At 76.6% G+C, this 55607-nt stretch carries 57 protein-coding genes and 1 tRNA gene (1 of these 58 running past the window's edge); 36 read left to right on the forward strand and 22 right to left on the reverse strand.

All coding sequences use genetic code 11. The annotated features are described in order from the left end of the window. Positions 1-163 precede the first annotated feature (163 nt). Positions 164-931, forward strand: coding sequence for a rhomboid family intramembrane serine protease (locus ACI78R_RS19570; protein WP_457041975.1), 768 nt, complete (start codon positions 164-166; stop codon positions 929-931). A gap of 11 nt (positions 932-942) precedes the next feature. Here ACI78R_RS19570 and ACI78R_RS19575 read toward each other — a convergent pair whose 3' ends face one another. After that, positions 943-1350 carry a PH domain-containing protein gene (locus tag ACI78R_RS19575; protein ID WP_073422087.1) on the reverse strand — a complete coding sequence of 136 codons (408 nt, stop codon included), beginning with the start codon at positions 1348-1350 and terminating at the stop codon, positions 943-945. A gap of 548 nt (positions 1351-1898) precedes the next feature. Continuing rightward, positions 1899-2168, reverse strand: coding sequence for a cell division protein CrgA (crgA, locus tag ACI78R_RS19580; RefSeq protein WP_073422088.1), 270 nt, complete (start codon positions 2166-2168; stop codon positions 1899-1901). Between the two features lie 138 nt (positions 2169-2306). Between crgA and ACI78R_RS19585 the strand changes: the two genes are divergently transcribed. Together ACI78R_RS19585 and ACI78R_RS19590 are read left to right on the forward strand one after the other, a co-directional pair. Then, positions 2307-3083: a DUF881 domain-containing protein gene (locus tag ACI78R_RS19585; protein WP_073422089.1), complete on the forward strand. Its 777-nt coding sequence runs from the start codon at positions 2307-2309 to the stop codon at positions 3081-3083. A 42-nt stretch (positions 3084-3125) separates the two neighbouring features. Continuing rightward, positions 3126-3776, forward strand: coding sequence for an aminodeoxychorismate/anthranilate synthase component II (locus ACI78R_RS19590; protein WP_073422090.1), 651 nt, complete (start codon positions 3126-3128; stop codon positions 3774-3776). Positions 3777-3845: 69 nt separating this feature from the next. Here the strand turns inward: ACI78R_RS19590 and pknB are convergent, their stop codons facing one another. The 7 genes from pknB to ACI78R_RS19625 form a co-directional block, all read right to left on the reverse strand. Then, complete coding sequence (gene pknB, locus ACI78R_RS19595; protein WP_457041976.1) at positions 3846-5813, reverse strand: Stk1 family PASTA domain-containing Ser/Thr kinase; 1968 nt, start codon at positions 5811-5813, stop codon at positions 3846-3848. A 136-nt stretch (positions 5814-5949) separates the two neighbouring features. Further along, positions 5950-7863, reverse strand: a complete 1914-nt coding sequence (locus tag ACI78R_RS19600) for a protein kinase domain-containing protein (RefSeq protein ID WP_457041977.1) — start codon at positions 7861-7863, stop codon at positions 5950-5952. Then, the gene (locus ACI78R_RS19605; protein WP_454555475.1) at positions 7863-9311 is read right to left on the reverse strand and encodes a peptidoglycan D,D-transpeptidase FtsI family protein; all 1449 of its coding nucleotides are present in this window, start codon (positions 9309-9311) and stop codon (positions 7863-7865) included. The genes ACI78R_RS19600 and ACI78R_RS19605 overlap by 1 nt, the downstream gene beginning before the upstream one ends. Further along, complete coding sequence (locus tag ACI78R_RS19610; RefSeq protein WP_073422238.1) at positions 9308-10720, reverse strand: FtsW/RodA/SpoVE family cell cycle protein; 1413 nt, start codon at positions 10718-10720, stop codon at positions 9308-9310. The genes ACI78R_RS19605 and ACI78R_RS19610 overlap by 4 nt, the downstream gene beginning before the upstream one ends. Beyond that, the gene (locus ACI78R_RS19615) at positions 10720-12159 is read right to left on the reverse strand and encodes a PP2C family protein-serine/threonine phosphatase (protein ID WP_457041978.1); all 1440 of its coding nucleotides are present in this window, start codon (positions 12157-12159) and stop codon (positions 10720-10722) included. The genes ACI78R_RS19610 and ACI78R_RS19615 overlap by 1 nt, the downstream gene beginning before the upstream one ends. Positions 12160-12232: 73 nt before the next feature. Further along, positions 12233-12691 (reverse strand): FHA domain-containing protein FhaB/FipA, encoded by a 459-nt coding sequence (locus ACI78R_RS19620; protein ID WP_073422095.1) that lies wholly within the window; start codon positions 12689-12691, stop codon positions 12233-12235. 43 nt (positions 12692-12734) lie between these two features. Beyond that, positions 12735-13547 carry an FhaA domain-containing protein gene (locus ACI78R_RS19625; RefSeq protein ID WP_073422096.1) on the reverse strand — a complete coding sequence of 271 codons (813 nt, stop codon included), beginning with the start codon at positions 13545-13547 and terminating at the stop codon, positions 12735-12737. A gap of 210 nt (positions 13548-13757) precedes the next feature. On the opposite strand from ACI78R_RS19625, the gene ACI78R_RS19630 reads away from it, so the two are divergent. From ACI78R_RS19630 to ACI78R_RS19640, 3 genes are all read left to right on the forward strand, one after another. Beyond that, a tRNA-Leu gene (locus ACI78R_RS19630) sits at positions 13758-13840 on the forward strand. A 189-nt stretch (positions 13841-14029) separates the two neighbouring features. Further along, positions 14030-14560 carry a SigE family RNA polymerase sigma factor gene (locus ACI78R_RS19635; protein WP_073422097.1) on the forward strand — a complete coding sequence of 177 codons (531 nt, stop codon included), beginning with the start codon at positions 14030-14032 and terminating at the stop codon, positions 14558-14560. Further along, on the forward strand, positions 14557-15609 hold the full coding sequence (locus tag ACI78R_RS19640; protein ID WP_457041979.1) for a hypothetical protein: 1053 nt from the start codon (positions 14557-14559) through the stop codon (positions 15607-15609). The genes ACI78R_RS19635 and ACI78R_RS19640 overlap by 4 nt, the downstream gene beginning before the upstream one ends. Before the next feature lie 7 nt (positions 15610-15616). Here ACI78R_RS19640 and ACI78R_RS19645 read toward each other — a convergent pair whose 3' ends face one another. Both ACI78R_RS19645 and ACI78R_RS19650 read right to left on the reverse strand, forming a co-directional pair. Continuing rightward, entirely contained in the window at positions 15617-16012 is a 396-nt protein-coding gene (locus ACI78R_RS19645; RefSeq protein WP_457041980.1) for a nuclear transport factor 2 family protein, read from the reverse strand. A gap of 73 nt (positions 16013-16085) precedes the next feature. Beyond that, the gene (locus ACI78R_RS19650) at positions 16086-16547 is read right to left on the reverse strand and encodes a DUF1707 SHOCT-like domain-containing protein (RefSeq protein ID WP_073422101.1); all 462 of its coding nucleotides are present in this window, start codon (positions 16545-16547) and stop codon (positions 16086-16088) included. Between the two features lie 129 nt (positions 16548-16676). Between ACI78R_RS19650 and ACI78R_RS19655 the strand changes: the two genes are divergently transcribed. Continuing rightward, the gene (locus ACI78R_RS19655; protein WP_457041981.1) at positions 16677-17162 is read left to right on the forward strand and encodes a GNAT family N-acetyltransferase; all 486 of its coding nucleotides are present in this window, start codon (positions 16677-16679) and stop codon (positions 17160-17162) included. A 13-nt stretch (positions 17163-17175) separates the two neighbouring features. Here ACI78R_RS19655 and ACI78R_RS19660 read toward each other — a convergent pair whose 3' ends face one another. Together ACI78R_RS19660 and ACI78R_RS19665 are read right to left on the reverse strand one after the other, a co-directional pair. Continuing rightward, complete coding sequence (locus ACI78R_RS19660) at positions 17176-17691, reverse strand: hypothetical protein (protein WP_073422103.1); 516 nt, start codon at positions 17689-17691, stop codon at positions 17176-17178. Next, positions 17688-17954: a helix-turn-helix transcriptional regulator gene (locus ACI78R_RS19665; RefSeq protein WP_073422104.1), complete on the reverse strand. Its 267-nt coding sequence runs from the start codon at positions 17952-17954 to the stop codon at positions 17688-17690. Before ACI78R_RS19665 ends, ACI78R_RS19660 begins: the two co-directional genes overlap by 4 nt. Positions 17955-18081: 127 nt before the next feature. On the opposite strand from ACI78R_RS19665, the gene ACI78R_RS19670 reads away from it, so the two are divergent. Both ACI78R_RS19670 and ACI78R_RS19675 read left to right on the forward strand, forming a co-directional pair. Next, a complete protein-coding gene (locus ACI78R_RS19670; protein ID WP_073422239.1) occupies positions 18082-18651 on the forward strand; it encodes an RNA polymerase sigma factor in 570 nt (189 codons plus the stop codon). Continuing rightward, positions 18641-19804, forward strand: a complete 1164-nt coding sequence (locus tag ACI78R_RS19675) for a hypothetical protein (RefSeq protein WP_457041982.1) — start codon at positions 18641-18643, stop codon at positions 19802-19804. Before ACI78R_RS19670 ends, ACI78R_RS19675 begins: the two co-directional genes overlap by 11 nt. A gap of 26 nt (positions 19805-19830) precedes the next feature. Here ACI78R_RS19675 and ACI78R_RS19680 read toward each other — a convergent pair whose 3' ends face one another. After that, a complete protein-coding gene (locus ACI78R_RS19680) occupies positions 19831-21006 on the reverse strand; it encodes a DUF222 domain-containing protein (protein WP_457041983.1) in 1176 nt (391 codons plus the stop codon). A gap of 107 nt (positions 21007-21113) precedes the next feature. Here ACI78R_RS19680 and ACI78R_RS19685 point away from each other — a divergent pair, with 107 nt between their 5' ends. The 7 genes from ACI78R_RS19685 to ACI78R_RS19715 are packed head-to-tail and all read left to right on the forward strand — an operon-like array spanning position 21114 to position 27004. Further along, complete coding sequence (locus ACI78R_RS19685; RefSeq protein WP_457041984.1) at positions 21114-21746, forward strand: hypothetical protein; 633 nt, start codon at positions 21114-21116, stop codon at positions 21744-21746. Between the two features lie 29 nt (positions 21747-21775). Further along, complete coding sequence (locus tag ACI78R_RS19690) at positions 21776-22696, forward strand: aldose 1-epimerase family protein (RefSeq protein WP_457041985.1); 921 nt, start codon at positions 21776-21778, stop codon at positions 22694-22696. 1 nt (position 22697) lies between these two features. After that, the gene (locus tag ACI78R_RS19695; protein WP_457041986.1) at positions 22698-23402 is read left to right on the forward strand and encodes an MOSC domain-containing protein; all 705 of its coding nucleotides are present in this window, start codon (positions 22698-22700) and stop codon (positions 23400-23402) included. Positions 23403-23404: 2 nt separating this feature from the next. Further along, complete coding sequence (locus ACI78R_RS19700) at positions 23405-23629, forward strand: RNA-binding S4 domain-containing protein (protein ID WP_336032664.1); 225 nt, start codon at positions 23405-23407, stop codon at positions 23627-23629. Beyond that, positions 23626-25056, forward strand: coding sequence for an RNB domain-containing ribonuclease (locus ACI78R_RS19705; RefSeq protein ID WP_457041987.1), 1431 nt, complete (start codon positions 23626-23628; stop codon positions 25054-25056). The genes ACI78R_RS19700 and ACI78R_RS19705 overlap by 4 nt, the downstream gene beginning before the upstream one ends. Further along, on the forward strand, positions 25053-26246 hold the full coding sequence (locus tag ACI78R_RS19710; protein ID WP_457041988.1) for a pyridoxal phosphate-dependent aminotransferase: 1194 nt from the start codon (positions 25053-25055) through the stop codon (positions 26244-26246). Before ACI78R_RS19705 ends, ACI78R_RS19710 begins: the two co-directional genes overlap by 4 nt. Beyond that, positions 26243-27004 carry a nitrilase-related carbon-nitrogen hydrolase gene (locus ACI78R_RS19715; protein WP_073422112.1) on the forward strand — a complete coding sequence of 254 codons (762 nt, stop codon included), beginning with the start codon at positions 26243-26245 and terminating at the stop codon, positions 27002-27004. Before ACI78R_RS19710 ends, ACI78R_RS19715 begins: the two co-directional genes overlap by 4 nt. Here the strand turns inward: ACI78R_RS19715 and ACI78R_RS19720 are convergent. Continuing rightward, positions 27001-28251: a PRC-barrel domain-containing protein gene (locus ACI78R_RS19720; protein WP_457041989.1), complete on the reverse strand. Its 1251-nt coding sequence runs from the start codon at positions 28249-28251 to the stop codon at positions 27001-27003. The two genes, ACI78R_RS19715 and ACI78R_RS19720, sit on opposite strands and share 4 nt — an antisense overlap. A 125-nt stretch (positions 28252-28376) precedes the next feature. Between ACI78R_RS19720 and ACI78R_RS19725 the strand changes: the two genes are divergently transcribed. The 3 genes from ACI78R_RS19725 to ACI78R_RS19735 all read left to right on the forward strand — a co-directional run bounded on the left by ACI78R_RS19725 (position 28377) and on the right by ACI78R_RS19735 (position 32203). After that, entirely contained in the window at positions 28377-30026 is a 1650-nt protein-coding gene (locus ACI78R_RS19725; protein ID WP_457041990.1) for a CYTH and CHAD domain-containing protein, read from the forward strand. A 151-nt stretch (positions 30027-30177) separates the two neighbouring features. Then, positions 30178-31380, forward strand: a complete 1203-nt coding sequence (locus ACI78R_RS19730; RefSeq protein WP_457042021.1) for a metallophosphoesterase — start codon at positions 30178-30180, stop codon at positions 31378-31380. A gap of 82 nt (positions 31381-31462) precedes the next feature. Beyond that, positions 31463-32203 (forward strand): GntR family transcriptional regulator, encoded by a 741-nt coding sequence (locus tag ACI78R_RS19735; RefSeq protein ID WP_073422115.1) that lies wholly within the window; start codon positions 31463-31465, stop codon positions 32201-32203. Here ACI78R_RS19735 and ACI78R_RS19740 read toward each other — a convergent pair. Further along, positions 32190-33326 carry a hypothetical protein gene (locus ACI78R_RS19740; RefSeq protein WP_457041991.1) on the reverse strand — a complete coding sequence of 379 codons (1137 nt, stop codon included), beginning with the start codon at positions 33324-33326 and terminating at the stop codon, positions 32190-32192. The two genes, ACI78R_RS19735 and ACI78R_RS19740, sit on opposite strands and share 14 nt — an antisense overlap. A 139-nt stretch (positions 33327-33465) precedes the next feature. Between ACI78R_RS19740 and ACI78R_RS19745 the strand changes: the two genes are divergently transcribed. From ACI78R_RS19745 to ACI78R_RS19755, 3 genes are all read left to right on the forward strand, one after another. Then, complete coding sequence (locus tag ACI78R_RS19745) at positions 33466-33906, forward strand: MarR family winged helix-turn-helix transcriptional regulator (RefSeq protein ID WP_139253070.1); 441 nt, start codon at positions 33466-33468, stop codon at positions 33904-33906. 19 nt (positions 33907-33925) lie between these two features. Further along, positions 33926-34387 carry an SRPBCC family protein gene (locus ACI78R_RS19750; RefSeq protein ID WP_457041992.1) on the forward strand — a complete coding sequence of 154 codons (462 nt, stop codon included), beginning with the start codon at positions 33926-33928 and terminating at the stop codon, positions 34385-34387. 96 nt (positions 34388-34483) lie between these two features. After that, positions 34484-34753 (forward strand): GlsB/YeaQ/YmgE family stress response membrane protein, encoded by a 270-nt coding sequence (locus ACI78R_RS19755; protein WP_217651330.1) that lies wholly within the window; start codon positions 34484-34486, stop codon positions 34751-34753. Positions 34754-34781: 28 nt separating this feature from the next. Here the strand turns inward: ACI78R_RS19755 and ACI78R_RS19760 are convergent, their stop codons facing one another. Continuing rightward, complete coding sequence (locus tag ACI78R_RS19760) at positions 34782-35420, reverse strand: MBL fold metallo-hydrolase (RefSeq protein ID WP_336032560.1); 639 nt, start codon at positions 35418-35420, stop codon at positions 34782-34784. 84 nt (positions 35421-35504) lie between these two features. Between ACI78R_RS19760 and ACI78R_RS19765 the strand changes: the two genes are divergently transcribed. Next, positions 35505-35780: a hypothetical protein gene (locus tag ACI78R_RS19765; protein ID WP_457041993.1), complete on the forward strand. Its 276-nt coding sequence runs from the start codon at positions 35505-35507 to the stop codon at positions 35778-35780. A 55-nt stretch (positions 35781-35835) separates the two neighbouring features. Here the strand turns inward: ACI78R_RS19765 and ACI78R_RS19770 are convergent, their stop codons facing one another. Next, positions 35836-36630, reverse strand: coding sequence for an enoyl-CoA hydratase/isomerase family protein (locus ACI78R_RS19770; protein ID WP_073422244.1), 795 nt, complete (start codon positions 36628-36630; stop codon positions 35836-35838). Positions 36631-36771: 141 nt separating this feature from the next. Between ACI78R_RS19770 and efeU the strand changes: the two genes are divergently transcribed. From efeU to ACI78R_RS19795, 5 genes are all read left to right on the forward strand, one after another. Next, on the forward strand, positions 36772-37674 hold the full coding sequence (efeU, locus tag ACI78R_RS19775; RefSeq protein WP_457041994.1) for an iron uptake transporter permease EfeU: 903 nt from the start codon (positions 36772-36774) through the stop codon (positions 37672-37674). Further along, the gene (efeO, locus tag ACI78R_RS19780) at positions 37661-38821 is read left to right on the forward strand and encodes an iron uptake system protein EfeO (protein ID WP_457041995.1); all 1161 of its coding nucleotides are present in this window, start codon (positions 37661-37663) and stop codon (positions 38819-38821) included. The genes efeU and efeO overlap by 14 nt, the downstream gene beginning before the upstream one ends. Positions 38822-38903: 82 nt before the next feature. Next, entirely contained in the window at positions 38904-40214 is a 1311-nt protein-coding gene (gene efeB / locus ACI78R_RS19785; RefSeq protein ID WP_457041996.1) for an iron uptake transporter deferrochelatase/peroxidase subunit, read from the forward strand. Positions 40215-40417: 203 nt separating this feature from the next. Continuing rightward, positions 40418-42136, forward strand: a complete 1719-nt coding sequence (locus tag ACI78R_RS19790; protein ID WP_457041997.1) for a protein kinase domain-containing protein — start codon at positions 40418-40420, stop codon at positions 42134-42136. A gap of 15 nt (positions 42137-42151) precedes the next feature. After that, positions 42152-43696 (forward strand): serine/threonine-protein kinase, encoded by a 1545-nt coding sequence (locus ACI78R_RS19795; RefSeq protein WP_457041998.1) that lies wholly within the window; start codon positions 42152-42154, stop codon positions 43694-43696. Positions 43697-43729: 33 nt separating this feature from the next. On the opposite strand, the gene ACI78R_RS19800 is transcribed toward ACI78R_RS19795, so the two are convergent. Beyond that, positions 43730-44566 carry a hypothetical protein gene (locus tag ACI78R_RS19800; RefSeq protein ID WP_457041999.1) on the reverse strand — a complete coding sequence of 279 codons (837 nt, stop codon included), beginning with the start codon at positions 44564-44566 and terminating at the stop codon, positions 43730-43732. Between the two features lie 153 nt (positions 44567-44719). Between ACI78R_RS19800 and ACI78R_RS19805 the strand changes: the two genes are divergently transcribed. The 6 genes from ACI78R_RS19805 to ACI78R_RS19830 all read left to right on the forward strand — a co-directional run bounded on the left by ACI78R_RS19805 (position 44720) and on the right by ACI78R_RS19830 (position 51623). Continuing rightward, a complete protein-coding gene (locus tag ACI78R_RS19805) occupies positions 44720-46003 on the forward strand; it encodes a competence/damage-inducible protein A (RefSeq protein ID WP_457042000.1) in 1284 nt (427 codons plus the stop codon). A 16-nt stretch (positions 46004-46019) separates the two neighbouring features. Beyond that, positions 46020-46415 carry an SRPBCC family protein gene (locus ACI78R_RS19810; protein WP_457042001.1) on the forward strand — a complete coding sequence of 132 codons (396 nt, stop codon included), beginning with the start codon at positions 46020-46022 and terminating at the stop codon, positions 46413-46415. 184 nt (positions 46416-46599) lie between these two features. Next, positions 46600-48228, forward strand: a complete 1629-nt coding sequence (locus tag ACI78R_RS19815; protein WP_457042002.1) for an acyl-CoA dehydrogenase family protein — start codon at positions 46600-46602, stop codon at positions 48226-48228. A 153-nt stretch (positions 48229-48381) separates the two neighbouring features. Then, the gene (locus ACI78R_RS19820; RefSeq protein ID WP_457042003.1) at positions 48382-50454 is read left to right on the forward strand and encodes a putative bifunctional diguanylate cyclase/phosphodiesterase; all 2073 of its coding nucleotides are present in this window, start codon (positions 48382-48384) and stop codon (positions 50452-50454) included. A gap of 181 nt (positions 50455-50635) precedes the next feature. After that, a complete protein-coding gene (locus ACI78R_RS19825) occupies positions 50636-51337 on the forward strand; it encodes an NYN domain-containing protein (protein WP_245794778.1) in 702 nt (233 codons plus the stop codon). 49 nt (positions 51338-51386) lie between these two features. Further along, positions 51387-51623 carry a hypothetical protein gene (locus ACI78R_RS19830; protein ID WP_073422130.1) on the forward strand — a complete coding sequence of 79 codons (237 nt, stop codon included), beginning with the start codon at positions 51387-51389 and terminating at the stop codon, positions 51621-51623. Between the two features lie 17 nt (positions 51624-51640). Here the strand turns inward: ACI78R_RS19830 and ACI78R_RS19835 are convergent, their stop codons facing one another. Beyond that, on the reverse strand, positions 51641-52165 hold the full coding sequence (locus ACI78R_RS19835; protein ID WP_245794780.1) for an ATP-binding protein: 525 nt from the start codon (positions 52163-52165) through the stop codon (positions 51641-51643). A gap of 99 nt (positions 52166-52264) precedes the next feature. Between ACI78R_RS19835 and ACI78R_RS19840 the strand changes: the two genes are divergently transcribed. Further along, positions 52265-52996 carry a GAF and ANTAR domain-containing protein gene (locus ACI78R_RS19840; RefSeq protein ID WP_073422131.1) on the forward strand — a complete coding sequence of 244 codons (732 nt, stop codon included), beginning with the start codon at positions 52265-52267 and terminating at the stop codon, positions 52994-52996. Here ACI78R_RS19840 and ACI78R_RS19845 read toward each other — a convergent pair. Beyond that, positions 52959-53909 (reverse strand): nucleoside hydrolase, encoded by a 951-nt coding sequence (locus tag ACI78R_RS19845; protein WP_457042004.1) that lies wholly within the window; start codon positions 53907-53909, stop codon positions 52959-52961. The genes ACI78R_RS19840 and ACI78R_RS19845 overlap by 38 nt on opposite strands. A 39-nt stretch (positions 53910-53948) precedes the next feature. On the opposite strand from ACI78R_RS19845, the gene ACI78R_RS19850 reads away from it, so the two are divergent. Next, a complete protein-coding gene (locus ACI78R_RS19850) occupies positions 53949-54824 on the forward strand; it encodes an ATP-grasp domain-containing protein (protein WP_457042005.1) in 876 nt (291 codons plus the stop codon). Here ACI78R_RS19850 and ACI78R_RS19855 read toward each other — a convergent pair. Next, a protein-coding gene (locus tag ACI78R_RS19855) for an APC family permease (protein WP_457042006.1) crosses the window boundary here: on the reverse strand, positions 54805-55607 show its 3' portion. Its footprint extends 613 nt past the window's final position; the window shows 803 of its 1416 coding nt (coding positions 614-1416); the start codon falls outside the window, past its right edge — the gene reads right to left on this strand; its stop codon occupies positions 54805-54807. The genes ACI78R_RS19850 and ACI78R_RS19855 overlap by 20 nt on opposite strands.

A 55607-nucleotide genomic window follows, 5' to 3' on the forward strand; every position in this document is an offset into this window, starting at 1 on the left:
TGTGGTTGTGGTTCTCTGTTTATATCTTCTGCGCGGCCCGGGGGGGGGGCGGCCGGCCCGCGCCCCCCCCCCCCCCCCCCCGCCGACCACCTGCTACCGGCACCCGGACCGGCCCACGGGCGTGCGCTGCGCGCGCTGCGACCGGCCGATCTGCCCGGAGTGCATGACGCCGGCCGCCGTCGGCTTCCAGTGCCCGGACGACGTCCGCGCCGGCAACGCCGGGGTCCGCCGCCCGCGCCAGGCCTCCGGCTGGAGCGCCGCGCGCCGCCGGTTCGGCCCGGTCACCGCCACCCTCGTGGCGGTCAACGTCGTCGTCTTCGTCATCACCGCCATCTCCGCGGTGTCCGAGGGCGCCAGCCCGCTCGACAACTACGAGTCCGAGGTCTTCCGGGACTTCTCGCTCGTGCCCGTCCTGGTCGACGTCTACGGCCAGGACTGGCGTCTGATCACCGGTGCGTTCCTGCACATCGGGATCACCCACCTGCTGCTCAACATGCTCAGCCTGCTGCTGTTCGGCCCGGAGATCGAGGCGCGGCTGGGCTGGTGGCGCTACCTCGCCGTCTACCTGGTCTCCGCGCTCGGCGGGGCCGTGGCCATCCAGTTGTTCGGTGACCCCGGCCGTCCCGTGGCCGGCGCGTCCGCGGCCATCTACGGCCTGCTCGGGGCGATGGGCGTGCTGCTCGTCGCCGCCCGGCAGGACCTGCGCGGCCTGCTCGCCCTCCTGGCCATCAACGTCGTCATCAGCTTCCTGCCCGGCGTCTCGCTGCTCGGGCACCTCGGCGGCCTGGTCGGCGGCCTGCTGGCCACCACGCTGCTGGTGCTCGCCCGCCGCCGCGTCGCCGTGCAGGCGGCGGGGCTGGCGCTGCTCGCCGTCGCGATGGTCGTCCTGGTGCTGGTCGTGCCGGTGCCCGTGGTGGTCCTCGGGCTCTGACCCCTCGGGGGTCAGGCCGGCCGCAGCGCCTCGAGCGCCGCGGCCACGGCCGCCGGGTCGGCGCCCAGGTCGCGCCGGCCGAGGAGCACCAGGACGCCGTCGTCGTCCGGGCCCGCCGCGGTGTCGAGCTCCAGCAGCCGCGAGCGCACGCCCAGCCGCCGGGTCGTGCGCAGCCGGACGCTCAGCAGGGGCCAGGGCAGCGAGGTGCGCCCGGTGAGGCCGCGGACGACGACGCCGCCCGCGTCGGCCGCCAGCCGGGGCCGCAGCACGACGTCGCGCACCGCCAGCGCGAGCAGCAGCCCGCCCGCGGCGCCGACCAGCACCCGGCCGCCGGCGTCGAGCGTCAGGGCCGCCAGGACGAGCAGGAGCCCGCCCAGCGCCAGCACGACCGTCTCCGCCGTCCGGGCCGCCCACTGCACGTCCCCACCCTCCCAGGTGGACGGGGAACGGGGCGGACCGCTCCGTCCACAGGCAGCGGGCCCTGGGGACGACGCCCGCGGACGGTAAGTGCCCTGTTCAGCGCGCGTGTCGACTCCTCGACCGCATGCCCGCGGTAGCAGCCGGTGACCGTCCACAGGCTGCGGTCATGTCGACTCGTCCACAGCTGGGTACACAGCTGGGGACAAAGCACAGAGCTGTAGTTACGCCGCCGTCCTCGTCGTCACACGCGTCCCACGCGACACGAAACCGCAGGTCAAACGGGTGTAGTCGAACACCCGTTCTCCACACGTCGTGGACAACCCTGGGGGCGGGACGTCATGTCGACCTGTGGATCCACCGAGCGGGTGTGCACAGCGGTGCACACCCCGCTTCGGGCAGGGGAGACGGAGGGGTGTAGGGCCCCCGGGACGCGACGAGGCCCCCGTCCCGGGGAGGGGACGGGGGCCTCTGGCGACGTGGTGGAACGGCCCTGCTGCAGGGTCCCGGGCCGAGCCTGCGAGGTCCGGGGGGCAGCAGGGTCCTTCGTCTACCGCCAGCGCATCGACATCACCAGGCCGACGACCATGGCGCCGAAGCCGATGGCGAAGTTCCACGCCGACAGCGACACCATGAAGGGCACCCGGTCGCCGGCCACGTAGTAGACGACGATCCACAGCAGGCCCAGCACCATGAGCGTGACCATGAGCGGCGCGTACCAGCGCGGGCTCGGCTGCACCGCACGGGCGGCCGACCGGGACTGCAGCACGCCCTCCGGCGGCGTGTAGACCGACTTCTTGCGCACCTTGGACTTGGGCACCGCGACCGACTCCTGCTGATCCTCCCGGGGTGCCGGTCCGTCGCGACCGGCACGCTGGCCCCCCAGCCTAAGCTGCGCGGTGAGGACGACGGCCCCGCCGAGCCGTGCGCCTCCCCCTCCCGTCCCCCAGGAGCCCCCGTGACGCCGTCCGAGCCCGCCGCCGCGGCCCCCGGGCGCCCGCGGCGGTCCCGGACGGCCTGGGGCGCCCTGGTGCCCGTCGTGGCGCTCGCCGCGGGGCTGCTGTTCGCCACGTCGAGCCAGACCGCGCAGGGGTCGGACCTGCGCGCCGGCGACGTCACCGAGCTGCGGGCGCTGCTCGCCGAGCGCAACGGGTCGATCGCCGAGCAGGAGACGCAGCTGGCCGCCCTCGAGGCGCAGATCCAGGCGCTCACCGACCAGGCCGCCACCCGCGACGGCGCCGTCGCCGCGGCCGCGGCCACGGCCGAGGAGGGCGAGCTGTCGGCCGGCCTGGTGGCGCTGACCGGCCGCGGCGTGGAGATCACCCTCGACGACGCCCCCCGCCGTCCTGACGGCGGGCTGCCGGTGGGCGCCCGGCCCGACGACGTCGTCATCCACCAGTCCGACGTGCAGGCCGTGGTCAACGCCGTGTGGGCCGCCGGGGCCGACGGCGTCGCGATCATGGACCAGCGGCTGATCGCCACCAGCGCCGTCCGCTGCGTCGGGAACGTGCTCCTGCTGCAGGGCCGCACCTACTCCCCGCCGTTCGTCGTCACCGCGATCGGCGACGCGGCGGCGATCCGCGCCCAGCTCGCCGCCTCGCCGCAGGTGGCGGTGTTCGAGCAGGCGGTCGAGGCCTACGGGCTCGGCTTCGCCGTGCGCGAGCGGGCCGACGTCGTCCTGCCGGCCTACGCCGGCTCGCTCGACATGGACTTCGCGACCCCCTCCGAGGGCTGATCTCCCTCCCGGCCGCCCGACCGCCCGGTGTACACAGGGAGCGTGAGCAGGCCGGTCCTCGTCGTCGACAACTTCGACAGCTTCGTCTACAACCTGGTCCAGTACCTGGGGCAGCTGGGCGTGCGGTGCGTGGTGCGCCGCAACGACGCCGTCGACGTCGACGAGCTCGCCGACCTCGACGTCGCGGGCGTGCTGCTCTCGCCCGGCCCGGGCACCCCCGCCGACGCCGGCGTGACCGTGCCGATGGTCCGGGCGGCCGCCGAGGCGGGCACCCCCGTGCTGGGCGTGTGCCTGGGCCACCAGGCGATCGCCGAGGCCTTCGGCGCCGAGGTGGTGCGCGCGCCGGAGCTGCTGCACGGCAAGACCAGCGAGGTCGTGCACGACGGGATCGGCGTGCTGGCCGGGCTGCCCTCGCCGTTCACCGCGACCCGCTACCACTCGCTGGCCGTCGACCGGGACACCGTCCCCGCCGAGCTGGAGGTCACCGGCACGACGCCGTCGGGCATCGTCATGGCGCTGCGGCACCGCGAGCTGCCCGTCGAGGGTGTGCAGTTCCACCCGGAGTCGGTGCTCACCGAGGGCGGCCACCAGATGCTGGCGACGTGGCTCGCCGCCTGCGGCCTGGCACCCGACCCGGCCGTGGTCGAGGCCGCCGCCGCGGGCGCCCGCCGGCTGTCGGCCGCTCCCGCCTGAGCGCCTCCCCGGAGACGCGGAAGGGCCCCTCCCGGATCGGGAGGGGCCCTTCTGCACGTCCTGGGCGGGTCAGCCGCCGCCACCGCCGCCCGGGCCGCCACCGGCGCCTCCGCCGGGCGACGGGCTGGTCGGCGAGGCCGTGGTCTGCTGCGCGACCAGCAGCGTGATGGCGCCGTCGGCCTCCACCGTCTGACCCGGCTGCGGGTCGCTGCCGACCACCGTGCCGGCCGCCTGGCCGGGCTCGCCCTCGGTGGGGACGACGGCGATGCTGCCCGTGAAGCCGGCCGCGGTCAGCGCCTGGCGGGCGGCCTGCTCGGTCTGCCCGACGATCGACTGCGGGACGGTGATCTCCGCGGCGCCGCCGCTGGAGACCTGCAGCGTGATCTGCGTGTCCGCCCGCGCCTGCTGGCCGGCCGCCGGGCTGGTGCCGACGACGGTCCCGGCCGGCTGGTCGGACTCGACCTCCTCGGTGGCGAGGTTGGTGAAGCCCGCGCCGGCCAGCGTCTGCTGCGCCGCGTCCTGCGCCTGGCCCTCGACCGCGGGGATCTCCGCGTCGCCGTCGGACAGCGACAGCGTCACCGTGGTGGCCGGGGGCACCGAGGAGCCCTCCTCCGGGTCGACGGCCACGACCGTGCCCTCCTCCGCGAGGGAGTCGACCTGCTCGGTGTCCACGTTGCCGGTGAACCCGGCGCCCTCGAGCGCCGTGCGGGCGCGGTCCTCGTCGAGGTCGACGACCTGCGGCACGGTGACGGCGTCGGGGGCGACGCCGACGGTCAGGGCGACCTCGCTGCCCTCCTCGACCTGCGCTCCGGAGGCGGGGTCGGTCTCGAGCACCCGGCCGACCTGGGCGTCGTCCTGCACCTCCTGCGGCGTCACCTGGGCGGCGACGGCCAGGCCGGCCGCCTCGATCGCGGCGCGGGCGTCGGCCTCCGGCTGCCCCACCAGCCCGGCGGGCACGGTGACCTGGGCGGCCTCCGGCGGCGCCTCCTCGTCCCCCGAGTTGACCAGCAGGGCGATGCCGACGACGGCGCCGACGAGCACCAGCGCGCCGACGACGGCGGCGATGACGCGGTTGCGCTTGCGCCGGCGGGCGGCCTCGTCGTCGTCCCAGCCGTCCTCGCCGCCGTAGGCGCCCGGCGCCGCGCCGAGGATGGTGGTGCGCTCGTCGTCGCCCATCACCGGCGTCGCCTCGACCCGCTGCCCGGCCAGGGCCCGGAGCAGGTCGTTGCGCATCTCGGCGGCCGACTGGTACCGGTTGGCCGGGTTCTTGCTCAGCGACTTGAGCACGATCGCGTCGAGCTCCGGCGGCACGGCCGGGTTCACCGACGACGGCAGCTTCGGGTCCTCGCGGACGTGCTGGTAGGCCACCGACACCGGCGAGTCACCGGTGAACGGCGGCGCCCCGGTGACGAGCTCGTAGGTCAGGCAGCCGACGGAGTAGACGTCGGAGCGGGCGTCGACGGCCTCGCCGCGCGCCTGCTCGGGGGAGAGGTACTGCGCGGTGCCGATGACCGCGGCGGTGGAGGTCATCGTGGCCGCGGAGTCGGACACCGCGCGCGCGATGCCGAAGTCCATGACCTTGACCGAGCCGTCGGGCGTGAGCATCACGTTCCCGGGCTTCACGTCGCGGTGCACGATGCCGTTGCGGTGGCTGAAGTCCAGGGCGGCGCAGATGTCGGCGGACAGGCTCATCGCGCGGTCCGGCGACAGGACGCCCTCGCGGCGGAGCAGGTCGCGCAGGGTCTCGCCCTCGACGTACTCCATGACGATGTAGGGCGTCGCGCCGGTGCTGGTGCGGTCCTCGCCGGTGTCGTAGACGGCCACGATCGCCGGGTGGTTCAGCGACGCGGCGGCCTGGGCCTCGCGGCGGAACCGGACCTGGAAGGACGGGTCGCGCGCGAGGTCGCTGCGCAGCACCTTGACGGCGACCTCGCGGCCGAGCCGCAGGTCACGGCCGCGGTGGACCTCCGCCATGCCGCCGCGCCCCAGGACCCCGCCGATCTCGTAGCGCTCACCGAGAACCTGGGGCGTGGTCATCGGAGGTCCTCTCGGGCGGTGCGGGGGCGCGTCGCGGGCGGACCCGGGCGCGGCAGGACCCGGACGGCGGTCCCGGCCCCGGCGGGGAGCCTAACGGGCAGCGAGCGGCGGACCGGGACGGTGAGTGAGCGCGCCGTCACGCCGGCGCACCGTCGGCCACGGCAGCCCCCGCAGCCGCAGGAGCGGACGCGCCGGCGCCCTCCGCCGTCCCGGCACCACCGGTACCGGCACCGGCCCCGCCGGTGTCCGGCTCGTCCGCTGGCGGCTCGGTGACCGGCGCTGGAGCGGAGGAACCCGGTGCCTGCGTGGTCGTCGGGGGGCTGGTCGTGGTGCCCGTGTTCGAGGGGGGCACGGAGGTGGTCGTCGGAGCGGAGGTGGTCGTCGGGGGGTTGGTCGTCGTGGTGCCGCCCTGCCCGCCGCCACCGCTCCCGGTGTCGCCGCCGCCGGTCGGCTCGGCCTCGCCGCCGCCGGAGTCCTCGGTCTCCTCCTCCGGCGGGCTGTAGTCGGACTCGGCGACCGACAGCGTCACGGTGGTGCCGCGCGGCACGGGGATGCCCGCCGGGTCGACGCCGGCCACCTCGCCGGCGTTCAGGTCGATGCCGGCGGCGGTGAGCACCTCGTCGGTCGCGTCGATGCGGGTGACCTCGAGCCCGGCCTCGAGCAGCTCGGCCTCGACGTCGTCGGCGTCCTCGCCGAGGTACTGCTCGGCCCCGGGGATGGTGACGAGGTCCTGGGTCGGGCTGGCCGACCCGCTGCTCGGCGCGCTGCTGCTCGTGGAGCCGGCGCTGCTGCCGCCCGGGTCCTCGCCGTTGCCGGAGATCAGGAAGAACGCGCCGGCGATCAGCGCGGCCACCAGCACGAGCGCCCCGAGGGCGACCGCCCAGCGCCGGCTGCCGCCGCCGCGCCGCGGCTGGGGGTCCCGCCAGTCGCCGGTGTCGTCGCCGTCGACCGGGGGGCCCTGCAGCGGCGGCATCGTGCGCGGGTTGCCGGCGGCGTGCCGGCCGCCGGTGCGCGGGCCGGCCGAGCGGGGGACCGAGGTGCGCGGGCCCGCGGCCGCGGCGGCCGCGGCGCCGGCCGCCGCCCCGGCGGCTGCGCCGGTCACGGGGCCGCCGAGCACGCGGGTGCCGTCGCCGTCGACCTCCGGGATGACCTCGGTGGCCGCGGCGGCCAGGCCGGTGGGCACCGCGCCGGTGACCGGTGCGGTCCCGCCGTGGCGGCCCGCGGCGGCGACGGCGCGGACGGCCGCGGCGAACGCGGCGCCGTCGGTGAACCGGTCGTCGGGGTGCTTGGCCAGCGCGCGCTCGATGAGCTGCCGCACGGCCAGCGGGATGTCAGCCGGCAGCGGCGGGGGCTGCCGGTTGATGTGCGCGAGGGCGATGGCGACCTGGGAGGTGCCGTCGAAGGGCCGCCCGCCGGTGAGGCACTCGTAGCCGACGACGCCGAGGGAGTAGACGTCGGAGGCCGCGGTGACCTCCAGACCCTGCGCCTGCTCCGGCGACAGGTACTGCGCGGTGCCCACGACCATCCCGGTGCGGGTGAGCGGCGTGGCGTCGCGGGTGCGGGCGATGCCGAAGTCGGTCAGCTTCACGACGCCGTCGGGCCGGACGATGAGGTTGCCCGGCTTGATGTCGCGGTGCACGACCCCGGCGGCGTGCGCGGCCGAGAGCCCGTCGGCGGCCTGGCCGAGCACGTGCAGCGTCCAGTCGACGGGGAGCCGGCCCTCCTCGTGGAGGATCGTCACCAGCGGCTTGCCCTCGACCAGCTCCATGATCAGGAAGGCCAGCTGCGAGCCGCGCTCGTCGGTGCTCTCGCCGTAGTCGTAGACCGAGGCGATGTTCGGGTGGGCCAGCGCCGCGGTGTGCCGCGCCTCGTTGCGGAAGCGGGCGACGAAGCTCGGGTCGCCGGTGAACTCGCTGCGGAGCACCTTGGCCGCCACCACACGGTCGAGCACGCGGTCGCGCGCCCGCCACACCTCGCCCATGCCGCCGGTGGCGATGGGCTCGGTGATCTCGTAGCGGCCGGCCAGGATGGTGCCGGTGGACAGGGCCATCAGCCCCCCTGACCCTCGAGGTAGGCCTGCATCACGTCGCCGGCGATCGGCGCCGAGACGTCGCCGCCGGTACCCCCGCCGTTGGCCACGAACACCGCCACCGCGATGCGCGGGTCGTCGGCCGGGGCGAAGCCGATGAACCAGTTGTGGTCGGGCACGTCCTCGGCGACCTGGGCCGTCCCGGTCTTGCCGGCGACGGCGGTCCCGGGGATGCGGGCGGCACGGCCGCTGCCGTTGGCCACGACGCTCTCCATCATCTCGGTCAACTGGCCGGCCACCTCCGGGGTCACCGGCTCGGAGAGCTCCTCCGGGTCGGCCTGGTCGATGACGGTGAGGTCGGGGGCGCGCACCTGGTCGACCAGGTACGGCGTCATGAGCGTGCCGTCGTTGGCGACCGCCGCGGCCACCATCGCCGCCTGCAGCGGGGTCATCCGGACGTCGCGCTGGCCGATCGAGCTCTGGCCGAGCGCCGCCTCGCTCTCGATGTCGCCGACGCTGCTGCCGGCGGTCGTCATCGGGATCTCCAGGCCCTCGCCGTCCATGCCGAACGCCTCGGCCATCTCCCGCACGCGGTCCTCGCCGAGGTCGATGCCGAGCTGCGCGAACGCGGTGTTGCAGGAGATCGTCAGCGCGTCGATGAGCGACTGCTCCTGGCTGCTGCTGCACGAGGAGCCGCCGAAGTTCTCCAGCGTCGTCGACGTGCCGGGCAGGGTCAGCAGGTCCGGCGCCGGGATGACGGTGTCGGGCGTGTACTCGCCGGTCGACAGGGCCGCGGCCGACACGATGACCTTGAAGACCGAGCCGGGCGGGTAGTTGTCCTGCGTCGCGCGGTTCAGCCGCGGGTCCTGCTCCTGCGCGTCGAGCTCCGCGGCGTAGGCGCGGATGGCGTCGGGGTCGTGGCTGGACAGCTGCGCCGGGTCGTAGGTGGGCGTGCTAGCCATGCCGAGCACCGCGCCGGTGGACGGGTCGAGCGCGACGACGGCGCCGGTGACCCCCTCCAGGCCCGCCATGGCCGCCTCCTGCACGCCGGCGTCGAGGGTCAGCACGACGTCGCCGCCGGCCGGGTCGCGGCCGGTGAACAGGTCGGCGATGCGCCGGGTGAACAGCCGGGCGTCGGAGCCGGCCAGCACGTCGTTGACCGCGCGCTCCATCTGGGCGCTGTTGTAGAGCAGCGAGTAGTAGCCGGTGACCGCCGCGTACACGGGGCCCTGCGGGTACTGGCGCAGGTACTTCAGCGTGTCCTGGGTGGGCACCGACAGCGCCACCTCGGTGCCGTCGACGACGATCGAGCCGCGCTCCCGCGAGTACTCCTCGGTGAGCACCCGGGTGTTGCCCGAGTCCTCGCGCAGCTCGTCGGAGCGCACGACCTGGATGTAGTTGACGTTGACGATGAGCAGCGTGAAGAGCACCAGCACGCTGATCGCCACGCGGCGCAGGGGCGCGTTCACCGGGACACCACCTCGGTGGGCGCCTCGCCGATCGCCGTCTTCGGCGGGGCCGGCGGCGCGGCGGGGCGGCGGGCGGCGTCGCTGATGCGGACCAGGATCGCGACCAGGCCGAAGTTGGCCACCAGCGAGGAGCCGCCGTAGGCGACGAACGGCGTCGTGAGGCCGGTCAGCGGCAGCAGCCCGGTGACGCCGCCGAGGACGACGAACAGCTGCCAGGCGACGGCGAAGGCCAGGCCGCCGGCGAGCAGCTTGCCGAAGGCGTCGCGCACGACCAGCGAGGTGCGCAGGCCGCGCTCGACCAGCACCAGGTAGATGACGATGACGGCGACCAGGCCGAACAGGCCGAGCTCCTCGCCGAGCGCCGAGGCGATGAAGTCGCTCTTGGCCACCGGCACCTGGTCGGGGCGGCCGCCGCCGAGCCCGGCGCCGAACAGCCCGCCGGTGCCCAGGCCGAACAGCGACTGGACGAGCTGGTAGCCGCCCTCGTCGCGGTAGGCGAACGGGTCCAGCCACGTGTCGACGCGGACCTGCACGTGCCCGAACACCTGGTAGGCGATGAACGCGCCGCCGGCGAACAGGCCCAGGCCGATGAGCAGCCAGCTCGCCCGCTCGGTGGCGACGTAGAGCATCACCACGAAGATGCCGAACAGCAGCAGCGAGCTGCCGAGGTCGCGCTCGAACACCAGCACGAGGATCGACACGACCCACACGGCGAGCACGGGGCCGAGGTCGCGGGCCCGCGGGATCTCCAGGCCGGCCACCCGGCGGCTGGCCAGCGCCAGCACGTCGCGCTTGTCGACGAGGTAGGCGGCGAAGAAGACGATCAGGCAGATCTTGGCGAACTCGCCGGGCTGGATGCTGAAGCCCGCGACCCGGATCCAGATCTTGGCGCCGTACACCTCGGAGATCGACGCGGGCAGCACGGCGGGCAGCGCGAGCAGCACCAGGCCGACCAGGCCCAGGGTGTAGGCGAAGCGGGACAGCACCCGGTGGTCGCGCAGCACCACGACGACGGCCACGAACAGGACCACGCCGATCGTCGCCCACAGCAGCTGCACCGGGGCGTCCTCGCGGGTGGTCTCGCCGTCCTGCAGGCCGGCCAGGTCGAGCCGGTGGATCATCGTCAGGCCGAGGCCGGTGAGCACCGCGACGGCGGGCAGCAGCAGCGGGTCGGCGTAGGGCGCGAAGCGGCGCACGACCAGGTGCACCACGACCCACAGGGCGGCGAACCAGCCGCCGAAGGTCGCCAGTTCCGCGCGCAGCGAGCCGGTGATCGTGATGTCGACGATGCTCTGCGCGGCGAGCGTGATGAGGACGGCGAAGCCCAGCAGCGCCAACTCGGTGTTGCGCCGCTTCGGGGGGACCGTGCCCGGGGCCGCGGCCCGGGGGTCGGTGGTGGGGCCGGCCATCACTCCGCCTCCCGGCAGTCCACCCCCGGCTCGGGCCCCGCCGTCGAGGAACCGGCCGTCGAGGAGCTCGCCGAGGCGGAGCCCGTCGCCGACGGGGACGCCGACGAGGGGCTGCCGGGGGCGGGGGTGTCCGTCGCGCCGCCGGGCTGCGCGGTGGGGACGACCTCGGACGGCGGGCCGGACGGCGAGGCGGACGCGCCGGCGGAGGGCCGGTCGTCGTCGGCCGGGCACTCGGGGAGCGACGCCTGCTGGAGGTCGTCGACGATCCGCCGGGCGTCGTCGGAGCCACTGGCCTCGATGCCCTGGCGGACGCTGTTCTGCTGGTAGGAGGAGAGGTCCTCGAGCGGGATGCCGGTGACGTCGTCGACGCGGAAGAGGTCCAGCCCGAGCAGCTCGGTGTTGAAGCCGCGGTAGACCGCGACGTGGTCGGTGCCGTCGGCGGCCGCGACCCCGACGAACCAGTGCGTGAGCACCCACAGCCAGGTGGCGATGCCCGCGCCGACGAGGAGCAGCACCGTGCCCCCAGCGACGAACAACCGCCGCCGGGAGCGGCGGCGGTCGGGTGGGGCGGAGGCTGAGGCGGACGTCGGCGCCGGTGGGGGCGCCGGTGGCGGGTCGGCGAGCGCGGCCCGCCCGGCCGCGGAGCGGGGGTCGACGGCGCGCTGGCCGCGGTTGTCGCCCGCGGCGCCGTCGACGACGGGCTCCATGGACGTGCCGGTGCCGGAGTCCTCGACGACGTCGGCGACGATCACGGTGATGTTGTCCGGGCCGCCGCTGCGCAGCGCCAGCTCGACGAGCCGGTCGGCCGTGGACTGCGGGTCCGGGTCCTCCAGCGCGTGGGCGAGGGTCTCCTCGCTCACCACGCCGGACAGGCCGTCGGAGCACAGCAGGTAGCGGTCGCCGGCGCGCGCCTCGCGCATCGACAGGTCGGGGTCGACGTCCTGGCCGTTGAGCGCCCGCAGCAGCAGCGAGCGCTGCGGGTGGTGGTTGGCCTCCTCGGCCGTGATCCGGCCGTCGTCGATGAGGGTCTGCACGAACGTGTCGTCGTGGGTGATCTGCGTGAAGACGCCGTCGCGCAGCAGGTAGGCGCGGGAGTCGCCCACGTGGCACAGGGCCAGCCGGCCGCCGGCGAACAGGACGGCGGTGAGCGTCGTGCCCATGCCCTCCAGCTGCGGCGACTCGCGGATGACCTCGCGCAGGTGCTCGCTGCCGTCGAAGACCGCCTCGCGCAGCGCCTGCAGCATGTCGCCGCTGGGCGCGTCCTCGTCGAGGTGCTCGAGCGCGGCGATCACGACCTTGCTGGCGACGTCGCCGGCCGCGTGACCGCCCATCCCGTCGGCGACGGCGAGCAACCGGGGCCCGGCGTACACCGAGTCCTGGTTGTTGCCGCGGACGAGACCGCGGTCGGAGCGGGCGGCGTAGCGCAGCGCGAGACTCATCGGACCCTGCTCACGTCTGCTCTGTCGCTCCCCGTCGTCGTGGGCGTGCTGCTGCCCATCAGCGTGTTGCCCATCAGCGCAGCTCCAGAGCGGTCTGGCCGATGCGGATCGGCTGGCCGGGAGCCACGAGCAGCGGGCCCTGGACCCGCTGCTGGTCGAGGTAGGTGCCGTTGGTCGACCCCAGGTCCTCGACGTACCACTGTCCACCACGGTTGGTCAGCCGCGCGTGCCGGCTGCTGGCGAAGTCGTCGGTGAGGACGAGGGTGGAGTCGTCGGCGCGGCCGATGAGGATCGGCTGCTCGCCGAGGGTGATCTTGGTGCCGCTGAGCGGGCCGGCGGTGACCACCAGCGTGCGGGGCCCGCGGCCGCGGCGGCGGCCGGCGGCCGCGGCGCGCGGCGGGACCGAGGCGACCCGGCCGGTGCGCCCGCCGAACAGGTCGGCCCGCACCACGCGGAACGCGGCGAAGATGAACAGCCAGAGCAGCAGCAGGAACCCGAAGCGGAAGACCTGCAGGACGATCTCGGCGGTCACGACCGGCCCCCGGTGCCCCGCCTCGTCGAGCGCACGACGTCGGTCACGCGCCGTCCTGCCGGTAGACCAGGACGGAGTGGCCGATGCGGATGACGTCGCCGTCGGCGAGCGCCTGCCGGCTGATCCGGCGGCCGTTGACCAGCGTGCCGTTGGTGGAGCCGAGGTCCTCGGCGAAGGCGGTGCCCTCGTCCAGGACGACGTCGACGTGCTTGCGGCTGACCCCGGTGTCCGGGAGCCGGATGTCGGCGTCGGTGCCGCGGCCGATGACGTTGCGGCCGGTGGTCAGCTCGTGCCGGGTGCCGGGCCCGTCGACGACGAGCACGTGCGTGACGCCGGGCCGGGAGCCGGCGCGGCCGACGACGGAGGGGTGCTGGCGGCCGGTGTCGGTGGGCACCCGACCGCCCAGCGGCGGCAGCGGCGGGACCGCGCCGGAGCCCATCGGCGGGGCGGCCGGCACGGCGTCGGCCCGCGTGCCGGGCCGGGCCGGGTCGGCGACGTGCGAGCTCACCTCGAACACGCCGGTGGGCAGCTCGTCGTCGCGCTCGAGGCGGACCTGGACGGCGCCGAAGGTCTGCCAGCCCTCGTCGTCGATGTGCTCGGCCACCATGTCGGCGAGCTGCGCGGCCAGCTGGTCGGACCACTCGGCGAGGTTCTCGTAGTCGGTGGGCCCGAGCCGCACGTCGTAGACGTTGGGCGCCAGGACCCGGCCCTCGCCGAGCACCGAGCGCTGCTCGTCGGCCTCCCGCTGCAGCGCCTTGGCGATCTCGGCGGGGTGCACCTTGCCCTTGAACAGGCGGGCGAACGTGACGCCGACGATGCCCTCGAGTCGTCGCTCGAAGCGCTGCAGCACGCCCACAGTCGCTCCTCCACGCTCGCTCGGATGGGTGGTCCTCGGTTGATCGTAGCCGGGTGGTCGGCCGCCGACCGGCCAGGAACGCGCAGCGTCACAGCGCGCCGCGCACCCGGGTCACGGCACGCCGCGTGCCCGGCCCGTGGCGCGCCGTGCGGGCGGCCCCGACCCCTCCGCCGTCGGCCCGAGCGCGGCTGCTACTGTCCTTCCTCGCCAGGGCAAGTGGCGGAATGGCAGACGCGCACGGTTCAGGTCCGTGTGTCCGAGAGGACGTGGGGGTTCAACTCCCCCCTTGCCCACCCAGACGAGAAGGCCCCCGGGACTCCCCGGGGGCCTTCTCGCGTCCCGGGCCCGCCCCGCGCCCGGAGGACCGCCCGGCCCGTGACCCGATCGTGACCGGCGGCTGTCGCGGATCCGGGGTCCCCGCCGGGTCACCTGGTCAGACGCCCGGCCACGACCACGGCCGGGCACTCGGCGGACGGGGGAGCATGGGCGCGGACCGGGACGACTTCACGGCGTTCGTCGTCGCCCACGAGGCGGCGCTGCTGCGCACCGCCTACCTGCTCACCGGCGACCGGGGCCACGCCGAGGACCTGGTGCAGACGGCGCTGGCCCGCGCGCACCGGCACTGGCGGAGGGTGCAGCGGGCCGACGTCCCGATCGCCTACGTGCGCCGGCTCCTGCTCAACTGCCACCTGAGCTGGCGGCGGCGCCTGATGCACGGCGAGCAGGTGCTCGAGACGCTGCCCGAGCGCGCCGTCGGCGACTGGCAGGACGCGCACGCGCTCGGTGACGAGCTGCGCCGGGCGCTGGACACCCTGTCGCCGCGGGCGCGGGCGGTGCTCGTCCTGCGCTTCTACGAGGACCTCGGCGAGACCGAGACCGCGCGCGTCCTCGGCTGCTCGGCCAGCACCGTCCGCACCCACACCGCGCGGGGCCTGGCCGCCGTCCGCCGGGCGCTCGACCCCCCGCCGGCCCGGCCCGAGCCCGCCCCCCTGACCGACGGGAGCCCGTCGTGACCGACCTCGACGTCCGGAACGCCCTGCACCGGCTGGCCGCCGAGGCCGGACCGCCGCGGGGACAGGACACCGCCGACGCCGCGATCGGCATGGCGCGCCGTCAGCGCCGGGTGCGGGCGGCGTGGGCCGGCGGCGCCATCGCCGTCGCGCTGCTGGCCGGCGCCGTCCCCGCCGTGCTGCCCGACGCCGGCCCCGCGGCCGGTCAGGCCGCCACGGACCGGACGGCGCAGGCCGCGCCCGGGCTGTTCGACGTGCCGACGCGCGGCTCCCTCGCGGGCGACGAGGCGTTCGTCGCCGGGGTGGCCGCCCTCGAGTGGTCGGCGCCGGTGGGTCTGAACGGCGCCGAGCTGCGCCCGCCGGCGGACTCCCGGCACGTGCTCTTCGCCGGCGACCTGCCCGGCGGCCGCCGCTGGGCGCTGGTCATGGGCGCCGACGGCGGCCAGCGGGTGGTCGCCTGGTTCGGCGGCCCGGCCGGCGCGGCGCCCGGCGAGCTGACGCTCCTGGCGCAGCCGCAGCGGGGGAGCCTCGCGCAGCCCGTGGTCCTGCTCGACGCGTCGGGAGCGGGCACGCTGCTCGTCGTCGTCGGCCTGCCCGGGGACACCGCCCGGTACTCCCCGGGCACCGTGCGGTTCGACGACGTCACCGTCGGCCGGGTGTGGACCGACCTGCCCGGCACCGACGGCGTGCTGGTGGCCGAGGTCGACCGGCCCGTCTACGTCGGCGCGGAGATGGTCGAGGTGGTCCGGGACGGGGACGTCGTGACCACGGCTCGCGGCGTCCCCCGGACCGAGAGGTCGGACGAGGCCGAGCAGTGGGCCTTCGCCCAGCCGGTGGACGAGCGCCTGTACGGCGACCCGGCCGCCCAGGACCGGTTCGTCGCCTGCCTGCCCGAGGGCTTCGCCGTCTCATTCGGGGCCGGGAACGGCTCGATCACCTTCACCTACCCCCCGATCGAGGGCGAGCGCAGCGACGTCGAGCTCATGCAGGTCTACGCCGGCTGGGACGCCACCCTCGCCGACTGCGCGGCGCGCGCGGTCGGCGAGGGCTGAGGTCCGCTCAGGCGGTGCCGGCGGTCTCCTGCAGGAAGGCGGCCGAGTCGTAGTAGGTGCGCACGCCGGTGAGCAGGCCGTCGTCGGAGCCGTCGCCCTCGATCACGGTGACGCCGCGGTAGGTGAAGGGCCGGCCGCTGCGCAGGGTGCCGCGCGACTCCCACTCCAGCGCCGCCGTCTTCTCGCCGACGGTGCTCGAGGTGAACGTCGTCTCCAGCTCACCGAAGACGTTGCGGTAGTCCTCCCAGAAGCGGCGGGCGCCGTCGGGGCCCTGCGCCTCGTGGTCGGAGTTCAGCTTGATCAGCGTGGCGTCCTCGCCGGTGAGGTCGACCATCGGCTGCGGGTCGGACTCGGCGTCGAGGTGGTGCAGGGCTGCGGTGAAGCGCTCGGTGAGCGTGTGCACGGGGTCCTCCCGGTACGGCGACTGCGGTCGCGGGAGGGCCTACCCGGGCGGTCGCGGGCGCACCCGCGCCGGTTCAGGCCGGCAGCTGCCGGTCGCCGCGCGAGCGGCGCTCGCCGAGCGTGCGGGCCAGCAGGACGACGCCCCACGGGCCGACGACCCACACCGGCCACGGGTAGACCAGGTCACCGCTGCCGAGCATCGAGACCAGCCAGATGCCGGTGACGATGACGCCGGTGACCAGCCAGCTGGTCCAGGCGGCGCGCAGGTCGTTGCCCCAGGCGCCGTGCCAGGCGCCGCCGTACACGGCCCGGGCCACCGGCGACGGGCCGGGCGCGGCCGGCGTGGCCGGGGCCGCCGGCCGGGGGAGGTCGGTGGTCAGCTCGGCGAGCTCGCCGTAGGTGCGGGCGCCGTGCGCCCGGGTGCTGCGGTCCTCGTACTCGGCGAGGGTGAGCCGGCCGTCGGCCAGGGACTCGTCGAGGCGGGTGACGACGGCGGCGCGGTCGGCGTCGGCGGCGAGCTGGTGCGGCTCGGGCATCTCGGGCTCCTCATCGGCGGGGTGGTCCGAGTCTTTCCCGCCCCCGCGCCCGCCACCATTGACAGACGTCACCCATCGCCGGTGCGTCCTGCACGGTCGGGTGCCGGTCCGCCCGGCCAGGATGGCGGGGTGACGACCACCGACGCCGGGGCGACGCTGTCGCCCGCCGCCTGGGACGACGACGAGGTACAGCGGCTGACGGCCGCCCAGCAGGCCGAGCTGCGAGAGCGCTACGACGGCGACCTGGAACCCGGCGCGAAGCCGTCGGCGGCCGACGTCGCCGTCGTGCTGCTGGCGCGGGACGCCGCCGGGACCGCGATCGGCTGCGGCGCGCTGCGGCCCCTCGGTGAGGGCGCCGCGGAGGTCAAGCGGATGTACGTGGTCCCGGAGGCCCGCGGGCGGGGCGTCTCCAGGGTGCTGCTCGCCGGGCTGGAGGCGGCGGCCACCGAGCGCGGGTGGACGACGCTGCGGCTGGAGACCGGCCCGCGCCAGCCGGAGGCGATCCGGCTGTACGAGGGCGCGGGCTACCGGCCGATCCCCGCGTTCGGCGCCTACGTGGACGACCCGGACGCCGGGTGCTCGCTGTACTACGAGCGGGTGCTGGGCGGGGCCTGAGCCGCGCCGCCGGTCAGGCGGGGAGCGCCTCGTCCGCCTCCGCGTCCTCCTCGTCGGGCAGCGTCCAGGCGAGGTGCCAGTACGGGAGCAGGCCGGCGACGAACCACAGCAGGGCGCCCAGGCACAGGGCGAGGGCGGTGTGCCCGGTGCCTGCGGCGAGCAGGACGCCACCCGACCAGGCCAGCAGCGTGAGCGCGGACGCCGGCCAGCCGACACGGGCGTGCGAGTGCTCCCGCATCCGCTGCTGGTGCTCGTCGAGGGAGGGCCGCGCGCGGTCGAAGACCCCGCGGATGCCCAGGTTGAGCAGCGAGTGCAGCGGGATGAACAGCAGCATCCCGGCCGTCCACAGGACGAAGTAGGGAGTGGTCCAGCCCTCCTCGGTGGAGGCGGCCACGAGCGTGCCCGCGACGAGGACGGTGAAGAGGGCCGCCTGGGCCAGGACCGCGCGGTGGCGGGTGGTGCGGGTGCGGGTCCAGGCGTAGCGCTCGTCCTCGAACGTGCGGACCAGGGAGCTCTGGGTGGTGGTCACGGGTTCCTCCTGAGCAGCTCGGAGCCGATCGCGGGCAGGGGGTCGAGGGAGAAGACCGCCTCGACGGGGAGGTCGAAGAAGCGGGCGATCCGCAGGGCCAGCGCCAGCGACGGGCTGTACTCGCCGCGCTCGAGGTAGCCGATGGTCTGCGGGTGGACGCCCACTCCGTCGGCCAGTTCCCTCCGGCTGACGCGGCGCTCCGCCCGGAGCACCGCGATGCGGTCGTGGACGCGGTCGGCGTCCGTCCGTGGCTGACGACCCATGCCCCCATTCGTAGCATTACTGCTACAGGATGAGCAAGGGATCCGACGGATCGGCATCCTGCGGTCGAGCGGGCGGGACGCTGCCGTAACGCTCCTGCCGAGCCGGACATGGAGGGGTGTGATCGCGATGCACGGGCCGCCGCCCGCCACGGACGACCCTCCCGCGACGGCGGAGGAGCGGCTGGAGGCGGCCTACCGGGCGTGCGGCACCGCCGTCCTCGGCTACGCGCTGCGGCGGGCGGCCACGCGGGAGGACGCCTACGACGTCGTGGCCGAGACCTTCGCGACGGCGTGGCGCCGCCGGGCGGACCTGCCGGCCGACCCGGAGGAGGTCCGGCCGTGGCTGTTCGGCGTCGCCCGGCTGTGCCTGGCCAACGCCGCGCGCGGCAGCCGGCGGGCCGGCCGGCTGGGGGAGCGGCTGGCCGGCGCGCTCGCGGACGCCGACGTCCCGGACCCCGCCGCGCTGCACGAGGACGGGGTGCTGCGGCGCTCGGTGCGCGCGGCGCTCGACCGGCTCTCCCCGGAGGACCGGGAGCTCGTGACGCTGGTCGCCTGGGAGGGCCTGAGCCCCACCCAGGCGGCCGCCGCCCTCGGCATCGCGCCCGGCACCGCCCGGGTCCGGCTGCACCGGGCGCGCGCCCGCCTCCGCGTCCTGCTCGACCCCACCGACCCCGAGGAGGCCGGCGATGCTCGCTGACCGCGACCTGGACGCCCTGCTCGACGGCGCCGCCGGCGTGCGCGACGCCGACCTGCCGGCCCTGCCGGAGGTGCTGCTGGCCGCGGTCACGGCCGACGCCGGCCTGTCGCTGGTCGTCCCGGAGCCGGAGCCCGCCTCGGTGGTGGCCGCCCGGCAGCTCGTGGCCGACGCGCACGAGGCCCGCACCGCGCCGCGGCGGCGCCCGCGGCGGAGGACGGTCGTCCGCGTGGCCACGGCACTGGTGGCGCTCGCCGCGGCCTGGGCGGCGGCCGTGGTCGTCGGGATGCCGCCGGAGCCCGGGGCGCCGGCTGCGCCGTCGGCGGGCGGGCCCGTCACTCCCGGCGCGCTGGCGCTCGTGGCGGCCGAGGCGGTCACCTTCCCGGTGACCGTCGAGGCGCCGCCGGAGGGGCTGGCGCCCTTCTACAGCCGGTACGGCGGCATGCCGCGGTACGGGGACGCGCCGCCCTGGTACGTGGCGGCCTACCTGCCCGTCGACCCGCAGTCCGGCGCGATCGGGCCTCCGGGCTCGGGTCAGGTGGTGCTCGGCCTCTATCCCGAGGACCCCCGCTCCTCCGACGAGTACGGCTTCTCGGCCGAGGGCGAGCCGACCGGGACGGCGACCGTCGACGGCGCCGAGGCCGCGGTGTGGCGGCAGGACGGCGTCGTCAGGCTGCTCTGGGAGCGCGCCGACGGGCGCTGGGTCTCGCTGACCGGTGAGGGCACCCGCGTCGACGTCGCCGCGCTGGTGGCGGTGGGGGAGTCGGTCGTCGACCGGCCGCAGCCGGTGGGCCTGCAGTTCGGGCTGGCGCCGGCCGGCTGGTCGGTGGGCGGCTACGAGGAGAGCCGCAGCCTCGACCTGGTCAGCGACGCCGACCCCCTGCTGGCGCTGCGGCTGAGCGCGGTGGGCGCGCAGTACACCGGGACGATCGACGAGCTGCTCGAGGGGATGCCGACGGCCGCGCCGACGGAGACGGTTCCCGTGCAGGGCCGCGAGGGCCGGCTGGCGCTGTTCGCCGGCGACGAGGGTCAGCCACCGTTCTGGACGCTGGTCGGCCGGCTCGCGGACGGCCGCTTCTTCCGCCTGCTCGCGCCCTCCGCGCTCACCCGCGACCAGGTGCTGCAGATCGGTGAGCAGGTGACCGCCGCGCCCTGACGGCGCGCAGCCCGGCACGGCCGGGCTCAGGCGGGGACGAGGGGCGGCGACCGCAGCGCCGCGGGTGTGCGGATCTCGGTGCCGTCGGGCCGCCAGGTGTGCCATCGGCCGTCCGGTTGTCGTTGCACGCGGAAGCCGGCGTGGACCTCGGTGTGGTGGCGTTCGCACAGCAGCGCCGAGTTGGCGAGCGACGTCGGTCCGCCGTCGAGCCAGTGCACGACGTGGTGGACGTCGCACCACCAGGTGGGGGTGCCGCACCCGGCGAACACGCAGCCACCGTCGCGGACCTCCGCGGCGCGGCGGATGTGCCGGGTGGCGAGGCGCTGGTCGCGGCCGAGGTCGAGCGGGACGCCGTCGGGGCCCATGACGACGCGGGCGATGTTGCTGTCGCAGGCCAGCCAGCGGGCCCGGGCGGCGGAGACCAGCGCGCCGGAGCCGAGCTGGGCGCTGCCCTGCCCGGTGGCGAGGTCCTCGACGTCGACCTTGACCACGACCTGCGGCTTGACCCCGCGCAGCTGCGGGGTGGCGCCGGTGGCCAGGGCGGTGTCGGCGAGTTGCACGGCGCCGTCGGCGAGTCGCTGGGCGCGGCTGCGGTCGTCGCCGGCGGGCCGGTCGGCCTGCACGTGCGCCTCGACCGCGGTGGCGAAGCGTTCGGCGCCCACGGGGTCGAGGTGCAGGTGGAAGGAGACGGTGCCGTCGGCGTGGCGGACCACCGACATGCGCCGCCCCTCGGTCGGGTCGGGCTCCGGCCCGTCGGGGTCGAGGGCGTTGCAGTAGCGCGTGACGACCACCACGAGGGCGTCGTGTTCCTGTTCGATCGCCACGGCGGTGAGCACGGCGTCGATCTCGCCCAGGTCGACGCCCTGCGCGGCGGCGGCGGCCAGCCGGTCCGGGGTGGTCACCTCCGCGGCCACGGCCACCTGGGCGGCGGTCACCAGCCCGGCGTCGTGCGCCTCGGCCAGCACCGGCAGGTGCTCCAGCGCGCGGCCGTTGCCGACCAGCCGGGACGCCTCCCGCCCGGACAGCCGGCAGTGCCCGCGCAGCCACGACGCCATGCTCTTCAAGCCGTCGCGTTCGGGAGCGGAGGACAGCTCCGCGGCCCGCGCCGCGCGGGCGAGGCGGGCGTCGATCCGGTTGCGCTCGGCGACCAGCGCGGCGACGTCGTCGAGGACGTCACCGGTGCCGAACCCACTCGAACACATGTACGGAGTCTAGCCCGTCGGTCGGCCCGTGGCGAGACGAATCCGCAGCTCAGAGCGGTGTCCACAGATGTGCAGGGATCCTTGACGAGGCCGGGTAGGGAGGGGCGGTGAGCACCCGGGACACCGTCCGCGCCGTCCTCGACCGGTACGGCACCACCTATGCCGAGGAGGCCGGCATCCGCCTCGCCGACACCCCCGCGCCGCTGTGGCAGCTGCTCGTCCTCACCGAGCTGCTGTCGGCACGGATCGACGCCGGCATCGCGGTCGCCGCGGCGGCCGAGCTGCGGGAGGCCGGCCACACCACCCCCGAGCGGACCCGCGGCACCACGTGGCAGGAACGCGTCGACGCGCTGGTCCGCGGCCGCTACACCCGATACGACGAGCGCACCGCCACCCAGATCGGCGACGCGGCCGACCTCGTCGTCGAGCGGTACGGCGGCGACCTGCGGCGGCTCGCGCGCGAGGCCGACGGCGACCCCCGCGAGGCCGCCCGCCTGCTGCAGGAGTTCCCCGGCATCGGCGCCACCGGGGCCTCCGTCTTCCTCCGCGAGGCGCAGGCCGTGTGGCCGTGGCTGCGCCCGTACCTCGACGACCGGGTCCTCGACGGCGCCCGCCGCGCGGGCCTGCCGTCCAGCGCGGAGGAGCTGGCCGGCCTGGTCGACGGCGACGACCTCGCCCGCCTTGCCGCCGGCCTCGTGCGGATCACCCTGCTCCGCGACGACGAGGACCCGCTGGGCTGAGGCGGGCCGGATGTGGTGGGCTGCCGGGCATGAGCGTCCCGCCGATGACCGCGTGGCCCGCGACCGAGCCGGCGGAGGTGGAGTTGGTCAGCGGCGACGCCCGCCTCGCCGTCGACCTGCGCGGCGGCGGCCTGCGCGCGCTGACGGTGGGGGACCGGGCGGTCCTCGACGGCTACCCCGCCGGCGCGGTGCCGGCCGGGCGGCGCGGCGGCGTCCTGCTGCCCTGGCCCAACCGGCTGCGCGACGGGCAGTGGACGTGGGAGGGGCAGCAGCTCCAGCTCGACGTCGCCGGACCCGGCAAGCCCGCCGCTCACGGCCTGGTCACCTGGCTGCGGTGGGAGGTGCTGGCCCGGCACTCCGACGCCGTCACGGTGGGCACCGTCGTCGAGGCGCGGCCCGGCTACCCGTTCCGGCTGGCGGCCGCCGTCGACCACGTCCTCGCCCCCGACCGGCTCACCGTCACCGTCCGGGTGCGCAACGCCGGCGACCGCCCCGCGCCGTTCGGCACCGGCATGCACCCCTACCTCGCGGTCGGTGCCACGGCCGACGGCGGCATCGGCGACGCCGAGCTGACCGTCCCCGCCCGCACCGCGCTCGACCTCGACGGCGGCCTGCCCACCGGCACCCGCCGTCCCTTCGACGGCGAGATCGGCCGGATCGGCGACCGCGCCCTCGACGACGCCGTCACCGACCTCGTCCGCGACGACGACGGCTGGGCGCGGGTGCACCTGCGCGGGCCGACCGGGACGCTGGAGCTCGCCGTCGACGGGTCGTGGCCGTGGCTGCAGGTCTACAGCGGCGACACGCTGCCCGAGGGCCAGCGCCGGCGCAGCCTCGCCGTCGAGCCGATGACCTGCCCGCCCAACGCGCTCGCCGACGGAGCGGACCTCGTCGTCCTCGCGCCGGGGGAGTCCTGGTCGGGCACCTGGACCCTCGCGTGGGGGGCCTGACGTGCGGGTGCTGGAGCTGTGGCGCTACCCGGTCAAGTCGCTGCAGGGGGAGCGCCTGGACGCCGTCGACGTCGGGACGCAGGGCCTGGCCGGTGACCGGCAGTGGGCGCTGTTCGACCGCTCGACCGGCTACGGGCTGACCGCCCGCCGTGTCCCCGACCTGCTCTTCGCCGCCGCCCGCCTGCGCGCGGACGGCGGCGTCGAGGTGGTGCTGCCCGACGGTACGGCGACCACCGACGACGACGTCCTGTCCGACTGGCTGGGCCGGCCGGTGACGCTGCGCGCGGCCGACGTCGAGCGCGGGCCCCGGCACTACGAGGCGCCCGACGACGACGAGGACGTGTGGGACGCCTTCGAGGGGGCGTCCGGCGCCTTCCACGACAGCTCGCGCATCCGGGTCTCGCTGGTCTCCACCGGCACGCTCGGCACCTGGGACCGGCGCCGGTTCCGCGCCAACGTGCTGCTCGACGGCGCGGGCGAGGACGACCTGGTGGGCAGCACCGTGCGGCTCGGCGGCGCCGTCCTCGACGTCCTCAAGCCGGTCAGCCGCTGCGTGATGGTCACCCGGCCGCAGCCCGGCGGCATCGCCCGCGACAACGGCGTCCTCAAGACCATCCACCGCGAGCGCGGCAGCACCCTCGCCGTCGGCGCGCTGGTGCCGGTGCCCGGCCGGGTGGCGGTCGGCGACGCGCTCACCCCCGCGTGAGGATGGGGGACGTGCGCACCGTCGAGCTCCGTCCCGGTGAGGACTCCATCCGCCTCGGCCAGCTGCTCAAGCTCGTCGACGCCGTGCCCACCGGCGCCCAGGTGAAGGACGTGCTGGTCACCGGCACGGTCCGGGTCAACGGCGAGCCCGAGGACCGGCGCGGCCGGCAGGTCCGGCGGGGCGACGTCGTCAGCATCGAGGGCGCCGAGGACGTCCGGGTCGCGTGAGTTCCACGTGGAACGCGGTCGTGCCGCGCTGGCCGGCCGCCGTCCCGGGCCCCGACTTCGCCGCGATCCGCGCCGAGTTCGACGTCCCGGAGGACTTCCCGCCCGCGGTGCTCGCCGAGGCCGAGCGCCTCGCCGCCGACCCGCCGATGCCGGACGACGACGCCACCGACCTGCCGCTGGTCACCCTCGACCCGCCCGGCAGCCGCGACCTCGACCAGGCCGTCCACCTCGCGCGGGAGGACGGCGGCTACCGGGTCAGCTACGCGATCGCGGACGTCGGCGCCGTCGTCGCGCCGGGCAGCGCGCTCGACGCCGAGGCCCGCCGCCGCGGCCAGACCGTCTACGCGCCCGACCGGCGCACACCGCTGCACCCGCCGGTGCTCAGCGAGGGCGCCGCCAGCCTGCTGCCCGGCGAGGACCGCGCCGCCGCCCTGTGGACCATCCGGCTCGACGCCGACGGCGGGGTGCGCTCGGTCGACCTGCGCCGCGCCCGCGTGCGCAGCCGCGCCCAGCTCGCCTACCCCGACGTCCAGGCGCAGGCCGACGCGGGCACCCTGTCCGGCGCGCTGGAGCTGCTGCCCGAGCTCGGCCGGCTGCTGCGGGCGCGCGCCGCCGACCGCGGCGCCGTCGAGCTCGGCTCCCCCGACCAGGAGGTCGTGCGCACCGACGGCGGCGGCTGGACGCTCGTCGCCCGCGCGCCGCTGCCCGTCGAGGGCTGGAACGCGGAGATCTCGCTGCTCACCGGCCGCGCCGCCGCCCGCCTGATGCTCGACGGCGGCGTCGGCGTCCTGCGCACGCTGCCGCAGGCGCGCCCCGAGGACGTCGGGCGGCTGCGCCGCCTCGCGCCCGCGCTCGGCGTCGACTGGCCCGCGGACGCCGGCGCCGGCGCGGTGCTCGCCGGCCTCGACCTCGCCGACCCGCGGCACCTCGCCTTCCTCGAGGAGGCCACCGCCCTGCTGCGCGGCGCCGCCTACACGCCGTTCGACGGCGACCCGCCCGCCGACCCCGGGCACGCCGGCGTCGCCGCGCCCTACGCCCACGTCACCGCACCGCTGCGCCGGCTGGTGGACCGCTTCGGCACCGAGGTGTGCCTGGCGCTGGCCGCGGGGCGCGAGCCGGACCCGGCGGTCCGCGCGGCGCTGCCCGAGCTGCCGGCGCTCATGACCGCCTCCGACCGGCGCACCCGGGCGGTCGAGCGGGCCGTCGTCGACGCGACCGAGGCCTGGCTGCTCGCCGGCCGCGAGGGGGAGGAGTTCGACGCCGTGGTGGTGGACGCCGACGACGACCGGGGCACCGTGGTGCTCGCCGACCCCGCGATCCGGGCGCGCTGCGCCGGCGCGGGCCTCACGGCGGGCGCGCGGGTGCGGGTGCGGCTGGCCGAGGCCGACGTCGCCCGCCGGACCGTGCGCTTCACGGTGGCGGCATGAGCGCCCCATACCTGGCGGAGCGCCTGCAGGGCTTCGGGACGACGGTCTTCGCCGAGATGAGCGCCCTGGCGGTGGCCACCGGCTCGATCAACCTGGGCCAGGGCTTCCCCGACACCCCGGGCCCGGCGGAGGTCCTCGACGTCGCCCGCTCGGCCATCGGCACCGCGCACGACCAGTACCCGCCCGGGCCCGGCACCCCGGAGCTGCGGGCGGCGATCGCGGCGCACGTCGCGCGCTTCCGCGGCCTGTCCTACGACCCCGACACCGAGGTGCTGGTCACCGCCGGCGCCACCGAGGCGCTCACCGCCGCGATGCTCGCGCTGGTCGAGCCCGGCGACGAGGTCGTGGTCTTCGAGCCGGTCTACGACAGCTATGCCGCGGCGGTCGCCATGGCCGGTGGCGTGCTGCGCCCGGTGCCGCTCACCCCGCCCCCGGCCGACACCGACGGCGCGGTGTGGACCTTCGACCCCGCCGACCTGCGCGCCGCCGTCACCCCGCGGGCGAGGCTCCTGCTGCTCAACACCCCGCACAACCCCACCGGCAAGGTGTTCCGCCGCGAGGAGCTCGACGCCGTCGCCGAGGTCGTCCTCACCGCCGGCCTGCTCCTGGTCACCGACGAGGTCTACGAGCACCTCGTCTTCGCCGGCGCCGAGCACGTCTCGCCGGCGACCCTCCCGGGCCTGCGCGAGCGGACGCTGGTGGTCGGCAGCGGCGGCAAGACGTTCAGCACCACCGGCTGGAAGGTGGGCTGGACCTGCGGGCCGGCGCCGCTGGTGGCCGCCGTCCGCACCGCCAAGCAGTTCCTCACCTACGTCAACGCCGGGCCGTTCCAGCCGGCGATCGCCGCGGGGCTCGCCCTGCCCGACGCCTACTTCACCGGGATCGCCACCGACCTGCAGCGGCGCCGGGACGTCCTGGTGGGCGGGCTCCGGGAGGCGGGGCTGCCGACCATCAGCCCGGAGGCCACCTACTTCGCCACGGTCGACGTCCGCGGGATCGCCGACGGCGACGACGGCCTGGCCTTCTGCCGGGAGCTGCCGCACCGGGCAGGGGTGGTCGCCGTGCCGGCAGGTGTCTTCTGGACGGCGGAGCACGCGGACCTCGGCCGGCACCTGGTCCGGTTCGCCTTCTGCAAGCGCGACGAGGTGCTCACCGAGGCCGTGCACCGACTGACCAGGATGGGTCCATGAGGTTCGGGGTGGTCCAGCACGACATCGTCTGGGAGGACCGGGAGGCGAACTACGCCCGGCTCGCCCCCCAGGTCGCCCGCGCGGCCGCCGCGGGCGCGGAGTTCGTCCTGCTCAGCGAGACGTTCTCCACCGGCTTCTCCATGACACCGGGCATCGGCGAGCCCGAGGACGGCCCGTCGGCGTCGTTCCTGCGGGCGCAGGCCGCCGAGCACGGCGTCTGGGTGGCCGGCAGCTGCCCGGAGATCGCCCCCGGCGGCGACCTGCCGTTCAACTCCCTCGTCCTGGCCGGCCCGGACGGGCAGGTGCACCGCTACCGCAAGCTGCACCCGTTCACCCACGGCGGCGAGGCCGAGCGGTTCCGCGCCGGGGAGGCGCCGGTGACGGTGGACGTCGGCGGCCTGCGGGTCACGCCGTTCATCTGCTACGACCTGCGCTTCGCCGACGTCTTCTGGGCCGCCGCCGAGCAGACCGACGTCTACCTCGTGACGGCGAACTGGCCCGCCCCGCGCCGTCACCACTGGACGACGCTGCTGCGGGCCCGGGCCATCGAGAACCAGGCCTACGTGGTGGCCTGCAACCGCGTGGGCACCGGCGGCGACGGACTCGAGCACGCCGGCGACAGCCAGGTGGTCAGCCCGATGGGCGACCTCCTGGCCACCGCCGCGGGTGGGGAGACGCTCGTGCTCGCCGACGTCGACGCCGCCGAGGTCGCCGCCACCCGCGCGCGGTTCGCGTTCCTGGCCGACCGCCGCGGCTAGCGCGGCGGGGCCTGGCCGGCCTGCGGGACCGGGCTGATCTGCTGGGTCCGGTCGGCCGGCGGGACGGCGCCGATCTGCTGGGTCCGGTCCGCGGGGGCCGGGCCGGCCTCCGCGGTCCCGGTCTGCGCGGTCCCGGCCGGCGCCGTGCCGGCGTGTCGCGCCGGTGTCTCGTCGACGACGATCTGCTCGCGCTGCACCTGCTCGGTGATGCGCTCGTGGCCCTGGACGAGTTCGGTGCGCAGCCGCACCCGCTCGACCGGCACGACCTCGACGGTGACGACCGGCCGCTCGGCGTGCAGCACGATCTCGTCGGGCACGCCGGCGAGTCCGCCGCCGACCTGACCGCCGCTCCCGACCCCGCTCCCGACACCACCGGCGACCCCGCCGCCCGTGGCGCCCCCGGTCACCCCGCCCCCCGTGCCGGCACCGCCCGGGACCCCGGCCGGGACGAGCGACTCGCCGGGCCCCGGGTCGGGTGCGTCGAACGGCACCTCCTCGATCCGGATCTCCTCGCGCCGGATCGGGACGGTCACCTGCACCTCCTCGGTGACCACGTACTTCACGACGCGCACGCGCGTGGCGGCGACCTGCTCGGTGCCCACCCGCACCTGCTCCTCGCTGCGGGTCATCGCCCCGTCGGAGTGCTGCGGGACCGGCGGCGCGGCCTGCTCGGTGGTGGTGCGGACGTCGGACGCCGGCGGCGGCACCGGGCGGGTGCCCGGGTCGGTCGCGGGTCCGGGGACCAGGCCCGCGGCCCCGGCGCTCGCCCCGGAGGCCGCGGCGGTGCCGGTGGTCCCGGCGACCCCCTGCGCGGGCGCCTGGGCCGTCGTGTCCGCCGTCCCCGTCGTCCGGTCCGTCGTCGTGCCGGTCGTCGTCCCGGTCGGGACACCGGTGCCGGCACCGGCCTCCGTGCCCGTCCCGATGCCCGTCCCGGTGCCCGTCCCGATCCCGTAGTGGCGGCGCAGGTCCGCCTCCTCCTCGGGGCTCAGGTGGTCCCCGTGCACGGCGGGCGCGTGGCGCACCGCCTCCTTGCCCACGGGGACCTGCAGCATCCCGTCGGTGAAGGTGGCCTCGGTGGCCGGCACGACCGAGTGGCGGGTCCCGAACAGGCCGGTGCTCACGGCCACCCAGGTCGGTGCACCGGTGCGGTCGTCGACGAAGAAGCTCTCGACGGTGCCGATCTTCTCGCCGTCCGGTCCGTGGGCCGTGCTCCCGATCGCCGCCGACAGGTCTCGCTCGCTCAACACGGTGCTCGCCTCCTCCGCACGCCTGCTCTGGCGTCCTCGGGCGGGAGAGTGCCCGGTGCCGTGTGTCCCGACACGCGGTCGACGCCTACGGTCTGTACGGGAGAAGGCCACCTGAGGAGGACGACGTGGGCAGCGGCAAGCTCGAGGTCGAGCGGAAGTTCGAGGCGGGGCCGGACGTCGTGCTGCCGGACCTGACCGGGGTCGGCCGCGGCGTCGTCACCGTGGGTGACCCGGTGACGCACGACCTGGACGCCACCTACTACGACACCCCGGACCTCCGGCTGCTCCGCGCGCGGATCACGCTGCGCCGGCGCACCGGCGGCACCGACGCCGGCTGGCACCTCAAGCTGCCGACCGCCGTCGCCGGGTCGCGCCGCGAGGTGCACGCGCCGCTGGGTACCCGCCGCACCGTCGTGCCGCGCGCCGTCACCGAGCCGGTGACCGCCGTCCTGCGCGGGAAGCGTCCCGAGCCGGTCGCCACCCTGCAGACCACCCGCCAGGTCACCGAGCTGCTCGACGCCGACGGCCGGGTGCTGGCCGAGGTCGCCGCCGACACCGTCACCGGCACCGCGATGGCGCCCGACCCGGGCTCGCCTGCCGAGGTGACCACGTGGCGCGAGATCGAGGTGGAGCTCGTCGACGGCGACCCGGAGCTGCTCGACGCCGTCGCCGACGCCCTGGTCGCCGGGGGCATCCGGCCGTCGGACTCGCCGTCGAAGCTCTCGCGCGTCCTGGCGGGCCGGCTGGCGGCCGCCGCGCCGGCCGCCACCCCCGCGCCCGCCCCCGAGGCCCCCGAGGGCAGGGCCAAGGCCAAGGGCAAGGGGAAGAAGGGCAAGAAGGCCAAGGGCAAGGGGGAGGACGACGCCGCGGCCGCGCGTACGGCGGGCGACGTCGTCCTCGCCGCGCTGCGTGCCCAGGTCGAGGCGCTGCAGGTCGCCGACATCGGCGTGCGCACCGGCGACCCGGAGGGCGTGCACGACCTGCGGGTGGCCTGCCGGCGGCTGCGCAGCATCCTCGCCGCCTTCCGGAACGTCCTCGACCGCACCGCCACCGACCCGGTCCGCGACGAGCTGCAGTGGATCGGCGGCGCGCTGTCCGGCGCCCGCGACGGCGAGGTGGCCCTGGAGCACCTGCGCGCCGTCGTCGCCGCGCAGCCGGTCGAGCTGGTCCGCGGCCCGGTCTCCGCGCGGCTGCGCTCCACCGAGGTGGCCGACGTCGAGCGCGGCCGCAAGGCGGCGATCCGCGCGCTGTCGGACAAGCGGCACCTCGCGCTGCTGGACTCCCTGGACGCCCTGCTCGCCGACCCGCCGCTGGCCGAGGCCGCGGGCCAGCCTGCCCGGGCCGTCCTCGCCGACGCGGTGAAGCGCGCCGGCAAGCGGCTCACCGCGCGCATCGACGAGGCCCGCGGCCGCGAGGCCGTCGACCCCGGGGCGCACGAGGAGGAGACGGAGCACGCCCTCCACGAGGCGCGCAAGGCCGCCAAGCGGGTCCGCTACACCGCCGAGGTCGCCGCGCCGGTGCTCGGCGCGCCCGCGGAGGCGCTGGTGGCCTGCATGAAGCAGGTGCAGGACGTCCTCGGCGAGGCCCAGGACACCGTGGTCACGCGGACGTGGTGCCTGCGGCTGGCCACCGCCGCCGTCGGCGCGGGCGAGGACACCTTCACCTACGGCCGGCTGCACGGTCTCGAGGAGGCCCGCGCCGAGCACGCCGACCGGGCCTTCTGGGCGCTGGAGCCGACGCTGCGCGACGCCGTCCGCGCCGCCGCGCGGGCCTGAGCACGACCGGCCGGCCGGCTCGCGCGGGAACGCCGCGGGCCGGCCGGTCGTCTCCCTGGCCGGGCACGTCCGCCCCGCCGTCCCCCGCGAAGCGAGGTCCGTCCTGTCCCTGATCGCCCTGCTCGGGTTCGGCACCGTCGTCCTCGTGGCGATGCTCCTGCTGCACGGCTACCTGTGGTGGCGGCTGGTCCGCAGCACCACGCGGCCGGGCCGGGTGCGCCGGACGCTCACCTGGGTCACGGTCCTGCTCGCCCTCTTCCCGGCCGCCGCCGTGCTGACCCGCCGCGACCTGTCGCTGTCGGCGCAGGCGCCGCTGGCCTGGGTCGGCTTCACGTGGCTGGGCGTCGCCTTCTACGCCTTCCTCGCGCTGCTGGCGCTGGAACCGGTGCGCTGGCTCCTGGACAGGCGCACGAGGCCGGCCGTGGCTGCGGAACCGGCCCGGGAGCCGGCGACCGTGCCCGCTGCCCCCGCGCCGCCCCCGCCGGCCGCGGAGCCGCAGGCCGGACCCCCCGATCCCTCGCGGCGGCTCTTCCTCGCCCGCTCGCTGGCCGTCACCGCCGGCGCCGTGGCGCTGGGCACCGCCGGCACCGGCGCGTACTTCGCCAACTCCCCGCCGGTCGTGCGCCGGGTGCCGGTGACCCTGCCGCGGCTGGACCCGGCCCTCGACGGGCTGCGGGTCGTCACCTTCTCCGACGGCCACCTGTCGGCCACCTACGGCGGGCGGCGCTTCGAGCGGCTGGTGGAGATCGTCAACGAGCAGCGGCCCGACGTCGTGGCGATCGTCGGCGACCTGGTCGACGGCGAGGTCGACGAGCTGCGCCGGGACGTCGCCCCGCTGGCCGACCTGGTCAGCGAGCAGGGCGTCTACTTCGTCACCGGCAACCACGAGTACTTCGTCGACACCACCGCCTGGCTGCGGCACCTGCCCACCCTCGGCGTCGAGGTGCTGCGCAACGAGCGGGTGCCGATCAGCCGCGGCGGCGCCTCGTTCGACCTGGCCGGCATCGACGACCGCACGGCCGCCGGCTCCGGCGTCCCCGGGCACGGCGCCGACCTCGACGCCGCCCTCGACGGCCGCGACGACGCGACGCCGGTCGTGCTGCTGGCCCACCAGCCGGTGCAGGTGGAGCAGGCGCGGGCGGCGGGCGTCGACCTGCAGCTGTCCGGGCACACCCACGGCGGGCAGCTGTGGCCCTTCGACTACGCGATCCGGCTCGACCAGCCCGCCGTCGAGGGCCTGTCCCGGCACGGCGACACCCAGCTGTACGTGACCTCCGGCGCCGGCTACTGGGGGCCGCCGATGCGGGTGGGCGCCCGCCCCGAGGTCACCGTCGTCGAGCTGCGGGCGCCCTGAGCGGCCCGGTTCTCACCCGGGCGGGAGACGTCTCATACGACATGACGTCCGCAGACGTCTTCCTCCGCATACCCTGGCGGTCGTGACGGCAGCGGCGGCGGGACCGAAGTACCTCTCGGTCCGGGAGCACCTCCGGCGCCGGGTCGCGGCGATGCCGGAGGGGGCGCTGCTGCCCCCGGAGCCCTCGCTGTGCGCCGAGTACGGGGTCAGCCGGATCACGCTGCGCCGGGCGGTCGACGGGCTGGTGGCCGACGGGCACCTCGTGCGCGAGCAGGGCCGCGGCACCTACGTCACCCGCCCGGCCATCCGGCACGAGTACCGCGAGAGCTTCGTCCACCGGATCGCCGGCTGGAGCTCGCTCATGGCCGAGCAGGGCGCGCAGGTGGGCACCACGGTCCTGCAGCAGCGCGTCGTCCCGGCGCCGCGGACGGTCGCCACCGAGCTCGCCCTCGACGTCGCCGCGGACGTCGTCGAGCTCGAGCGGCTGCGCAGCGTCGACGGCGCCCCGAACCACGTGGCGCACAGCTTCCTGCCCGCCGACCGGTACCCGAAGGTCGCTGTCGAGGACTTCACCGAGGGCTCGCTGTACGAGTTCCTGCGGCGCGAGTACGGCGCCGACCTCGCCCACGCGCGGATCGTCGTCGACGTCGGCACCGCCGCCCCCGACGAGGCCGACCTGCTCCAGATCGCCGCGGGCTCGCCGCTGCTCGTCGTCCGCACCACCGTGCGCGACAGCTCCGGCCACCCGCTGGTGCACTCCTTCTCCCGGCTGCGCCCCGACGTGAGCCAGGTCGAGTTCGAGGTCTCGGTCACCGGCCGCTGAGCGCCGCCAGCCGCGGCTCGAGGTCGAGCACCATCCGCACGAACCGCGCGCGCTGGGCCGCGTACGCCAGCAGCTCGTCGGTCACCGGCCGGAACAGCACGTGCAGCGGCATCCCGGTGCACGGGTAGCGCAGCAGCGCGGCCAGCAGGACGGCGGTCTCGAGCTCCGCGGGGGACACCGTCACGCCCTCGGCGGCCAGGCCGCGGGCGTGGGCGGCGACCGCCGGGCCCAGCAGGCCGGGCACCTCACCGGGCGCCCCGGCCCCGCACTCGGCCCGCCCGAACAGCAGCGGCACGAGGTCGAAACCGGCGGGCGCCGGGCCGGACATCGCCCAGTCGACCAGCACGAACGTGTCCGGGGCCGCGGCGGGCCGGAGCAGGTTCATCGGCGTCGCGTCCCCGTGCGCGGGCAGCACCGGCAGCGGGGCCAGGCCGGCGTGCACCTCGGTCACCCGCCGGGCCAGCGCGCAGACCTCCTCCCGGAGCGCCACCACCTCGGCCACCTGCATCACCGGCGCGGCCCAGGTGGCGTCGTCGAGCAGCCACGGCACCGCCCAGCGGCCGAGCTGGTCGTCCCGGTAGCTGGTCAGGAAGTCGCCGGTGGGCATCGGGGGCACGGGGTGGTGCCGGCGGCGGGCGGCGAGCCGGCCCAGGAGCTCCGCGGCCCGGAGGGTGTCGGCCTCGGTCCACGGGGCGTCGAGCGGGTCGGCGTCCTCGAGCCACAGGGTCAGCCGGTCGCCGGGGTGCTCCTGCACGTGCACCACGGCCGGCGGGCGCATTCCCGGCGGGGACAGCGCGGCGACGCCGTCGACGAGGACGTCGGCCTCCAGCCGCCACGGGATGATGCCGTCGAGCCGGGCCCGTTCGACGTCGGGCATCTCCGGCGGGAGGCCGTAGCGGGCGGCCTGCAGCTCCTTGGCCACCAGGCGCAGCACCACCGGCCGCGCGTCGCCGCCGCGGCCGGCGACGGCGACCCGGGTGAGCGCCCGCGTGGACGGCGCGGTGACGTGGTGCGGGATCGGCGCGCAGGTCACCCGCTCGACGGTCAGGTCCGGGTCGCCGGCCCAGCGGCGCAGGGCGGGCAGCAGCCCGTCGACCGTCGTCCCGTCCGGCAGCCCGGTCACCGGGGGCGCCGGGGGCCGGGGCGGTGCGGGCGGCGGGGGTGCAGCGGCCGGAACAGGGCCAGCCAGGGGGAGGTCGTCATCGCGGGCTCCGTGGGAGGATGGTCAAGCCGCTTGTCTGACACGGAGATGGTGAAGCACCTTGACGGAATCCGTCAACGGGGACGACGGCCCCCTCGTGGTCGTCCTGCTCGAGCACGCCATCCACCGGATCCGCGCCGAGCTGTACGCCCTGAGCGACGAGTCCTTCCCCGGCCTGCGCACGCGGCACTACCGCCTGCTGTCCATGGTCCCGCCGGGCGGCGAGCGGCTGAGCCGGATGGCGACCACGAGCGGGCTGACCAAGCAGGCGCTCGCCCAGGCCCTGCAGCCGCTCGAGGACGGCGGCTACGTCGAGGTGGTCCCCGACCCCACCGACGGACGGGCCCGCCTCGTCCGCCTCACCGGCCGCGGCCGGCAGGTCAACGACACCGTCCGTGCGCACCTCGCCGCGATCGAGCGCGAGTGGGCCGGCCGGGTGGGGGAGGAGCGCTACGCCGTCGCCCGCGCCGTGCTCGCCGACCTCACGCCGGGGCCCGCGTGAGCGCGGCTACCGTCGGGGTGTGACCACGGCGAGCGGGACCCGCGAGGTGGCCGCGCCGCGCAGCCGTGTCTGGCGGGCGCTGGCCGTGCTCGAGCCCTACTGCGCCGTGTGCGACGTCTCCTACGTCGTCGACGGGGAGGGGTCGGGTCGCGGCACCCGGTTCGTCTGCGTGCCCGGGCAGCTCGCCGGCGACCAGCGCCCCCGCGAGGGCGCGCCGCGCGGCGAGATCGTCGAGTGGGAGCCCGAGCGGGTGGTGGCCACCCGGCTGGAGCTCACCCCGGAGACGTGGACGACGCGGATCGAGCTGGCCGACGCCGCCGACGGCGGCACCCGGGTGACCATCACGCTCACCCACGCCCCCCGGCGGGTGCGGCTGGCCGACCGGTTCACGCGCTCGGCCCTGCAGCGCATGGTGCAGCAGACCGTCGACGGCGAGCTGGACAAGCTGCCGGCCCACGTGGAGCAGGTCACCACCGGGTGAACCGGGCGCCCCGTGTGTGTGCGGGGTGATCTTGCGGGTAGTGATCTCCCCGGCCAGGACGCCGTCCGGCGTCCGCAGGACACAAGGGAGACAGACGTGCAGATCCTCGGTCTGATCGTGGTGGGCCTGATCATCGGTGCGCTCGCGCGCCTCATCAAGCCCGGCCGTCAGCGGCTGAGCATCGTCGCCACGCTGCTGCTCGGCGTCGTCGGCGCCCTCATCGGCGGCGTCGTCGCGAGCCTGCTCGGCACCGGCGACATCTTCGAGCTCAACGTCATCGGCTTCATCGTCGCGGTGATCGCTGCGGTGCTGCTCATCGGCGTCGCCGAGGGTCTGTCGGGCGGCCGCAACCGCGCCGTCCGCTGACCCCGGGCCGGGGGAGCCGGGCGGGCGCTCAGAGCCCGACCGACTCCCCCGGCGCCAGCCGGGCGTAGGGCGTGGGCGTGCCCGGTCCCCGCTCGCCGAGGAGCCCTGCCACTACGCCGAGCCCGGTGTCGTTGAGCAGGCCGTCGTGCACGGCGAAGGCCCGCTCCGCCCCCACGGCGCGGACGTAGTCGACCACCTCCGCGGTCTTCGACCAGGGCGCGTGCAGCGGCAGCAGCAGCGCCGGCACCGGGGCGTCGGGCACGGTGAACGCGTCGCCGGGGTGGAAGACCCGGCCCGCCACCAGGAAGCCGACGTTGCGCACCCGGGGCAGCTCCGGGTGGATCACCGCGTGCCACTCGCCGTGCACCTGCACGTCGAAGCCGGCCACGGTCACCGCGTCGCCGTGGCCCACCGCGTGCACCCGCCCGCCGAGGCCCTCCAGCTGCCCGGCGACGGACGGGTTCGTCCACACCTCCAGCGCGGGGTCGGCGTCGAGCGCCGCGCGCAGCCGGTCGCCCACGAAGTGGTCCGGGTGCTCGTGCGTCACCAGCACCGCCGTCGCGCCGTCGAGCGCCGCCGGGTCGGTGAAGGCGCCCGGGTCGACGACGAGCCGGCGGCCGTCGTCCTCCAGCACCACGCAGGCGTGCCCGTGCTTCGTCAGCTGCATGCCGGCATCCTGCACCTCACCCGGAGGGGGGAGGGGGGCGCGCCCCGGCTGGCGCGCGGCCGCGGGGCTGCCGACCTCTCCGGCATGGCTCCCACCACCGCCGCCGGCAGCACCGCCCGGACCGCCGCCGCGACCGCCCCCACGCCGTTCGCGGCCACGACGTACGCCGCCGCCCGCAGCCGGGCGCACGGCCCGACCGCGGCCCTCTGGCACGCCGTCGAGCTGCACCGGCCCGCCGCCGAGGTGGACGGCGCCTGCGAGCTCAGCCTGTGCGGCAGCCTCGCCCGCGTGGCCGTGGACGAGCCGTGGCCGCCCACGACCAGCGACGTCTGCGGCGACTGCACCACCCTGGCCCGCTGACCTCCCGAGCCCGCTGAACCCCTGGGCCCGCTGAGCCCTGGGCTCCTGGCCCCGGTCAGCTCCCGGTGAACCGGGGCGCGCGCTTCGCCAGGAAGGCCTCGACCGCCTCGGAGTGGTCCGCCGTCGACCCCAGCGCCGTCTGCAGCCGCGCCTCGTGCGCCAGCGTCTGCTCCAGCGAGTCGGTGGGCGCGGTGGCCAGCACCGTCTTCACCGCCCGGTAGGCCGCCGTCGGGCCCGCGGCCAGCCGCTCGGCCAGCGCCCGCGCCTCCGCGGCGACCTCGCCGGGCTCGACCACCCGGTGCACCAGGCCCCACTGCAGCGCGGTCTCGGCCGTGAACGGGTCGGGCAGCAGCAGCAGCTCGGTGGCCCGCCCGACGCCCACGGTGTGCACCAGCCGGGCGGCCAGCGCCGAGTCGCTGCCCAGGCCCACGCCGGTGAACGCGGTGGTGAACTTCGCGCCGGCGGCGGCGACCCGCAGGTCGCCGGCCATCGCCAGGCCCAGGCCCGCCCCGGCGCACGCGCCGTTGATGCCGACGACGACCGGCACGCGCAGCGCCGACAGCGCCAGCACCAGCGGGTTGTACTCGTCCTCGACCACCCGCAGCGACGACGCGGCGTCCCCGCGCAGGGACTCGACGTGCTCGGCGAGGTCCTGACCGACGGAGAACGCGCGCCCCGTGCCGGTGAGCAGCACCGCCCGCACCGACCCGTCGCCGGCGATGCCCCGCACCACCTCGAGCAGCTCGCGGCGCAGCGCGCGGGAGATCCCCGACTGCTGGAGCGTCACCGTCGCGACGCCGCCGGCGTCCTCGCGGGTCACGGTCGTGGTGGCGGTCGTCGTCTCTGACATGCCGGTCACCCTGCCACGGGCGCGAGCGGCCGCGGGGGCCTCTGGCACGGAGGGGCTGGATCGGTCGTGCGCGATGAGTAAGGTGTGCCTGCCCTCAGTCCGGTGACGGGGGACACCCGATCCCCGACAGATGGGTCAGTCATGGGCCAGGCGTTCCTCGCCAGCTACCTCATCGGCCTCCGCGAGGGCCTCGAGGCCACGCTCGTCGTCAGCATCCTCGTCGCCTACCTGGTGAAGAGCGGCCGGCGCCGCCAGTTGGTCCCGCTGTGGGCCGGCGTGGCCGCGGCGCTCGCCCTGTCCGTGCTCTTCGGTGCCCTGCTCACCTACACGTCGACGACGCTGCTGGCCGACTACCGCTCCCGGGAGCTGTTCGAGGCGGTCACCTCGGTGCTGGCCGTGGCGCTGGTGACCTGGATGGTCTTCTGGATGCGCCGGACCGCCCGCCGGCTCAAGGGCGAGCTCACCGGCCAGCTCGAGCACGCGCTCGGCATGGGCACCCTCGCCGTCGCCGGCGTCGCCTTCCTGTCCGTCGTCCGCGAGGGCCTGGAGACGACGCTGCTGTTCTACGCGGCCGCCCAGGGCGCGACGACGTCGGCGACGCCGCTGCTGGCGATCAGCGCGGGCGTGTTCACCGCCGTCGTCATCGGCGTCGGGCTCTACGCCGGGGCGATCCGGATCGACCTGTCGCGGTTCTTCACCGTGAGCGGCGTCCTGCTGGTGTTCGTCGCGGCCGGGATCCTCAAGTACGGCGTCCACGACTTCCAGGAGGCGGGCGTCCTGCCGGGCCTCGACGTGCTCGCCTTCGACATCTCCGGCGTCCTCGACCCGGCCAGCTGGTACGGCGCGGCCATCGCCGGGATCTTCAACGTCACCGCGGCCCCCACGGTGCTCGAGACGGTCGCCTACGTCGCCTACCTCGTGCCGGTGCTCGTCGCCTTCCTCTGGCCGGCCCGCACGCCGGCCGCCCCCGCCCAGCCCTCCGGTGCCGCCCCGGCCCGGACCCCCTCCTCGCAGCCGGAGACCCCCTCGCATGTCCGTTCGTGACCGCCGCCTCCCCCTCCTGACCGCGGGCCTCCTGGCCGCGCTCACCACCGCCGCCTGCGGCGGCGCCGGTTCCGGCTCCGGTTCCGGCGGGGCGTCCGGTGGCGGGGAGGCCGCCGACACCGTGGCCGTCGCCGCCACCGACGACGCCTGCGACGTCGCCAGCAGCGAGCTGGCCGCCGGCACGCACAGCTTCGCGGTGACCAACTCCGGGCAGCAGGTGACCGAGTTCTACGTCTACGCCGAGGGCGACCGGGTCATGGGCGAGGTGGAGAACATCGCCCCCGGGCTCACCCGCGAGCTGCTCGTCGAGCTGCCCGCCGGCGACTACGAGACCGCCTGCAAGCCCGGCATGGTCGGCGACGGCATCCGCGGCGACCTCACCGTCACCGGCGAGGCCCATTCGCTGTCGGAGGACGAGACCCTCGCCCAGGCGAGCACCGACTACCAGCGCTACGTGCAGAGCCAGACCGGCGCGCTGCTCGAGCAGACCACCGCGTTCGTCGACGCCGTCAAGGCCGGCGACGTCGAGGGCGCCAAGGCGCTCTACCCGGTCGCGCGCACCTACTGGGAGCGGATCGAGCCGGTGGCCGAGGTCTTCGGCGACCTCGACCCGCTCATCGACGGCCGCGAGGGCGACCAGGCCGAGGGCGAGGACTTCACCGGCTACCACCGCATCGAGCAGGCGCTGTGGGTCGGCGGCACGACCGAGGGCATGACGCCCTACGCCGACCAGCTGCTCGCGAACGTGCAGGAGATCGTCGACCTGGCCAACGAGACGGCGCTGGAGCCCCTGCAGCTCGCCAACGGCGCCAAGGCGCTCCTCGACGAGATCGCCACCGGCAAGATCACCGGCGAGGAGGACCGCTACTCGCACACCGACCTGTGGGACTTCGCCGCCAACCTCGAGGGGTCCGAGGCCGCCGTCCAGGCGCTGCGGCTGTTCCTCGAGGAGGCCGACCCCGACCTGGTCGCCGAGATCGACGAGCGGTTCGCCGCCACCGAGGCCGAGCTCGAGCAGTACCGCACCGAGGGCGGCTGGACGCTGCACGACCAGCTCACCCAGGAGCAGCTGCAGGGGCTGTCGGACAGCATCACCGCCCTGTCGGAGTCGGTGAGCCAGGTGGCGGCGGTCGTCGCCGACCGGTGAGCGGGGCGACAGCGGTCCCGGGAGTGGGCGGACCCCCCGGGACGTTGCCCCTGAGGACCAGGACCCCCAGCGCGAGAGAGCCATGACCGAGCCGAGCCCGACCGAGGCGGCCGCGGACCCGCGGCCGACCGGACTGTCCCGTCGTCGACTCCTGGGCGCCCTCGGCGCCGGCACGGCGGGGGTGCTCGCCGCCGGTGCGGCCGGCGGCGTCATCGGCCGGGCCACCGCCGACGACGCCCCGGCGGCCGCGGGGCCCGCGCCCACCGACGCGGTGCCCTTCCACGGCGAGCACCAGGCGGGCATCGTCACGCCGGCGCAGGACCGGCTGCACTTCGTCGCGCTCGACGTCACCACCGACGACCGCGAGGAGCTCGCGCAGCTGCTGCGGGACTGGACCGCGGCCGCCCGCCGGATGACCGCCGGGCAGGACGCCGGACCCGACGGCGCGGTCGGCGGGTCGGAGTGGGCGCCGCCCGACGACACCGGCGAGGCGATCGGCCTGCCGGCGTCCGGGCTCACCCTCACGGTCGGCTTCGGCCCGACGCTGTTCACCACCGCCGACGGGCGCGACCGCTTCGGCCTGGCCGCCCGCCGCCCGGCACCGCTGGTCGAGCTGCCGGCGTTCCCCGGCGACCAGATCGACCCCGCCATCAGCGGCGGCGACCTGTGCGTCCAGGCCTGCGCCAACGACCCGCAGGTGGCCGTGCACGCCGTGCGCAACCTGGTCCGGATCGGCGCGGGCGTGGTGAGCGTGCGCTGGTCGCAGCTCGGGTTCGGCCGGACGTCGTCGACCAGCACCGCGCAGGCCACCCCGCGCAACCTCTTCGGGTTCAAGGACGGCACCGACAACCTCAAGGCCGAGAACGGCAGCGCGCTCGACCGGTTCGTCTGGGTGGGCGACGGGGACGCCGACTGGCTGCGCGGCGGCTCCTACCTGGTCACCCGGCGCATCCGGATGCTCGTCGAGCCCTGGGACAGCTCGTCGCTGCGCGAGCAGGAGCTGACCATCGGCCGGGCCAAGGGCAGCGGCGCCCCGCTCGGGCAGCGCGCCGAGTTCGACCCCGTCGACTTCACGAAGCAGGTCGACGGCGAGTTCGCGGTCCCCGAGACCAGCCACGTCTTCCTCGCCCACCCGACCAACTCCGGGACGGCGATCCTGCGGCGCGGCTACAGCTTCGTCGACGGCACCGACGGCCTCGGCCGCCTCGACGCGGGCCTGTTCTTCATCGCGTTCCAGAAGGACCCGGAGACCGGCTTCGTGCAGGTGCAGCGCAACCTGCGGCGCGACGCGATGAACGAGTACGTCCGGCACACCTCCTCGGCCGTCTTCGCCTGCCCGCCGGGCGTGCGCGACGACGCCGACTGGTGGGGCCGCGCCCTCCTCGAGGGCTGACCCCCGCCGGTCACCGGCGCGTCGCCCGCGCGTCGGCCCCGTGTCGTCGTGTCGATGCCGACATGTGACCGGTGGGACTCCCCGGACGGGTGGGACGACTGGGAAGATGTGTGGCTCCGGACGGCGCGGGCACCTCGACGGGGGGTGCGGCGTCCCGGGGGGACGGCGCCGGCCCGACGACCGGCAGGGATGGGAGAGCTCCCGTGGTGGAACCGGGTCGCCGGATGCTCGGTGACCGCTACGAGCTCGCCCAGCTCATCGCCGCCGGCGGCATGGGCCAGGTCTGGCGCGCCTCCGACCTCCTGCTGCACCGCGAGGTCGCCGTCAAGGTGCTGCGCAGCGAGTACACCGGCGACCCGACGTTCCTCGCCCGCTTCCGCGCCGAGGCCCAGCACGCCGCCGCGCTGAGCCACCCGAACATCGCCGCCGTCTACGACTACGGCGAGACCACCGCCGGCGACACCGGCGAGACCCTGGCCTACCTGGTCATGGAGCTGGTCGAGGGCCAGCCGCTGTCGGCGCTGCTGCGGCAGGAGGGCCCGCTCGATCCGCCCACCACGCTGTCGGTGCTCTCCCAGACCGCCGCCGCGCTGGCCGAGGCCCACCGCGCCGGGCTGGTGCACCGCGACGTCAAGCCCGGCAACATCCTCGTCCGGCCCGACGGCAGCGTGAAAATCACCGACTTCGGCATCGCCTGGTCGGCCGGCAGCGTGCCGCTCACCCGCACCGGCCAGGTCATCGGCACGCCGCAGTACCTCTCGCCCGAGCAGGCCGAGGGGCACCACGCCACCCCCGCGAGCGACGTCTACGCGCTCGGCCTGGTCGGTTACGAGTGCCTCGCCGGGCACCCCGCCTTCGACGGCGACAACGCCGTCACCATCGCGCTCAAGCAGCTGCGCTCGGACCCCGAGCCGCTGCCGGACACGCTGCCGGTCGACGTCCGCACGCTCATCCGGCGGGCGCTGGCGAAGGACCCGTCGCTGCGGATGCCCGACGGCGCGGCGTTCGTCGCGGCCGTCGAGGACGCCCGCGCCGGCCGGCTGCCCGCCTTCGAGCCGCCGGTCCCCGCCGGGCCGTCCACCGTCGCCGCGGGCTGGGCCGTCGCCCCGGCCGACCCCGGCCCGCCCACCCAGGCGGCCGCCGGTCCCCCCGCGGCCGCCGACCTCGCCGCGGGCGCCGGTCTCCCCGCCGGCGCCCTGCCCCGCCGCAGCCCGCCGCCGGCGCCGCGCCGTCGGGTGGCCGCGGTGCTCGTGCCGCTGCTCGCGCTGCTGCTCGGCGCCGGGGCAGCGGCCGCGGTGGTCACCGCGCTGACCGATCCCGGCCCGCCGCCCGTCGTCGTCGCCCAGACCCGCGACGAGCAGGAGGGCGTGGTCGTCGAGGCCGGGGACTACGTCGGGCGGCCCATCGAGGACGTCGCCACGCAGCTGTCCGCGCTCGGCCTGTCCGTGGAGCGCCGCGAGCAGGTCACCGGCCGCACCGTGCCCGGCCTGGTCCTGGCGGTCTCGCCCAGCGGCGTCACCCTGGAGCCGGGCGACGACGTCGTCGTCACCTACGCCGTCGCGCCCTCCGGGGGCGGGTCCCGCCCGTCCGACGACGGGGACGACGACGGCGGCATCTCGCCGGTCACCGGCGCCGGGCCGTCGGCCCCGGCGGTGGAGACCACGCCGCCACCGCCCGGCAGCGCCGGCGGCAGCTCCGCGCCCGGGACGCCGACGCCCACGGACGGGCAGCCGACGGGTGAGGAGCCGGCGCAGGAGGAGCCGACGAGGACGACCGAGCCGTCGGAGACCACCACCCCGACCACGACGGCCCCGACCACGACCACGCCGGGCAGCGCGTCGCCGACCACCACGAGCGGGGGACCCGCGTCGTCCACCGCGAGCGGGTCCTCGGCCGCTGCGGGAGGATCCGGCCAGACCTGAGACCAGGGGGGACCCGTGACCGGGAGCGTGGTCAGGCGCGTCGTCGGGAGCCGCTACGAGCTGCTGGGCCTGATCGCCACCGGCGGCATGGGCCAGGTCTGGCACGGCCGCGACGCCCTGCTCGACCGGCCGGTCGCGGTGAAGCTGCTGCGAGGTGAGTACAGCGGCGACGCCACCATCCGCAGCCGCTTCCGCACCGAGGCCCGGCTGGCGGGCCGGCTCGCGCACCGCAACATCGCCGCGCTGTTCGACTACGGCGAGGAGGTGTCCGACGCCGGCGAGGTCTGCGCCCACCTGGTGATGGAGCTGGTCGACGGCGAGTCGCTGTCGTCGCTGCTGGCCCGCGAGGGGCGGCTGCCGTCCGGGCGGGTGCTCGACCTGGTGGGCCAGACCGCCGCCGGCCTCGGCGCCGCGCACGCCGCCGGGGTGGTGCACCGCGACGTCAAGCCCGGCAACCTGCTCGTCGGCCGCGACGGCGTCGTGCGGATCACCGACTTCGGCGTCGCCTGGTCGGCGGGCAGCGCGCCGCTCACCGGCACCGGGCAGGTGGTCGGCACCGCGCACTACCTGGCGCCCGAGCAGGCCGCCGGCGGCAAGGCGGGCCCGGCCAGCGACGTCTACGCGCTCGGCATGGTGGCCTGGGAGTGCCTGGCCGGGCACCGCGCCTTCGAGGGCGACAACCCGGTGCAGATCGCCCTCCGGCAGCTGCGCGAGGACCCGCCGCCGCTGCCCGCCGACGTGCCCGGGCCGGTGCGCGACCTGGTGGCGCGGATGCTGGCCAAGGACCCCGCCGGGCGGCCCGCCGACGGCGCGGAGCTGGCCGCCGTGGTGGAGACCGTGCGCGCCGGGCGGCCGCTGCCGCCGGCCCCGCCGCCCGGGACGGCGCCGCTGCCCCTGCCCATGGGCTTCGTCGCGCCGACGCCCCCGCCTCCTCCGCCCCGCCGCCGTGCGGTGCGCGCGCTCGCGGTGGCCGGCACGCTCGCCGCGGGTGCCGTCCTCGGGATCGGCGCCCTGCAGCTGGCCGCCCCGGGCACCGGCACGCCGCCGGCCGCGGTCGCGGACGCCGCGCCGGCGGGGGTCGACGTCCGCCGCGACGCCCTGGCCGGCCGGCCCGCCGACGAGGTCGAGGACGAGCTGGTCGCCGCCGGGTTGCGGGTCACCCGGGTGACGCAGGACGACGCCGCGACGGCGGCCGGCACCGTGCTGGCGGTGACGCCGGTCGGCGCGCTCGCGGCGGGCGACCTGGTGACCCTCACCGTGGCGGTCGCGCCGCCCGCGCCGTCGTCGGCCCCCGCCCCGGTGCCCGCTCCCGCGCCGTCGCCGGTGACGGTGACCGTCCCGGTGCCGGTGGAGGTCCCCGTCCCGGTACCCGCTCCCGGCTGGGAGGCCCCGCCGGTCGCGGAGCAGCCGCAGCCGCCGGCGGAGGTCCCTCCGGCCCCCGCGGCGCCCGAGGGGCCGGGCGACGGCCCCGGGAACGGTCAGGGCAACGGCAACGGCAACGCGGGCGGGAACGGCGGCGGGAACGCCGGCGGGAACGGCAACGGCCGCGGCCGGGGGTGACCCGGCCGCGGCCGCGAGGAGCGGATCAGGCGCTCAGCGCGCCCGGCGGTGCGGCGCCAGCCAGACCCCGACGGCGAGGGCCCCGAGCGCGGCGGTGAGCAGGAAGCCGCGGTCGGAGTCGACGCGCGGCAGGGCGATGAGCACCCAGAACACCGCCAGCCCGGCGAGGCCGCCGAGCGCCAGCTTGTCGGCGACGGCGGGGGAGAGCCGGCCGCCGGGGAGCAGGCTCGCGGCCAGGCCGACGACGCCGGCCAGCGCGGCGAGCGTCGCGAAGCCCGACCACAGCGGCAGGTCGGCCCAGAGCACCTGACCGCCCAGGCGCAGCGCCAGGCCGAGCTCGAGCAGCACGAGGCCGAGCAGGCCGAGCCCGGCGGTGACCAGGACGGCGCGGTCGCGCGGGGTGCGCGGCGCCTTGGGGGCCTTGGGGGCCTTGGGCGCCTTCTGCTGGACGGGCGCGGGGGCCGGGGCCGCCGCCGGCGGCGGGGGCGGCGGCGTGCCGAAGAAGGAGTCCAGTGGCCCGGTCGGCAGCGGGCCGTCGGCGGCCGGGGCCGGGGTCACCGGCGGGACGACGGCGGTCGGCGCGTCGCCGGCCAGGGGCTGGGCCACCGGCTGCGGCGCGGTGGTGGGGTAGGCCGGCGGCGGCAGCGGGATCGAGGACGGCATCGAGTGCGGCATCGAGGGCGGCGCGGGGGCCGCGTGTGCCGGGGCGCCGGCGTGGGCGGTGGCGTGGGTGGGGGCGGCGTGCGCGGCGGCGTGGGCCGGTGCGGCGTCGGGAGCGCCCGCGGCGGTGGCGCCGTGCGGGGCGTCGGCCTCCGTCGGTACGGCGATCTCCTGCGTGCGCGGGCCGGCCGGCGGCGTCGAGGCGGTCACGGTCGTTCCTTCCTGCGGGGGGCGGGGCGGTCGGCGGCGGACCGGGTCGGGCCCTCCCCGCACGCTAACCGCGGTGGCGGGCGGGACCGCGCAGGTGCGGCGGCGGGTCCGGCCGTCGCGCCCCGGGTCCGCGTCACACCTAGGGTCGGGCGGGTGGGCACGCGCGCGGGCATCGTCGTCACCGGCACCGAGGTCCTCACCGGCCGCGTTCCCGACCGCAACGGGCCGTGGCTCGCTGAGCAGCTGCGGCAGGCGGGCGTCGACGTCGGCGCCGTCCTGGTGGTCGGCGACCGGCCGGACGACATGCGCGGCGCGCTCTCCTACCTCTCCTCCGCGGGGGTCGACCTGGTGGTCACCTCCGGCGGGCTCGGGCCCACCGCCGACGACCTGACCGCCGCCGTCGTCGGCGAGGTGCAGGGCCGCCCGCTCGACGTCGACCCCGAGCTCGAGCAGCGGGTGGGCGCGATCGTGGAGAAGCTGATGAGCCGCCGCGGCTGGCGCGCCGATCCCGACGCGACGGCGGCCGGCGTCCGCAAGCAGGCGCAGGTGCCGGCCGGCGCCACGGTGCTCGAGCCGGTGGGCACCGCGCCCGGGCTGGTCGTCCCGCCGGCCGACGGCCGCGGCGGCCCCGTCGTCGTCGTGCTGCCCGGGCCGCCGTCGGAGCTGCAGGGCATGTGGCCGGCGGCGCTGGACGCCGCGCCGGTGCGCGCGGCCCTGGCCGGGGCCGCGGAGCTGCGGCAGGAGACGGTGCGGCTGTGGGGCACGCTCGAGGCGCAGCTGGCGGCCACCCTGCGCGAGCACGACGACGAGCTCGCCGGCCTGGAGATCACCACCTGCCTGCGCGAGGGCGAGCTGGAGATCGTCACCCGGTACACGCCCGAGGCGCAGCCCGCCTACGACCGGCTGGCCGCGGTGCTCGCCGAGGAGTACGCGGCGACGCTGTTCTCCACCGGGCCGACGCTCGACGACCTGGTCGCCGACGCGCTGCGGTCCCAGGGCCTGACGATCGCCACCGCCGAGTCGTGCACCGGCGGGCTGCTGGTCGCGCGGCTGATCGAGCGGGCGGGCTCGTCGGCGTGGGTGCTCGGGGGGATCACCTCGTACGCCAACTCGGCGAAGGAGCACCTGGTCGGGGTGCCGGCCGGGATGCTGGCGGAGTTCGGCGCGGTGAGCCCGCAGGTGGCACTGGCGCTGGCCGAGGGGGCGCGGGAGCGGTTCGGCGCCGACGTCGGCGTCGGCATCACCGGCATCGCGGGGCCCGGTGGCGGGTCGCCGGACAAGCCGGTGGGCACGGTGCACCTGTGCGCGGTCGGCCCGTCGGGTCAGCAGGCCCGCTCGGTGCGGCTGCCCGGCTCCCGGACGGCGGTGCGCGAGCGCTCGGTGGTGCTCGCCCTGCACATGCTGCGGCAGCTGCTGCTCGGCGGCCCGCCCGCCTGACGTCCGGGAGGACCACGTGACCACGCTGACCCTGCACGCGAGCGGGCCGGTCGCCCCGGCCGGGGCCTGGGAGCGCTACGCGGAGCCGGCCCGCTGGCCCACGTGGGCGCCGCAGATCCTCGGCGTCCAGGTGCCGGAGCCGCGGCTGCGGGCCGGGCTCGAGGGGCGGGTGCGCGGGCCGCTCGGGCTCACGCTGCCGTTCGTCGTCGAGGCGGTGGACGAGGCGGCGCGGCGGTGGGCGTGGACGGTGTCGGCCGGGCCGGTGCGGCTGCGCCTGCTGCACTGGGTGTCCGACGGCCCCGACGGCGGCAGCACCACCGGCCTGCGGGTCACCGGCCCGGCGCCCGTGGTGGTCGGCTACGCGCCGCTGGCCCAGCTGGCGATCGGCCGCCTGGTCCGCCCGCTGTCCTGACCCCGCCACCCCGCTACCCCGCCCCCGCGCGTCCCCGGCTGCGCCCCCTGACCGCGCCCCTGACCGCGCTGCGTGCACACGGCGCGGTGCGGCGGCCCTCCGTGCCGCGGTACGTGCACACAGCGCCGTTCCACGTGGAACGCCCGGTGTGAGCGGGGCGACACCGGGACGTACGGTGCCCGCCGTGGGCGCCACGCACGAGGTCACCAACCAGGTCCCGCCGCTCGCCGGGTACGACCCGGTCGCCGGGGACGCGGCCCTCGCCGAGGCCTGCGTCCGGCACGCCGACGAGGCGACCCTGGCCTCGCTCGCGGACCTCGGGCGGCTGGCCGGCAGCGAGCAGGCGCGCGAGTGGGGGCGGCTGGCCGACGAGAACCGCCCCGTCCTGCGCACCCACGACCGCTACGGGCACCGGGTCGACGAGGTCGAGTTCCACCCCGCCTGGCACGAGCTGATGCGGACGGCGTTCGCGCACGGGCTGGCCGGCGCGCCGTGGGCGGCGGCAGAGGCCGGGGACCGGCACGCCCACGTCCGCCGCGCCGTCGGCTACCTCGCCTGGACGCAGGTCGAGGCCGGCCACGGCTGCCCGGTGACGATGACCTACGCCGCCGTCCCCGCGCTGCGGGCCGCCCCGGAGCTCGCCGCCCGCTACGGGCCCGGCCTCACCGGCACCGGCTACGCCTTCGGCCTCACCGACCCCGCCGCCAAGCCCGGCCTCGTCGCCGGCATGGGCATGACCGAGAAGCAGGGCGGCTCCGACGTCCGCAGCAACACCACCCGCGCGGTCGCGGCCGGCGACGGCACCTACGCGCTCACCGGGCACAAGTGGTTCACCAGCGCCCCGATGAGCGACCTGTTCCTCGTCCTGGCCCGGCTCGACGAGGGCGTGTCCTGCTTCCTCGTGCCGCGGGTGCTGCCCGACGGCAGCCGCAACGTGTTCCGCCTGCAGCGCCTCAAGGAAAAGCTCGGCGACCGCGCCAACGCCTCCAGCGAGGTCGAGTTCGACGGCACCACCGGCTGGCTGGTCGGCGACCCCGGCCGCGGCGTCCCGACGATCCTCGAGATGGTCAACGCCACCCGGCTCGACTGCGTCATCGGCTCGGCGGCCACCGTCCGCGCCGCGCTCACCCAGGCCCTGCACCACGCCCGCCACCGCCGGGCCTTCGGCGCCCTGCTCGCCGACCAGCCGCTCATGCAGAACGTGCTCGCCGACCTCGCCGTCGAGAGCGAGGCCGCCACCGCACTGGCCGTCCGGCTGGCCGCGGCCGTCGACGGCGGGGAGACGGCGTTCCTCCGGCTGGCGGGCGCGGCGGCGAAGTTCCTCGTCTGCAAGCGCACCCCCGCCGTCGTCGGCGAGGCGATGGAGGTCCTCGGCGGCAACGGCTACGTCGAGGACTCCGGCCTCCCGCGGCTCTACCGCCAGGCGCCGCTCAACAGCATCTGGGAGGGCTCGGGCAACGTCATCGCCCTCGACGTCCTCCGCGCGCTCGGCCGCTCGGGCGAGGCGCTGGCCGCCGTCACCGCCGAGCTCGAGCTCGCCCGCGGCGCGGACCCCCGCTACGACGACGCAGTCAAGCGCCTGGCCGCCGAGCTGGGCGACCCCGGCGCGCTGCCGCTGCGGGCGCGCCGCATCGCGGGCCTGCTGGCCCTGTGCCTGCAGGGGTCGCTGCTGCTGCGCCACGGCCCGACGGAGGTCGCGGACGCCTTCTGCGCCAGCAGGCTGGGCGGCGACTGGGGCAGCGTGCTCGGGACGCTGCCCCGCGACACGCCCGTGGGCGCGCTCGTCGAACGTTCAACGATCGCCCCTGTCTGAGGAGGCATCGCTCCACTACCCTCGGGTACGCGTCGCGCACGGACCGACTTCCCATCCCGTCCCGGTCCGTACCCGGGACACGCCCCAGGGGCAGGACCGGAGTGCGGCGGGGGGAGAGAGATCAGCGTGCACCAGTCCGACCACGCAGGCGCGGTGGCACCACCGGACCTGCTGGCCAGCGTCCCCGACGCGGTCTGCCACCTCGACCGCGAGTGGCGCTTCACGTGGGTGAACACCCCGCTCGAGGAGCTCCTCGGACGCCCCGCGCACGCCCTGCTCGGCCGGACGGCGCTCGCCTGCGTGCCCGACCTGCGCGGCTCGGAGTTCGAGGACCAGCTGCGCGGGCTGATGACCGACGGGCGGCCCCGCGTCTTCGAGTACCTCCACCGCCCCCGGGACCGCTGGTTCGAGGTGCGCGCCTCCGCCGACGCCACCGGCCTCGTCGTCTTCATCCGAGACGTCGACTCCCGGCACCGCGAGCAGGCCGCCCAGGCGCACGCCCTCCGGCAGACCGCCGCCGTCCTGGACGCGCTGCCCTCCCCCACCGTGCTGCTCGACGGCGGCGGCCGGATCCGCAGCGTCAACCGCGGCTGGTCGGCCAACGACGACCTGGTCCGCGCCGCCGGCTGGCAGGTGGCCGGTACCGGCGACGACTACCTGGCGCAGATCGCCCAGGGGCTGCCCCCGTCCGACCTCGCCCGCATCGCCGAGGGGCTCACCGAGCTGCGGGCCGCGCCGCCCGGCTCCACCGACCGCGTGTTCGCCTGCGACTACGCCCAGCAGCTGGCCGACGGCGACTCCTGGTGGCGCCTGCAGGCCGCGCGGGTCGACGACTCCGGCCAGCTCGTGGTCACGCACACCGACATCAGCGAGCGCGTCCGCGACCAGCACCGGCTGGCCTGGCAGGCGTCGCACGACGACCTCACCGGCCTGCCCAACCGCGCCCGGCTGCTCGAGCTCATCGAGCAGGCCCTCGCCGACGACGACGGCCGCACCGCGCTGCTGTTCCTCGACCTCGACGGCTTCAAGACCGTCAACGACTCCCTCGGCCACGAGGTCGGCGACGAGCTGCTGCGCCGGGTGGGCGCCCGCCTCGCCGGCCAGGTACGCCCCGGCGACGCCGTCGGCCGGCTCGGCGGCGACCAGTTCGTCGTCCTCGCCCGCTCCTGCGACACCCCCGAGGCCGCCTCGCTGGCCTTCCGGCTGCAGCGCTCCTTCGCCCGCCCGTTCACCGCCGCCGGGCTGACCGTGCCGGTGTCGGCGAGCATCGGCGTCGCCGTCGCCCAGCCGGGCCTGCGGCACGCCCACCAGCTGCTGAGCGACGCCGACGCCGCCGGCTACGCCGCGAAGGCCGCCGGCCGCGACCGCGTGCACCTGTTCTCCCCGGGCCTGCGCGACGCCGCCCGGTGGCGGATGGACGTCGCCAACCGGCTGCGCGACGGCGCCCAGGACCAGTTCGTCGTCCACTACCAGCCGGTCGTGCGCCTGGACACCGGCGAGGTGGAGGGCGTGGAGGCGCTGCTGCGCTGGCAGCACCCCGAGCGCGGCCTGCTCGGCCCCGACGCGTTCCTCTCCGTCGCCGAGGAGACCGGCCAGCTCATCCCCATCACCCGCTGGCTGCTGCACGAGACCACCCGGCAGGCCGCGGAGTGGGCCGAGCAGGGCCTGGCGCTGCGCATGGCGGTCAACATCAGCGCCCGCCACTTCTCCGCGGAGACCCTGGTGCGCGACGTCCGCGCGGCCCTGCGCGACTCCGGCCTCGCCCCCGAGCAGCTGATGCTCGAGCTGACCGAGACCTGCGTCGCCGAGGACCCCACCCGCGCCGAGGACCAGCTCGCCGTCCTGCAGGGCTTCGGCGTCCGGGTCGCCATCGACGACTTCGGCACCGGCTGGTCCTCCCTCGCCCAGCTCATGGCGCTGCCCATCGGCACGCTCAAGATCGACCGGTCGCTGATCACCGCGGCCGAGCGGTTGGCCGCCGGCGGCACCGGCGCGGTGCTCGGCGCGATCGTCGAGCTGGCGCACACCCTCGGCATCCGCTCGGTGGCCGAGGGCGTGGAGACCGCCGACCACCTGCGGATGGTGCGCGAGGCCGGCTGCGACTCCGCCCAGGGCTACCTGCTCGCCCGCCCGATGGCCGCCCGCGACGTCGAGCGGTGGGCGAACCGGGTGTCCGACGGCGGCGGCGACTCCTGCGCGCTGGCCCTCGCCGGCCGCCTGGGCTGAGGCCGCGGGGGAGCGGGCGCGCATGACGGGACCGGTGCGCCGCCGGGCGGTCCGCCGGGCGACGTCCCCGGCCGGGCCGCCCGCGCCCGCCCAGCCCGCGCCCGCCCAGCCCGCCCCCGAGCCCGCTCCCGCACCGGGGGCGTCCGCGCCGGTCACCGGGCCGACGGGGCAGACTGCCCCCGTGACGGTGACGAGCGGGCCCGACGGCGCGACCACGGGGACGGCGACCCTCCCCGACGAGACGCAGGGCCGCGGCCGGCCGGCGCTGGACCTGCTCATCTGGGACGCGCCGAACATCGACATGACCCTGTCCACGGTCATCGGCGCCCGCCCGACCGCCGCGTCCCGCCCGCGCTTCGACGCGATCGCCGCGTGGTTCGTCGACGGCGCAGGCGACCCGGCCGCCGCGGACGCGCCCGAGGTCGAGGCCTGCGTGTTCGCCAACATCCCGCCCGTCGTCGGCTCGCTGCAGCGCTGGGTGGAGGCGCTGCGCGGCTTCGGCTACGCGGTGTTCGCCCGCCCCAAGCAGCAGCCCGACGACGACATCGACCAGGCGATGCTCGACCACATCGAGGTGCGCACGCACAGCCACCGGCTGCGCCGCCTGGTCGTCTTCTCCGGCGACGGCCGCAACTTCGCCGAGCCGCTCGAGGAGCTCGCGCGGGCCGGCACGCAGGTCGTCGTCGTCGCCTTCAGCGAGGTCGCGGGCTACGCGATCGGCTCCGACCTGCTCGAGTTCATCGACATCGAGGACGTGCCCGGGGCGTTCACCGCGCCGCTGGACCGCGTCCGGCTCGACGCCCTCCCGGCGGACGGCGCCTGGCTGCGCCCGACCCGCAGCCTGCGCGACTTCGTGTCCGGGTGGACCGCCCGCAACGGCTGACACGCCGGTCGGCGGTGTCCGCGGGCACCTCCCGGGGAAGGGAGGTGCCATGGCGGTCTGCGAGGTCTGCGGCAACGACTACGCGATGAGCTTCGAGGTGGTGGCGCAGGGCGTCACGCACACCTTCGACAGCTTCGAGTGCGCGATCCACCGCATGGCCCCGATCTGCGAGCACTGCGGGGTCAAGGTGGTCGGCCACGGCGTCGTCGTCGAGGGGCAGTTCTACTGCTGCGCGCACTGCGCGCGCGCCGAGCACGAGGGCGCCGCGGTGGCCGACTCCGCCTGAGCCCGCCGGCGGCCGGGTCAGTCGCGCGGGAACTCGGGCGTGCGCGGCTCGGGCACGCGGTCGCCGATGCCCTCGAGCGGGGCGAGCCCCGAGGGCAGCCGGGACCAGACGTGCTTGCGGCCGGGCCGGCGCTCCCAGCCGTAGGCCACCGACAGCTGGGCCACCAGGTGCAGCCCCATGCCGCCGAGGGACGGGTCGCGGTCGACGGCGGGCACCGGCGGCCGGTCGGGCGCCTCGTCGCTGAGGTCGAGCAGCCACCCGGCGGGGCTGGCCACCACGAGCGCGCGGACGTCGCCGCCACCGTGCCGCAGCGCGTTGGACGCCAGCTCCTCGAAGACCAGCAGCAGCCCGTCGCGGGCGTCCTCGGTGGAGGACGTGCTCACCGACGGGTGGGCGATGCGCGCCCGCAGGTCGGCCCGGACGCGGGAGACGACGTGCATGGCCTCCAGCTGCCAGTGCCAGACGTCGCCGGCCACGGAGGGCACGGGTGTGAGCGGCCACGCCTCCTGGCCCATCGTCCACCCTCCGTCGCTCCGCAGCACCGGCGCCCATCCTCGCCGAAACCCCGTCGTCCCGCAGCGGAGGGTCCGCCGTGGGTCGCCGGACGCCCCGAACGGGGGGTCCCAGGGCAGGATGGGCGCGTGGAGGACCTGTGGAGGGCGCTGAGCCGGCTGCGGCTGGCCGACCGCGAGCTGTCCGACGTCCTGGGGGAGGTGACGCGCCTGGCGACCGAGCACGTGCCCGGCGCCGAGTCGACGTCGATCACGCTGGTCCGCGGCGACGTGCCCACCACCGCCGCCCACGACGGCGACATGGCGCTGGCGGCCGACGAGCTCCAGTACGCCCGCGGGTACGGGCCCTGCCTGGACGCCGGCCGCGGCGGGGTGCAGCTGCGGGTCGACGACATGCGCACCGAGACCCGCTGGCCCGACTACACCGCACGCGTCCTCGCCGTCGGCGTGCGCAGCTCGCTGTCGACGCCGCTGCCCTACCAGGGCACCACGATCGGCGCGCTGAACATCTACTCGACGCGGCCCGGCGCCCTCGCCTCCGACACCTCGGCGGAGGCGGCCCGCGAGGTGGCCGAGGCGGTGGCGGTCGCCGTCGCCAACGCCGACGCGCACGCCCTGCTGGGCGAGCACGCCCGCAACATGGAGCTGGCGATGCAGTCGCGGGCGGTGATCGAGCAGGCCAAGGGCGTGCTCATGGCGCAGCGCCGGGTCGACGCCGACGCCGCCTTCGACCTGCTGCGCGACGCCTCGCAGCGCTACAACCGCAAGCTGCGCGACATCGCCGCCGGGATCGTCGCCTCGGTGGCGCAGCCGGCCGGGGGCGTCAGCCCCGACGGGCGGCCAGGTCGCTCAGGCGGCTGACCAGGAACTCGACGGCGGCCGGGCTGTCGACGGTCTCGGCGACGTCGACCGCGGTGGGGGAGTCCGACACGGTGCGGCGGTCGACCAGCGTCTGGCCGCGGCCGGCGCCGCGGGTGGTGTCGACGACGACGTCGCGCCGCACGGTGCCCAGCGTGCCCGGCGCGATCGCCTCGGTGAGCGCCAGCGCGTCGTGCACCACCACGCCGGTGGTGCCGTAGGAGCTGCGCGCGTGGTCGAGGTACTGCTGCAGGATCGCCGCCGCCGTCGCGCCGACGGGGCCCGCGGCGGCGAAGCGGGCGATGCCGTCCTCGTCGAGCACGGTGGGCAGCGTGACGTCGAGCCCGACCAGCACCGTGGGCACCGTGGCGCCGAGCACCCGGGCCGCGGCCTCGGGGTCGGCCCACACGTTGAACTCCGCCGCCGCGGTCACGTTGCCGCCGCGACCGGCCGAGCCGCCCATGAGCACCAGCCGGCCGATGCGGGCGGCGGCCTCCGGGTAGGTGGCCAGCAGCAGCGCGACGTTCGTCCACGGGCCGATGGCGGCCACGGTCACTGGGGTATCGGACGCCAGCAGCAGCTCGGCCAGGGCGACCACCGCGGGTCGCGGGTCGACGGCGGCCGGCGAGGGCGGCAGGTCGACCCCGCCGAGCCCGGTCCGCCCGTGCACGTGCCCGGCCCGCTCGGGCTGCGCGTAGACCAGCGACTCGGCGGCACCGGCGGCCACCGGGACGTCGGAGCGGCCGGCCAGGTGCAGCACGCGCAGCGCGTTCTCGGTGGTCTGCGCGAGGTCCACGTTGCCGTGCGTGGTGGTGACCAGCCGCAGGTCGACCTCGGGGCTGGCGAGGGCCAGCAGGATGGCGAGGGCGTCGTCGATGCCCGGGTCGGTGTCGATCACGAGGGGGGTGGCAGCCACCGGCCCATCCCAGCAGACCCGGTACGGCAGGATCGCGCCGTGCCCGACGTCCTGCTCGCCAGCTGTGCCGAGGCCGCCGGGAGGGACGAGGACGAGCCGCTGCTCGTCGCCGCCCTGGCCGCCGAGGGCCTCACCGCCTCCGCCGCCGACTGGGCCGACCCGACGGTCGACTGGTCCGCCGCGACCGCCGTCGTCGTCCGGTCCACCTGGGACTACGCGCCGCGGCGCGACGAGTTCCTGGCCTGGGCGCGGCGCGTGGGGGAGGGCACCCGGCTGGCCAACCCGGCCGCGGTGCTGGCCTGGAACACCGACAAGCGGTACCTGCGCGAGCTGGCCGGCGCCGGGGTGCCCGTCGTCCCCACCGCCTGGGCGGAGGGGCCCGGCGACGTCGACGGTGCGCTGTCCCGCTGGCCCGGCGACGTCGTGGTCAAGCCGGTGGTCTCCGCCGGCGCCCGCGACACCGCGCGCTTCCCCCCGGAGCGGCGGGCCGGCGCCCGCGAGCTGGCCGAGGGGATCCTCGCGAGCGGCCGGGCGGTGATGGTGCAGCCCTACCTCGCGCGGCTCGACGCGGAGGGCGAGACGGGGCTGGTGTACGTCGGTGGCGCGTACAGCCACGCGTTCGGCAAGGGCGCGCTGCTGGCCGGTGAGGCGCTGGGCCCGGGGCTGTTCGCCGAGGAGACCATCACCGCCCGCACCGCCGGGCCGGAGCAGCGCGCGCTCGGCGACCGGGTGCTGGCGTGGGTGCGCGAGCGGACCGGGGAGACCCCGCTCTACGCGCGCGTCGACCTGGTCCCCGGCGACGACGGCGCGCCGCAGGTGATCGAGGTCGAGCTGACCGAGCCGAGCCTGTTCCTCACGACAGACGACGGCGCGGCCGCCCGGTTCGCCGCGGCGATCAGGAGCCGGATCGGCTGACCCCCGCGCCCGGCGACCCCGCGTCCTCCCGGGCGGCCGCCCGGCGCCGCGGCAGTGCCGTCGCCAGGTACAGCAGCAGCCCGACGGCGACCAGCACCCCGGCGAACGCCCAGGTGCGGGCCTCCTGCTGCCAGAGCAGCACCAGGCAGGACGCGACGCCGAGCACCGGCACGACCGCCGGCACCCGGAAGTGCGGCACGTCCACCCGGTCGCGGCGCAGCACGAGCACCGCGGTGTTCGTGCTGATGAAGACGAACAGCAGCAGGAGCACCACGGTGTTGGCCAGCGTGGCGAGGTCGCCGAGCAGGCTCAGCCCCATCGCCACCGCGGTGGTGACGGCGATGGCCACCCACGGCGTGCGCCGGCGGGGCAGCACCCGACCGAGGGCGGCGGGCAGCAGCCGCTGCTCGGCCATCCCGAACGCCATCCGGCTCGCCATGATCATGGTGAGCAGCGCGCCGTTGGCCACGGCGACGAGCGCGACCACGCTGAACAGCTGGTCGGGGATCCCGGCGTCGGCGGCGCGCACCACCTCCAGCAGCGGCCCGGTGGAGTCGGCGAGCTCCTCGGGCGGCAGCACGACCGCCGCGGCCAGGCCGACCAGCACGTAGACGGCGCCGGCGGTGAGCAGCGCGCCGAACAGCGCCCGCGGGTAGACCCGGCGGACGTCGCGGACCTCCTCGGCCACGTTCGCCGACGTCTCGAACCCGACGAACGAGTAGTAGGCCAGCAGCGCCGCGGCCAGCACCGCCGTCCCCGCCGACACCCCGGGCGGGAACTCCA

Source organism: Geodermatophilus sp. SYSU D01106, assembly GCF_054049995.1.

Excerpts from the sequence above, each read along its gene's own strand:
- ACI78R_RS19680 (WP_457041983.1), bottom strand. The coding sequence starts at position 21,006 with ATGTGTTCGAGTGGGTTCGGCACCGGTGACGTCCTCGACGACGTCGCC.
- efeO (WP_457041995.1), top strand. The coding sequence starts at position 37,661 with ATGTCCGTTCGTGACCGCCGCCTCCCCCTCCTGACCGCGGGCCTCCTG.
- pknB (WP_457041976.1), bottom strand. The coding sequence starts at position 5,813 with ATGACCACGCCCCAGGTTCTCGGTGAGCGCTACGAGATCGGCGGGGTC.
- ACI78R_RS19665 (WP_073422104.1), bottom strand. The coding sequence starts at position 17,954 with ATGGGTCGTCAGCCACGGACGGACGCCGACCGCGTCCACGACCGCATC.
- ACI78R_RS19600 (WP_457041977.1), bottom strand. The coding sequence starts at position 7,863 with ATGGCCCTGTCCACCGGCACCATCCTGGCCGGCCGCTACGAGATCACC.
- efeB (WP_457041996.1), top strand. The coding sequence starts at position 38,904 with ATGACCGAGCCGAGCCCGACCGAGGCGGCCGCGGACCCGCGGCCGACC.
- ACI78R_RS19730 (WP_457042021.1), top strand. The coding sequence starts at position 30,178 with ATGCTCCTGCTGCACGGCTACCTGTGGTGGCGGCTGGTCCGCAGCACC.
- ACI78R_RS19610 (WP_073422238.1), bottom strand. The coding sequence starts at position 10,720 with ATGGCCGGCCCCACCACCGACCCCCGGGCCGCGGCCCCGGGCACGGTC.
- ACI78R_RS19830 (WP_073422130.1), top strand. The coding sequence starts at position 51,387 with ATGGCGGTCTGCGAGGTCTGCGGCAACGACTACGCGATGAGCTTCGAG.
- ACI78R_RS19700 (WP_336032664.1), top strand. The coding sequence starts at position 23,405 with ATGGGGGACGTGCGCACCGTCGAGCTCCGTCCCGGTGAGGACTCCATC.
- ACI78R_RS19715 (WP_073422112.1), top strand. The coding sequence starts at position 26,243 with ATGAGGTTCGGGGTGGTCCAGCACGACATCGTCTGGGAGGACCGGGAG.
- ACI78R_RS19670 (WP_073422239.1), top strand. The coding sequence starts at position 18,082 with ATGCACGGGCCGCCGCCCGCCACGGACGACCCTCCCGCGACGGCGGAG.
- ACI78R_RS19635 (WP_073422097.1), top strand. The coding sequence starts at position 14,030 with ATGGGCGCGGACCGGGACGACTTCACGGCGTTCGTCGTCGCCCACGAG.
- efeU (WP_457041994.1), top strand. The coding sequence starts at position 36,772 with ATGGGCCAGGCGTTCCTCGCCAGCTACCTCATCGGCCTCCGCGAGGGC.
- ACI78R_RS19770 (WP_073422244.1), bottom strand. The coding sequence starts at position 36,630 with ATGTCAGAGACGACGACCGCCACCACGACCGTGACCCGCGAGGACGCC.
- ACI78R_RS19650 (WP_073422101.1), bottom strand. The coding sequence starts at position 16,547 with ATGCCCGAGCCGCACCAGCTCGCCGCCGACGCCGACCGCGCCGCCGTC.
- ACI78R_RS19760 (WP_336032560.1), bottom strand. The coding sequence starts at position 35,420 with ATGCAGCTGACGAAGCACGGGCACGCCTGCGTGGTGCTGGAGGACGAC.
- ACI78R_RS19690 (WP_457041985.1), top strand. The coding sequence starts at position 21,776 with ATGAGCGTCCCGCCGATGACCGCGTGGCCCGCGACCGAGCCGGCGGAG.
- ACI78R_RS19675 (WP_457041982.1), top strand. The coding sequence starts at position 18,641 with ATGCTCGCTGACCGCGACCTGGACGCCCTGCTCGACGGCGCCGCCGGC.
- ACI78R_RS19710 (WP_457041988.1), top strand. The coding sequence starts at position 25,053 with ATGAGCGCCCCATACCTGGCGGAGCGCCTGCAGGGCTTCGGGACGACG.
- ACI78R_RS19765 (WP_457041993.1), top strand. The coding sequence starts at position 35,505 with ATGGCTCCCACCACCGCCGCCGGCAGCACCGCCCGGACCGCCGCCGCG.
- ACI78R_RS19570 (WP_457041975.1), top strand. The coding sequence starts at position 164 with ATGACGCCGGCCGCCGTCGGCTTCCAGTGCCCGGACGACGTCCGCGCC.
- ACI78R_RS19615 (WP_457041978.1), bottom strand. The coding sequence starts at position 12,159 with ATGAGTCTCGCGCTGCGCTACGCCGCCCGCTCCGACCGCGGTCTCGTC.